Annotated in this window: 44 protein-coding genes and 2 tRNA genes (1 of these 46 only partly in view); 32 read left to right on the forward strand and 14 right to left on the reverse strand. The window is 63.2% G+C overall.

Translation table 11 applies throughout. The annotated features are described in order from the left end of the window. Window positions 1-10 precede the first annotated feature (10 nt). Window positions 11-4,117, reverse strand: coding sequence for a hypothetical protein (locus tag KA354_04530; GenBank protein MBP7933897.1), 4,107 nt, complete (start codon window positions 4,115-4,117; stop codon window positions 11-13). A 616-nt stretch (window positions 4,118-4,733) separates the two neighbouring features. Then, on the reverse strand, window positions 4,734-4,997 hold the full coding sequence (locus KA354_04535) for a hypothetical protein (GenBank protein MBP7933898.1): 264 nt from the start codon (window positions 4,995-4,997) through the stop codon (window positions 4,734-4,736). A gap of 36 nt (window positions 4,998-5,033) precedes the next feature. Between KA354_04535 and KA354_04540 the strand changes: the two genes are divergently transcribed. Beyond that, window positions 5,034-5,261: a hypothetical protein gene (locus KA354_04540; GenBank protein ID MBP7933899.1), complete on the forward strand. Its 228-nt coding sequence runs from the start codon at window positions 5,034-5,036 to the stop codon at window positions 5,259-5,261. A gap of 20 nt (window positions 5,262-5,281) precedes the next feature. Here KA354_04540 and KA354_04545 read toward each other — a convergent pair whose 3' ends face one another. From KA354_04545 to KA354_04560, 4 genes are all read right to left on the reverse strand, one after another. Then, entirely contained in the window at window positions 5,282-8,470 is a 3,189-nt protein-coding gene (locus KA354_04545) for a hypothetical protein (protein ID MBP7933900.1), read from the reverse strand. 295 nt (window positions 8,471-8,765) lie between these two features. Then, a complete protein-coding gene (locus KA354_04550) occupies window positions 8,766-9,671 on the reverse strand; it encodes a prepilin-type N-terminal cleavage/methylation domain-containing protein (GenBank protein ID MBP7933901.1) in 906 nt (301 codons plus the stop codon). A 195-nt stretch (window positions 9,672-9,866) separates the two neighbouring features. After that, window positions 9,867-11,060, reverse strand: a complete 1,194-nt coding sequence (locus KA354_04555; GenBank protein MBP7933902.1) for an amidohydrolase — start codon at window positions 11,058-11,060, stop codon at window positions 9,867-9,869. A 7-nt stretch (window positions 11,061-11,067) separates the two neighbouring features. Continuing rightward, a complete protein-coding gene (locus KA354_04560; protein MBP7933903.1) occupies window positions 11,068-11,856 on the reverse strand; it encodes a hypothetical protein in 789 nt (262 codons plus the stop codon). 140 nt (window positions 11,857-11,996) lie between these two features. Here KA354_04560 and KA354_04565 point away from each other — a divergent pair, with 140 nt between their 5' ends. Further along, window positions 11,997-12,755, forward strand: a complete 759-nt coding sequence (locus tag KA354_04565; protein MBP7933904.1) for a 16S rRNA (uracil(1498)-N(3))-methyltransferase — start codon at window positions 11,997-11,999, stop codon at window positions 12,753-12,755. Between the two features lie 131 nt (window positions 12,756-12,886). Further along, window positions 12,887-14,035: a TlpA family protein disulfide reductase gene (locus KA354_04570; GenBank protein MBP7933905.1), complete on the forward strand. Its 1,149-nt coding sequence runs from the start codon at window positions 12,887-12,889 to the stop codon at window positions 14,033-14,035. Between the two features lie 57 nt (window positions 14,036-14,092). Here KA354_04570 and KA354_04575 read toward each other — a convergent pair whose 3' ends face one another. The 4 genes from KA354_04575 to KA354_04590 form a co-directional block, all read right to left on the reverse strand. After that, a complete protein-coding gene (locus KA354_04575; protein MBP7933906.1) occupies window positions 14,093-15,808 on the reverse strand; it encodes a PAS domain-containing protein in 1,716 nt (571 codons plus the stop codon). Window positions 15,809-16,102: 294 nt separating this feature from the next. Continuing rightward, window positions 16,103-16,912: an SDR family oxidoreductase gene (locus tag KA354_04580; GenBank protein MBP7933907.1), complete on the reverse strand. Its 810-nt coding sequence runs from the start codon at window positions 16,910-16,912 to the stop codon at window positions 16,103-16,105. Window positions 16,913-16,951: 39 nt separating this feature from the next. Then, entirely contained in the window at window positions 16,952-17,953 is a 1,002-nt protein-coding gene (locus tag KA354_04585; GenBank protein ID MBP7933908.1) for a Gfo/Idh/MocA family oxidoreductase, read from the reverse strand. Window positions 17,954-17,956: 3 nt separating this feature from the next. Beyond that, entirely contained in the window at window positions 17,957-18,781 is an 825-nt protein-coding gene (locus KA354_04590) for an aldolase (GenBank protein MBP7933909.1), read from the reverse strand. Window positions 18,782-18,911: 130 nt separating this feature from the next. On the opposite strand from KA354_04590, the gene KA354_04595 reads away from it, so the two are divergent. The 20 genes from KA354_04595 (at window position 18,912) to rsgA (ending at window position 42,619) form a co-directional block, all read left to right on the forward strand. Further along, on the forward strand, window positions 18,912-19,571 hold the full coding sequence (locus KA354_04595) for a GntR family transcriptional regulator (protein ID MBP7933910.1): 660 nt from the start codon (window positions 18,912-18,914) through the stop codon (window positions 19,569-19,571). A gap of 58 nt (window positions 19,572-19,629) precedes the next feature. Continuing rightward, window positions 19,630-21,255, forward strand: a complete 1,626-nt coding sequence (locus KA354_04600; GenBank protein ID MBP7933911.1) for a sodium/solute symporter — start codon at window positions 19,630-19,632, stop codon at window positions 21,253-21,255. 305 nt (window positions 21,256-21,560) lie between these two features. Continuing rightward, window positions 21,561-22,724: a phosphoserine transaminase gene (locus KA354_04605; protein ID MBP7933912.1), complete on the forward strand. Its 1,164-nt coding sequence runs from the start codon at window positions 21,561-21,563 to the stop codon at window positions 22,722-22,724. A gap of 175 nt (window positions 22,725-22,899) precedes the next feature. Beyond that, window positions 22,900-23,253, forward strand: a complete 354-nt coding sequence (locus tag KA354_04610; GenBank protein ID MBP7933913.1) for an aspartate 1-decarboxylase — start codon at window positions 22,900-22,902, stop codon at window positions 23,251-23,253. 404 nt (window positions 23,254-23,657) lie between these two features. After that, window positions 23,658-23,729: transfer RNA gene (locus KA354_04615), tRNA-Thr, on the forward strand. Window positions 23,730-23,988: 259 nt separating this feature from the next. Further along, window positions 23,989-25,194: an elongation factor Tu gene (gene tuf / locus KA354_04620; GenBank protein MBP7933914.1), complete on the forward strand. Its 1,206-nt coding sequence runs from the start codon at window positions 23,989-23,991 to the stop codon at window positions 25,192-25,194. A gap of 123 nt (window positions 25,195-25,317) precedes the next feature. Then, window positions 25,318-25,485, forward strand: coding sequence for a 50S ribosomal protein L33 (rpmG, locus tag KA354_04625; protein ID MBP7933915.1), 168 nt, complete (start codon window positions 25,318-25,320; stop codon window positions 25,483-25,485). After that, window positions 25,484-25,556 (forward strand) — tRNA-Trp (locus tag KA354_04630). The genes rpmG and KA354_04630 overlap by 2 nt, the downstream gene beginning before the upstream one ends. 34 nt (window positions 25,557-25,590) lie before the next feature. After that, on the forward strand, window positions 25,591-26,067 hold the full coding sequence (gene secE, locus KA354_04635) for a preprotein translocase subunit SecE (GenBank protein MBP7933916.1): 477 nt from the start codon (window positions 25,591-25,593) through the stop codon (window positions 26,065-26,067). Window positions 26,068-26,107: 40 nt separating this feature from the next. Continuing rightward, window positions 26,108-26,779, forward strand: a complete 672-nt coding sequence (gene nusG, locus KA354_04640; GenBank protein MBP7933917.1) for a transcription termination/antitermination factor NusG — start codon at window positions 26,108-26,110, stop codon at window positions 26,777-26,779. Window positions 26,780-26,794: 15 nt separating this feature from the next. Beyond that, window positions 26,795-27,223 (forward strand): 50S ribosomal protein L11, encoded by a 429-nt coding sequence (gene rplK / locus KA354_04645; protein ID MBP7933918.1) that lies wholly within the window; start codon window positions 26,795-26,797, stop codon window positions 27,221-27,223. 81 nt (window positions 27,224-27,304) lie between these two features. After that, the gene (locus KA354_04650) at window positions 27,305-28,030 is read left to right on the forward strand and encodes a 50S ribosomal protein L1 (protein ID MBP7933919.1); all 726 of its coding nucleotides are present in this window, start codon (window positions 27,305-27,307) and stop codon (window positions 28,028-28,030) included. Window positions 28,031-28,057: 27 nt separating this feature from the next. Then, window positions 28,058-28,603: a 50S ribosomal protein L10 gene (locus KA354_04655; protein MBP7933920.1), complete on the forward strand. Its 546-nt coding sequence runs from the start codon at window positions 28,058-28,060 to the stop codon at window positions 28,601-28,603. Between the two features lie 197 nt (window positions 28,604-28,800). Continuing rightward, entirely contained in the window at window positions 28,801-29,214 is a 414-nt protein-coding gene (rplL, locus tag KA354_04660) for a 50S ribosomal protein L7/L12 (protein ID MBP7933921.1), read from the forward strand. Between the two features lie 276 nt (window positions 29,215-29,490). After that, the gene (gene rpoB / locus KA354_04665; protein MBP7933922.1) at window positions 29,491-33,276 is read left to right on the forward strand and encodes a DNA-directed RNA polymerase subunit beta; all 3,786 of its coding nucleotides are present in this window, start codon (window positions 29,491-29,493) and stop codon (window positions 33,274-33,276) included. 69 nt (window positions 33,277-33,345) lie between these two features. After that, window positions 33,346-37,752, forward strand: a complete 4,407-nt coding sequence (gene rpoC / locus KA354_04670) for a DNA-directed RNA polymerase subunit beta' (protein MBP7933923.1) — start codon at window positions 33,346-33,348, stop codon at window positions 37,750-37,752. 79 nt (window positions 37,753-37,831) lie between these two features. Next, window positions 37,832-38,221 (forward strand): 30S ribosomal protein S12, encoded by a 390-nt coding sequence (gene rpsL / locus KA354_04675; protein MBP7933924.1) that lies wholly within the window; start codon window positions 37,832-37,834, stop codon window positions 38,219-38,221. Window positions 38,222-39,288: 1,067 nt separating this feature from the next. Beyond that, window positions 39,289-40,761: a B12-binding domain-containing radical SAM protein gene (locus KA354_04680; GenBank protein ID MBP7933925.1), complete on the forward strand. Its 1,473-nt coding sequence runs from the start codon at window positions 39,289-39,291 to the stop codon at window positions 40,759-40,761. Between the two features lie 74 nt (window positions 40,762-40,835). After that, window positions 40,836-41,453, forward strand: coding sequence for a DUF1080 domain-containing protein (locus KA354_04685; GenBank protein MBP7933926.1), 618 nt, complete (start codon window positions 40,836-40,838; stop codon window positions 41,451-41,453). A 14-nt stretch (window positions 41,454-41,467) separates the two neighbouring features. Next, window positions 41,468-42,619: a ribosome small subunit-dependent GTPase A gene (rsgA, locus tag KA354_04690; protein ID MBP7933927.1), complete on the forward strand. Its 1,152-nt coding sequence runs from the start codon at window positions 41,468-41,470 to the stop codon at window positions 42,617-42,619. A 29-nt stretch (window positions 42,620-42,648) separates the two neighbouring features. Here the strand turns inward: rsgA and KA354_04695 are convergent, their stop codons facing one another. Together KA354_04695 and KA354_04700 are read right to left on the reverse strand one after the other, a co-directional pair. Beyond that, on the reverse strand, window positions 42,649-43,380 hold the full coding sequence (locus KA354_04695) for a cyclase family protein (protein ID MBP7933928.1): 732 nt from the start codon (window positions 43,378-43,380) through the stop codon (window positions 42,649-42,651). 59 nt (window positions 43,381-43,439) lie between these two features. Continuing rightward, on the reverse strand, window positions 43,440-44,105 hold the full coding sequence (locus KA354_04700) for a hypothetical protein (protein MBP7933929.1): 666 nt from the start codon (window positions 44,103-44,105) through the stop codon (window positions 43,440-43,442). Window positions 44,106-44,234: 129 nt separating this feature from the next. Here KA354_04700 and KA354_04705 point away from each other — a divergent pair, with 129 nt between their 5' ends. The 9 genes from KA354_04705 to KA354_04745 all read left to right on the forward strand — a co-directional run bounded on the left by KA354_04705 (window position 44,235) and on the right by KA354_04745 (window position 55,708). Continuing rightward, complete coding sequence (locus tag KA354_04705; protein ID MBP7933930.1) at window positions 44,235-45,392, forward strand: DUF1080 domain-containing protein; 1,158 nt, start codon at window positions 44,235-44,237, stop codon at window positions 45,390-45,392. A gap of 294 nt (window positions 45,393-45,686) precedes the next feature. After that, on the forward strand, window positions 45,687-46,829 hold the full coding sequence (gene recA, locus KA354_04710; GenBank protein ID MBP7933931.1) for a recombinase RecA: 1,143 nt from the start codon (window positions 45,687-45,689) through the stop codon (window positions 46,827-46,829). A 361-nt stretch (window positions 46,830-47,190) separates the two neighbouring features. Continuing rightward, a complete protein-coding gene (gpmA, locus tag KA354_04715) occupies window positions 47,191-47,940 on the forward strand; it encodes a 2,3-diphosphoglycerate-dependent phosphoglycerate mutase (GenBank protein MBP7933932.1) in 750 nt (249 codons plus the stop codon). 481 nt (window positions 47,941-48,421) lie between these two features. After that, window positions 48,422-48,946, forward strand: a complete 525-nt coding sequence (locus tag KA354_04720; GenBank protein ID MBP7933933.1) for a hypothetical protein — start codon at window positions 48,422-48,424, stop codon at window positions 48,944-48,946. Window positions 48,947-48,999: 53 nt separating this feature from the next. Beyond that, window positions 49,000-50,202: a helix-turn-helix domain-containing protein gene (locus KA354_04725; protein MBP7933934.1), complete on the forward strand. Its 1,203-nt coding sequence runs from the start codon at window positions 49,000-49,002 to the stop codon at window positions 50,200-50,202. A gap of 179 nt (window positions 50,203-50,381) precedes the next feature. Beyond that, window positions 50,382-51,263 (forward strand): OmpA family protein, encoded by an 882-nt coding sequence (locus tag KA354_04730; GenBank protein MBP7933935.1) that lies wholly within the window; start codon window positions 50,382-50,384, stop codon window positions 51,261-51,263. A 403-nt stretch (window positions 51,264-51,666) separates the two neighbouring features. Continuing rightward, window positions 51,667-52,968, forward strand: coding sequence for a Gfo/Idh/MocA family oxidoreductase (locus KA354_04735; GenBank protein MBP7933936.1), 1,302 nt, complete (start codon window positions 51,667-51,669; stop codon window positions 52,966-52,968). Window positions 52,969-53,117: 149 nt separating this feature from the next. After that, the gene (locus KA354_04740) at window positions 53,118-55,376 is read left to right on the forward strand and encodes a hypothetical protein (protein MBP7933937.1); all 2,259 of its coding nucleotides are present in this window, start codon (window positions 53,118-53,120) and stop codon (window positions 55,374-55,376) included. Beyond that, complete coding sequence (locus tag KA354_04745; GenBank protein MBP7933938.1) at window positions 55,376-55,708, forward strand: hypothetical protein; 333 nt, start codon at window positions 55,376-55,378, stop codon at window positions 55,706-55,708. The genes KA354_04740 and KA354_04745 overlap by 1 nt, the downstream gene beginning before the upstream one ends. On the opposite strand, the gene KA354_04750 is transcribed toward KA354_04745, so the two are convergent. Next, on the reverse strand, window positions 55,692-56,960 hold the full coding sequence (locus KA354_04750; protein MBP7933939.1) for a methyltransferase: 1,269 nt from the start codon (window positions 56,958-56,960) through the stop codon (window positions 55,692-55,694). The genes KA354_04745 and KA354_04750 overlap by 17 nt on opposite strands. Before the next feature lie 242 nt (window positions 56,961-57,202). Further along, window positions 57,203-57,671, reverse strand: the final stretch of a protein-coding gene (locus KA354_04755) for a Gfo/Idh/MocA family oxidoreductase (GenBank protein ID MBP7933940.1). The gene runs 866 nt beyond the window's last position; the window shows 469 of its 1,335 coding nt (coding positions 867-1,335); its start codon lies off the right edge, out of view — the gene reads right to left on this strand; its stop codon occupies window positions 57,203-57,205.

Consider the following 57,671-nt stretch of genomic DNA (forward strand, 5'->3'; position numbering starts at 1 on the left):
ATCGTCCTGATCAAGGAACGCAATCAGGTGTCAACGCCTGGGTCCAGATGATCGCGGGTCCCGTGTAGCAGTTCTGGAATGCCGCGAAGTCCAGGGCGTCGATGGCATCGTTGCTGTCCTGGTCCAGGCAGGAGCATGCCTGGGCAGCTCCGCCCACCTCGCCCGTGTAGCAGAGCTGCCATGCACCGAAGTCCCTCTGGTCCACGTCGCCGTCAGCGTCCGTATCCGCGAACGGGATCGGGCACGGGGTGACCGTCTGGAATACCTTGGCGGCATTCCCGACATTCACGATTTCAGGCGTGATGGTCCCATCGATCGAGACGATGAACTCTTTGAAGTGGAGGTCCTCGCCGCCGCCGCGCTCGTTCATGTCGATCTCGAACTTGTAGAGACCGTCCTGGTCCGCGACGACGTAGAAGTACCGCTCCGAAGCACCCTTCAGGGGCCCGGATTCGCCGACGACGTTTCCGTCGAGATGCGGCGTCGTACCGCCCATCCACATCTTGAACCCGTCGTCAGTACTCACGGACAAGACGTGCCCGCCCTTGGTCAGGGCCAGGTAGCCGGTCACGCGAACGGCGAAATCCTCCTCGTTGGTGCCGGTCACCAGGTTCGGGTCGGTGAAGCCGGACATGCCCGGGAAGGTGTTGTCGCCGAAGTCGACCGTCTCGGTGATGGCGGTCACCCCCATCGTGCCCTGCTCATTGAGGCTCGGAATGCCGAGCAGGACCGCATCCAGGAGCTCGGTGCCGGAGATGTTGTCCCGGAACACGTTGCGGTCCCAGTCCCAGTCACCGTAACCGCTGATATTGAAGGTGGCGTTCACGGTCTGGACCTTGAAGCCGGGGTCAGCAGCGTCCTTGATGCGTCCGGCGCTGGCCGATGCCGGCAGGCGGACCGGGTTGGCGTGGGCCGTCGAGGCCGGGGCCGCGGTCAGGGTGCGATAGACGCTGACCGTCGAGCCGCCGTTGATCAGCACACGCTTGGTGGCCGCCGGATTGGCCGGATCGGCAATGTACTGGAACACTTCCATCGCGAAGCCGCCGCCTCGCTCGAAGACATCCGCCCGGATGTCGTAGAGGCCCGGCTCGTCCACCCAGATTGAGTGATACCAGTAGTCGCGCGGTCCGGTCGGATCCCGGAACCAGGTCACGCGCTGACCGGCAATCCAGAGGTTGCCGCCGTCATCGCCATTGATGTTGAGAGCATAGGCGCCCGCCTCCGGGAACAGAATGTAGCCCGTGGCGGACACGACGAAGTCCTCGTTCTCGGCCGTGGGCAGGATTACGGTACCCGATGGATCGAAGGCGTTCACGTCACGATCCGGGTAGCCGTTCGACGCCGTGAAGATGCCGGACGCCCTGGTGATGCCATCCGTACCATGGTCGGAGTAATTGAGCGTGAGCGAGGTATCGGTCAACTCGGTGCCAAACGGGACGGGGATACTGGCCAGGCTGTTCTCGGCCAGCGCGGTCCCGCGATAATCACCATCGATCGCCACGAGAGCGGCGAACTCTGGCAGTTCCTTAACCAGCTTGGCGTTCCAGCCCAACTCGCCTTCCTGGCCGACATTGGCCACCTTGCGGTCGGCGGTAATCCGGATGCCACGCGGCTCCGGCATCGGTGCATCGGCCGGGATGGTCGCCTCGGTCCAGACGGTAATGGCGTTGGGATCGGTCGCGGTGTTCAGCACGACCATGCCGTCGCCATACGTGGCCTCGCCGAACTCGAGATACGCATCGCCGCCGAACTCGGCAAACTCGACGGTGATGGCATACACGCCGGCCTCGGCAAGGTTGATCGGCAGGGCTTCATAGTTGGTGCCTGCCCCGCTGTAAATGGTCTGATTGCCGAGCTTGAGGGTGAAGTTGTCGTCGGACCGCAGCCAGAGGTAGTAGCGGCCGGCTCGCGGGAAGTTGGCGTAGCCCCAGGCTTTCACGCCGTAGCCATCCGCGCTGAGATAGTAGTCGCTGGCCGGCGGACCGGGATTGGCCCCGGCGTCGAACCCCCACGGTATGGGTCCCAAAACAGGAGTGATACCCGGGAATTGCTCATTGTTGGGTATCATGCCGCCCTCGGTCTCGTATGGGGCATCCCACACCTCGTTGGAGTATGTCCAGTTGCCGGCTGAGCCCGAAACCGTGACGTGCAGGTGGATCGTCCAGTCCGTGTAGTTCAGTCCGCTGGCCGTGGTGACGGGATAGGCCACGTTGGGCATGGCTTCGAGCATCCGCTGAGCGCTGATAACCTCGTCACCCTCCTCGTCATAGGCCATGCCGCCCCAGCTCCAATCGGTGGGAGCCTTGACGACCTTCAGGTTGAACTTCTGCTCGCCGCCAACGACGGCGCCCTGGATCTTCTGGCTGGCGAGCACGTCGACGCCATGGGGCGGCACGCTGGCCAGGATGTCCATCGGGATCGCGCCCAGGCTGGAGCCGTAGATCACCGGATGATCAGGCATGCCTTCCGGCCGGGTGTTGCCCACCAGGACGTACTTGGGTCCGAGCAGCAGCTGGTCGGGGATTGCGACAACCCGGCTGAACTCGATACCTGAGCCGCCGCCGCCTTCCCAGTAGATGATCTGGATCGGATAGACGCCGGGCTCGGAAACGGTGACGCCGAAGGTGGTTCCGGCATCGCAGCCCCGCCCGGCGTCGAAGTAGCCGATGACCTGGTTGGTCGTGCCGGTTCCAATGACGCAGCAGAAGCCGTCATCGGAGCTGACGTTGAAGAAGTAATCCTTGGCTTCGGGGAAGCAGATCCAGCCTTTGAACACGGCTCCGTAGTAATCGGCACTGTTTACACCGGGCATCTGCCGTTTGCCGCCGTTGTGGCCGCCGCACCCATTGACATCCGCGTAGTTGACATCCTTCTGGGCGTGGAGGTTGGCGGCGACGAGACCGTGAGTCTCCGCGTACTGCAGCCAGTAGGCGGCCGGGCCGAGGTAGTTGTTCCAGTTGCGGACATAGCTGTAGACCTTGACATCCCAGCCATCCACCGCCGGATTAGGCAGGGTGGCGGGGCAGTCTGCGGCCTTGCCGGCAGGGTTGAGCGGCACCGGCGTCGGCAGACTGGCGATGGGAACGTCGATCGGGTCGCAGGCCGTGCCCGGGTCACTCAAGACCGTGGTGTTCACGACGATGTTGTCGACCTGATGAACGGCGTTGCAGCCACCGGTCGAGCCGGTGACGCCGAATACGGCGGTGGGGAACTCTGCCGGCCAGGCTCCGACGCAGCCTTCAAGAACCATGATGCCGTAGGGCTGGCCGACCGGATCATCCATGCCGTAGGAGTAGCCGGCGCCGCCGGTGGCCGGGTCCACCTTGAGGTACACGCGGACCTTGCCGGTGCCGCCCTCGGCCGGATCGTTGTAGAAGATGGTGAAATGCACCGGCTGGCCGCCATCGCCGGTCGTGACCATTCGGGGAATAGAGCCCGCACCCACGACGTCGACGTTGGTGATCAAACTAGGAAGCCGGTCCGTGCCGCGTCCGCCCGGATTCCACAGAGCATAGACGTCGAGACCCACGTGGTTATTCTGATCAGCTCCGGGCGGATCGAGGCCAGCCTCCTCCGTGTTGTACCAGACGTCAAACTCGATGGCCAAGCCGTCGAGCCCGCCCCAGGACACACCGCCGCCGCCGACGCCGATCTTGTTGACGGCATCCGCAACGGATGTGGTCACAGGCATCAGCGCGATCACGCCACCGTCCGCCGGGCTGCAGACATTGCCCGAGCGAAGGATGAGGTCGAACTCGATTCTGATGGCCTGGTTAGTCAACTGAATCGGATAGTCGCCGGAGTGGGCTCCGGCGCCGTTGTACCAGGCCGCGGCCGCGCGGCCGTCCTGGTTCTGACCGGGATGGATCAGGTTGAGCCGCCCGGGGCCCGTCCAAGAAGCACCGTAGTCCACGGTCATGCCCCAGCCGTCCGGATCCTGGGTGAACACGGCAGGCGGATATGCCGCGTTGTTGCTGATACACGTCCACCCCGTCGGAGTGCTCAAGTGTGCGTACGAATTGAAATTCTCGCTGAGACTGAAGGGGGTCTGGCCATTGGCTCCAACGGCGGCCACCAGACCCACTGCAGCACAACACACAAACAGATGGTAGCGCATGCGACATGTCCTCCCAAAAAAAGAAATGACCTCGTTTCCCTGCCAAACGGCGGTAGGAGCGCGAGCCGACACCACGACATGCAGGGTGTACGCCCCCGGCGCCGTCGTACTCTCGAGATAGGCCGATCGTTCAATAAGGTCAACGACGTGAGTGCTTCACATCCCCACAGTCGTCGCCCCCGCATGAGCATCGCTTGGGCGCGCTCATGGCACGCAGGACTCCAAATCACCGAAGCTCCAACGAGAACCTGATCTCCAGCCTCTTTCTGTTTCCCTAGACCGTCGATTTGCATGTGGGACCCAGGCACTGATATGAACGCTATCCTGATCCCATCCGTCCTCGGCACTCGCCGCGTTGACATGAGAGCGACTCTGTGCCGACATCCGTAATATAGCACGATCGCTGCCTGGGTCAAGGGCCAAAATCGCAGGGCTTTGTTTTGCGACACGCCCGAGGATCTTCAAGCGTAATCCGCTTGCCGGCTGGCTGTGGGCGGCATGGGGACCAGACAAGGCTGGGTTCGGACGGCCGCTTCGGCTTAAGGGGCGCTTTAGCTACGGTGATCGCCCAACTTCTGCGCTCTCGGGAAGCGCTTGGCCTTCAAGCACCTCGCGGTCAGTCTGGCATGGGCTCAGCCTGCTCGCGCGGCGAGGTGAGGTCCCGTCCTGAGGCCCATCGACTGGTGTCTTGTTTCTGGATTGCGACAGCCATGAGATCGGCGAATACGTCCAGGGTACAGGCAGACGCGGGTACGCCCATGGCCGCGAGCCTGGCGGCGATCGCATGCTCAGAACTCGAGACGCCCTCGTCACTCAGGGCCAGGAGGACATTGAGCTGCACGCCGGCGGCCACCAACGCGGTCGCGTTCAACGTCGGCATCTTTGGGTCACGGGTCGCCGAGCGGTGGAGAAGAACTTGGAGCTAGGATCGACCAGCGGCGGGACCGCCCCGTCGCGCTCAGTACCCAGGACGGCCATTGAGATCAACTGCTGCCGATCGAGGTTCGGATTGTCCTGGGTGGTCGCCATGATCCGCTATGCCGTCTTTGCCGGTGGGGTGCCATCCTCGTCGGCCAGTCTGCTGGTCCCCACAAAAGTGGAAGGACCGGTCCACCAGGAACCGGCCCTTCCGCTGGTCATTTGAACTCGTCGATTTGGCCGAGGCTACTCGTCACAGTTCGGGTCCGCCGCCATCGCCGGACCGCTCCAGCAGTTGGTGAACGCGATGAGGTCCGCGGCGTCGATCTTCTCGTCGCCGTTGCGGTCGAAGCACTCGCAGCCGGCGGGGATGCCGGTGGTGGTGCCGGTGTAGCACTTCTGGAACTCGCCGAAGTCCACCTGGTCGACGTCGTTGTCCACGTCACGATCGGCGAAGACCGCTCCGCAATCCTTGGCTCCCTTGAGCAGAACACGCATCGTGATGGGCTGGCCCAGCGCGATCAGCGGGTTCGGCAACTCCTGAGCGGTCGGCATCTTCCCTGAGGTCAGGCGGAGCCATCGCTTCTGCTGAGCATCGACGAACTGGAATGAGATCTTCAGCGACTTCGTTCCGGCTCCGTCGGCCTGCTCCTCGGACACTTCCGCCACGTTCGGCGGGGTGATCAGGTTGGCGGCGGTTGTGCCTGAGTAGGTCGGCTGGGCAAAGATGACCTTCGCGGCGGGTGCGTAGCTCTCAAAGTCGGTGAGCAACGTTGTGCCGCTGTAGATGTTGTCGATGTAGACCGTGTATCGACCGGTGTTTGGCGTGGTCGTGTCAATGGCAAAGGCCAGGTGCTCGAGCACACCCCAACTGCCGTCGAGAATGCCGTTGCCGGCGTTGAAGCTCAGAACCTTGTCCACGCCCGGCGTGAAGGTCACGGTCTGCCAGTCTGGATCGACCGGCACCTGCTTGCCTTGCGGGGCACCTCCGACAGTCGTGGTCGGACCGAGCCACTCGATGTTTCCGGTCATCCCGCCATCAGCGCCCACCGGTCCCGTGCCGCCGGTCTCGCGGATGCCGACGGACATGAGCAATCCGGTGTTCTTGCCCAGGCCGACCACTGGTCCGACCTTGCCCTTGCACCCTTCCATGTCCTGGGCGGGGTCGCAGATGCTGAGCGTCTGAGTCGCAACCAGCGTCTTGCCCTTGACCAGCGGTGCCACCGCGACGTTGGCGGTCGCGGCGGAAGGCACGACCTCGCCCAACTTGGTCCAATTGTCACCGCCGTCCCAAGTGTACACCGTCACCATCGTGGCCGGCGGGCTGGTGCTGACGCCGCTGACGGTTACGGTGGTCTCGCCGGCCTCGAGCGGCCCGGTATTGATGGTGACTGCCCCAACGCGCTGGCAGACGCAAGGCGGTTCGCCTTCACCCAGGGTGATGTCGTCCACCCACATCGCCGGGTAACCGGCGGCACTGGTGCCCGATGCCCCGGTTGTCACATAGTTGGCGACATTGGTCGAGAAGACGATCAACAGGCTGTCGCCGGCGTTGGCTGAGAAGGAGCCGGTGTAGGCCAGCTTCATGGCTCCATCGATGCCGACGCCATCCTGGTTCTCGGTCAGAGGAGTGTAATCACCGATGACGCCACCTGTATCAGTCGTGACGCCGGCCAGGGAAGCCGGATGCACGCGGTGCTGCCCGTTGACCAGAACGCCGACCTGGTAGGTCGACATCCAGGCCAGATTGGCCCCCGTTCCACTCTCGTCCGCCAGCATGCTGACCTTGATGTGATAGACGCCCGTGGCGGGGATGACCTGCTCGTAAATGGCGTACATGCCGTTCTGATAGCCGTTGTCCGAGATCTTCATGGCCTTGGAGCCGAACAGCCCCCCGGAGGCCGCGATCGTGGCCGCATAACCCCCGTCGCCGACGTCGTACCACGTGCGGTACGTGCCTGTCGGGAAGGGGTTATCTGCATCAATGACCCCGTCCTCGAAATCCTCGATGACCCAGGAGGCCATGACCCGCCGGCCGGTGGCAGGCATGCAGCCTTCGATGCGGATCACCTGCGTGGCCTTGATCGTTTGGGTGAGGACCAGCCCGGTCACGTTCACGAGCACGGTGCTGTTGCCGCCCGGGGCGTTGTTCGTCCCGATCAGGGTGTCGGTCGTTCCGTCGTTGGCGTAGACCTTCACCGCGGTCGCGTTCGCGGACACGCCGGCCACACGGACCTGGGTGCGTCCGGCATCCACCAGGCCCACAACGGTGACGGCCGGGATCTGCTCGCACGAACCGACCACCGGACCATCCGCGGGGGCGCAGCCATTCAACGTGCGGAACCTCTGGGTCGCGGTGATCTTGGTGTTAGCCACCAAGGCAGTGACGGCTACGATCACCGTGGCGTTGCCGCCTGGAGCATTGTTCGTCCCGATCGCCGTTCCGTTGGAGTACACCGTGACCGCAGTGGCGCTTGGGCTCACGCCGGAAACGGTTACTGTTGTGTCGCCGGCCAGAACCACGCTGCCGACGGCAACCGCAGGAACCTGGGCACAGTCGTTGACCACCGGACCGGTCGCGGGCAGGCAGCTCTCCGTATCCAAGGCCGGCTCGCCCACCACCTTGTTCTGTGTCGCGGTGATCGTCTGTCCGCTGATCAGAGCAGTGACCGGTACGGTAACCGTCGTGGCCCCACCCGGGCTGGTGTTCTGGCCAATCTTGGCTCCGTTGGCATAGACGCTGACCTTGGTCGCCTCGGGATCGACGCCGGTCACCGTAACGCTGGTGTCGCCGGCGATCAGTGCTCCCTGGAAAACGCCGACATCAGGGACGTCCGTGCAGCCATGTCCCTTGAAAATGAACTTGACGGCGTCGCACATGACACGGGCGCCCGTGCCGCCGGTCTGGGTCTTCTTGACCGTGAGCGTGTAGGGCTGGCCCGCGGTCATGGTGAACTGCGTGGTCGTGTCAATGGTGAGCTGATTCCATTGATCGTATAGACCGCCGTCCTGATTCTGGTTCAGCACCCATGTGTTGGTGGTCTTGCTGCCCGGATTCGAGGGGTCATCGAACTCGAGGATGTGGTCGACCAAGGTGTTGTTGTTGGTCGACCTGCCCCAGGTCACGTACACCTCGTAGGGGCCGGTGGCCTGGGGCGTGAAGGTGAACGTCCCGTAGTTGCTGGCCGTGCCGGTATCGTAGGTGAAGAATCGGCCCTGGATGCCGACCGTAAGGCCGGCCGCCTTGCTGTGAGCTGACGTGCCGTACCAGCCGGTTCCGGTCTCGGCGTAGCAGCAGTCCCGGTGTTGGCCGTGGATCGTGCCCGTCGCATCCGTTCCACCTTCGATGATGTATTCCGTATCCAGCAGTGCCATCGCGTTGACCGCCGTGGCGAGCACGATGAGGATGGCCCCCCAAGTGTACTTCGTGGTCATGGCTTTCCAACTCCTTCGTTGGTTAGAAGAAACAGTGTTCAAGGATCTCCCGGCGACGCAGAGTTCGCCGGACGGATTCACGCTATTCCGGTGGATGCACACTTCCTGGTATCGACCCTGCCCCCCGCACTCTTCACTTGTCTTCGCCCGTACGTCGCGTCTGTAGGGTGGAACCGCTGCGCGAAATGCGCGACCGATAACCGCCTCCTCCGATGCCCTTGGTATTGTCCGAGGCCAGATCGCCGTCGGGCCGCTCACCCCGGCCAAGACGGCGTGTTCTCATGAGGCGGCGCTGCTACTTCTCGCTGAGCAAGAGGTTCTCGTATTTCCTCCAGTACTCAGGGTTGACTCCCTCCGCGTGGTTGTCGAGGAACACGACCGCGGTCTTGCCCTGATACTCGGTGGAGGATCCCTTCTTGTATCCACTTCCGAGATGGAACGGCGATTTCGAGAGGCTCTTCCCGGTGTTCGCGGCGTAGTCGTCACTGATCCGCCAGCTGCCCTCCGGCAGTCCGGCCCGCAGTTCGCCTCCTGGATCATTGGCAAAAGGCTTGCAGAAGGCGTCCGCAAGAGCGTACTTGCGGTACGGCTTCCGGATGGTGGACACGCGTTTCGGGCGATACAGGGCGGCTTTCTGGGGAGTTGTTCCGTAGGTGCTCTCCCAGTTGGCCTGGTTCAGGATGCCGCCGTGCGTGAATCCGAAGAAATACGAGTTGAAGGGGTTGGCGAGCTCGTCGATATCCGGATTCGAGTTCCCAAACGTGTTGATGACGTAGTGCGTCGGCGTGATGTTGTTCTGCTTGAATACACCATCAGGCACGGGATAGGAGGGGCAGGTGGCCAACTGATCAGCGATCGAATTCGTGGAAGTGCCGCGCTGGGCGAAGTACTTGCGCAGCAGGTTCGGCAGGTAGTGATCCTGCACGAACTGATTGTTTGTCCATGCCGGGGTATGAGTCAGCAAAGCGGGGTGCTGGGGCCCGGGAAGCGTATCCTTGTACTCCATGGAGTACATGGAGATGGCCTTCCCGAACTCCTTCAGGTGCGTCTGACACACCACGAATTGCGACTGCCCGCGGGCTCGGGTCAACGAGGGCAACAGGATCGAGATGAGCAGGGCGATGATCGCCACCACAACCAGGACTTCAATGAGAGTGAATCCATGCCGCCGGTCCGCAGTTGACCTGCCCAATCGTGCCATGATCATCTTCTCCGCCGCTGACGACGATCGCCAGCTTCTTGTCCCAAACCTAAGCCTCACAGTCAATATGGAGAATACATTACCCGGGATCTGGTCGGCAACTCGGTCAGATCCCGAGCTTGGGTATTCCGGTATTATATATTATATCGGGTCGCACAAGTGCCCGCAAGACGAAAATCGGCGTTTCTGAGGTACTTATGTGGCGAGAAAGCGTCTGGCAAGCTCGCAGAACATCTGCATTCCGCGGGCGGTCGCCTCATCGTTGAAATCGAACTGTGGGTTGTGCAACGGCGGACAACTTTCTTGTCCGCAAGGTCTTACGCCGAGGCGGAACATGGCCGCCGGGGCATGTTCTCCATAATAGCAAAAATCCTCGACGCCCAGACTGGGCGGCTCGTCGCCGAAAAACCACTCGGCCCCCAGAACCTCCCGAGCAGTCCTCTCGATCAGATCGCACATCCGCTCGTGGTTGATCGTCGGGGGGCAGCCGGCCTCGAGTCGAACCTCGGCCGTGGCGCCCAGTGCGACGGCCATACTCTCCGCGATCTCGCGAACCCGCCTCTGGACGTGCTCGCCGACCTCCGGTCGCAAAAAGCGGATCGTGCCTTTCATTTGGGACTCTGAAGGGATGACATTGCTGGCGATGCCCCCTGAGAGGGCACCTATCGTCACCACGGCCGCGTCGATCGGAGCAACGTTGCGGGCGACAATTGTCTGTAGAGCCGTGACGATGTGGGCGGCCGCCAGAATGGGGTCGACTCCTCGCTGCGGATAGGCTCCGTGACTGCCCTGACCGTGCACCGTGATGTAGAACGAACAGCTGGCGGCCATGGCCGGGCCGCGACGAAGGGAGATCATGCCGACCGGTTGATTGGGCCAGGCATGCAGGGCGAAGATGCCATCGACCCTCGGGTTGGTCATGACTCCTTTGGCGCACAGGCCTTCGGCCCCGCCGACGTCCTCCTCACCCGGTTGAAAGATGAACTTGACTTTGCCGGGTAGCTGGTCCGCCACGCGTGACAGAACCATGGCCGTGCCGACCAGGATGGCAGTATGAGCGTCATGTCCGCAGGCGTGCATCACGCCCGGGACGGTCGAGCGGTAGGGCACTTTGGCGGGATCGGTTTCCTCGACAACGGGAAGGGCATCCATGTCCGCCCGTATTGCCACGCATCGTCCCGGCCGATCCGCGTTCAGGATTGCCACAACATCGGTGCCCAGGAGCGGGGGCAGCAACTTCACGTTGGGCAGGGCGGAGAGCCATTCTCGGACCTTCGTACCGGTGCGATGTTCGGCAAAGGCCAGCTCGGGGTGCGCGTGAAGGTCGTGGCGAAGAGCGACAATAGCAGGCACGATATCGGCGATGTGTCTGTTGAATAAGTCGTTCATGGGGCAACTATTCTAGCATCGATCGGATCCTGGGGGCCAGGATCCAGCAGGCCGAGGCGACCATCATCGTGGCGATGGCCGCGTACCCTATGAGGTTCTTGAGGCCGGGGCTGAGCCTGGCGAACGGCTTGTCGAGGACGACGAGCACCAGCACAGGGCCGGCCAGGGCGGTGCGGGCGACCGACGCCAGGGCCCGGAACCGTCCTGTGCCCTGGGGCGGGGAGCTGACGGTGCCCCCATTTGTCCGCTCACCTTCGGCGGCGGGAGCAGCTGTGCCCGACGACGAGGCTTCGGCATTGGTCGCCACCGGTCCGTCGGATGGAATCGCGGCCTCCTTGGCTGCCTCTTCGGGGCTGTGGGCCCATTGGTCTTCAAGTTGGGCGACCTCATCCGCCCAAGGATTGGCGGCAGGGGTTTCCCCCCCATGCCGGGACGCAGGACCTGCGTCGGGCTGCTCCGCCGGGGTAGGTCCTGGCGGCGACTCGGCTGGACCCGTCGAAGTCCGATCAGCGAGCGACGGCGGCTGGGTGCAGAGTACGGATACCTCGGCCGCCGGTTCCGCCGTAGCTGCGTCGGCGGGGACTTCGGCTGATGGCTCGGACGCTGCCGGAGTCGCAGCCTGGGGGATTGCGTCGCCTTCCTGCGCGGTGCGGGTATTGGCCGTGTTCGCCTCGCCGGCGTCCGCTGATGCCTCGACCGCCTCGGCGAGCATCGAAACCTCATCGAGCAAGGCATCAATGGTCTGATCGGGGGCCTCGATTGCGATCACACCGGTGCCCTCGGCCGTCTGTATCATCGTTCCACCAGCTTCTGCTGAGGTGGCTTCGGGCCTAGGTGCGTCGAGGAGGGTGGCGGATTCTGACATACAGCCTGCATCGACCAGCTGCGAGGCGGACTTCATTGCCCGGTTCGCCTCCAGATCCGATAATACTGAGCGTGGGTACGCCACGTTTCTTCATCGAGGCTCTGGTCGCCGGGCGGGTCGTTCTCTCCCCGGAGGAGTCCCAGCACGTTCTCCGTGTCCGTCGGTTATCGGCCGGCGATCAGGTCGTTCTCTTCGACGGTCAGGGGCAAGAGTCGCAGGGGCGGATCATGGCTGCATCGCGTCAGGAGGTCGTGATCGATGCGGGCGTTATCTCGTTTAGAGATCGTCTACGGCCGCAACTGGTAGTGGGCTTTGCCCCGCCCAAGGAACCGCGGCAAGACGTCCTGGTTGAGAAATGCACCGAACTCGGCGTGGCTGAACTGGTCCCCCTGCTCTGTGAGCGAGCGGTGGCAGGCGTCTCCGGGCATCGGCTGGAGAAGTGGCGGCGAAAGGCCGTCGAGGCGGCGAAGCAATCCGGCCAGTGCTGGTTGCCGCGGCTGCACGCGCCGCGAACACTGGCCCAAGTCCTGGCCGACCGGGCTTCGTACGGACTTGTCCTGGTCGGACTCAGCCCCGGCGACGGCGTGATTCCGGAACCGATTGTGGGCTTGCTCGATGCTCTGGCCGGGGCCGGCCGAGTGCTTGCCCTGGTGGGCCCGGAAGGCGGCTGGGAGCCCGGTGAAGTGAGCAGCCTGTTGGCCGCGGGCGTCACCCCTGTCTCCCTCGGTCCCAATACCCTGCGCATCGAAACCGCGGCGGTCGCCATGGCGGTCGTGGTTCACGCCCTCGCTCAACGTCGCGGGATGCACTACGGCGAGACGGGATCCTGAGAAGTGGCGGCGTCCGCGGGTTCGAGGGTCTGCTTCGATCGTGGTGGGTGGTCCCTGCGAGTGGACCGAGGTATACTGCAAGGCCATGGCGGGTGTGCCGCCTCAGCGAATGCCTGTTTCTGGAGTCCCCCATGTCCTCGAGCGCACTCGTCGGTCTCCTTCTCGGAACGATGACCTTCGGTGCAACCCCCGCCACGCGGCCGGCCTCGGAGGCCGACCTGAAGCGGAACGGCGCCTTCGCCTTTCCCCAGCAGCAGGCGACGGTCCTTTGTGACAACGCCGATCTTCGCCTTTCGGTTTGGAGTGATGCTAAATACCTCTATGTTCAGGCGATCCTCTGGAAGGACGGCGATGATGCCCTGGGTGAGACCCGCGACGGCCGCAAGATCGGCGACCGTGCCTCACTGTCGCTTGACCTCGACGGCAACGGCAAGGTCACCGGTAAGATCGATCGGGATTACGCCCTCAACCCCTGGCCCACGCGGCAGGGCTTGTACTACTCTATCCTGCTCGATGCCAGGTCATCGACGCATCTCATGAGCGACTCCAAGGGCCGGGGTTCGATCCGCTACCTCGAAGTTGCCAAGAATCGCCGCGTGCGGGTTGACAGCATCGTCCTCCCCTTGTCCGAGATGGACAAGAAAGTGGGTGACGAGGCTCGGTTCGCGTACTCGGCTTCCTCAACCAGCCCCGAGTTGACGCATTCCTCGCTCAAGAAAACCAAGCCCCTCTCGCCCTCCTTGCCAAAGGCGAATTACCACAGGGTGATCCTCGAGGACCGTCCCGCGACACTGGACCCCAAACAGGTGCCTGAGGGCCGCGAGGATCAGGTGCCAACGGCCACCGCGCCCTCCAAGCGGCCGCCCAAGCTCAACTCCATCCCGCCGGAGATCGCGGCCAAGGACTGGCTCAACACCGACAAACCCCCGACGTTGGCCGGCCTTCGTGGGAAGGTGGTGGTGATCGATTTCTGGGCCACCTGGTGCGGTCCGTGTATTGCCGGCATCCCCCACCTCAATGAACTGCACGAGAAACACGCTTCCAGCGGGCTGTGTATCCTGGGCATGACCGATCAAAGTCGCCGCGGCATCGAGAACTTCATGAAAAACAGGCCCGTGAAGTACGTCATCGGAACGGGCAGCGAGATGGCTTCCGAATACGGCGTCTCGGGCATTCCGCACGCGTTCATCGTAGGACGCCTCGGCAAGCTGGTGTGGGAAGGCAATCCGACGGATCCGGACTTTGAAAAGCAGATCTTGAAGGCGCTGGAGGCACGGTAGCCGGCGGTGGTTCCGGTCAACGCGATCAAATCGCGGGCACCCGCCGCGGTAAGGCGTTCATCGGACCGGCGGGACAGGGGTGTGGCCTGTCGTCTGGCCGGGGGAGTCGCGGGTCGGCAGGGTGTTGATCTCGAGATTCCGCCGCCCGATCGGAGGCGCTTTTGCGGATCGGATCACAGTTGCCCTGCGACGGATCCGGACGGGGGTGCGGGAGAGCGGCTTGGGCATCGAGCGGGCCAGGGATCCGGGAAGGGCAAACCAGAACGTGGCCCCAGCGCCAACGCGCGACTCCACCCCAATGCGCCCGCCGAGAACCGTCACGATGCGCTTGGCGATCGCCAGACCAACACCGCTGCCCGGCGTTTCCCGGTCCAGGCGGCTGAACAGCTCAAAGACCTGCTCGTGATAGCGTTTGGGGATTCCGGGGCCGTTATCCCGCACGAAGTATCGTAGTTCATGCCTTGTGCCCCGAAGCCCGATCTCGATGACGGATCCCTCCGGCCTTGCTCCATGGTTGATGGCGTTGGTGATAAGGTTGTCGAAAAGCTGCGTCAGCCGCGTGCGATCGGCGTGCAGGGCGCCGAGGGTCTTCGCGACAACCAGCTTGATGTTCTTCTCTGCCAAACGGGGCTGATGCAGGGCCACGATTTCGTGGACGAGCTCATGGACGTCCACGGTCGTCGGCGTGTCAACAACGCGACCGATGCGGCTGAGCTCGAGCAGTTCCTCGATCAGCGATTTCATCCGGTCGGCGGCGCCTTGGATGCGGTGGATGAAGTCACCGAGCCGCTCGACACGGCCAGCCCGGAGGTCCTGCTGGACGTAGCTCGCAAAGCCGCTGATCGTCACCAGCGGCGACTTCAGGTCATGCGAGACCGTGTGGATGAGTTGTTCCATCTCGGTGTGCTTGCGTTCAAGCTCGCGGTTGGTCTCCCCAAGCTTCCGCTCGGCGAGCCGTCGCGTGGTGATGTCGTTCAGAATGATCAGCGTGCCGGCGAACTTGTCGCTGATATCGAGCATACGGCACAGCTTGATCTCGAAGTGCCGCTGGCGGCCGCGTTGATGAAACGCCTTCTCGAAGGTGAGTTCTGTCGTCGCTTGGTCGTGGAAGGCGGCCAGTTCGGCGGCCAGCCAGGAGACCTCGTGCTTGCGGTGGCTTGGGTTGTAGTAGGAGGCGCCAGGTGTGAGGGCACCCTCAAATACTTGTGCGGCGGCGAGGTTGACATGTTGTACCCGACCATCGGCATCGAGGAGAAGGACCGGCAGCGACAGGCTTTCAAAGACGGTCAGGAATCTGTTCTTCTCGTTCGCGAGTCGCCGGTTCGTGTCCCGCAGTTCGGCTAGGCAGTGCTCGTCGCTGGTGCCGGCCCATTCCGTGCAGAATCCGATCTCGACCCGGTCGAAGAAGCGCTCGACGAACAGGGTGGTCAAATCCGCTGTGTCGCCGAAACTGCCGCAATCGCGAACCAGATCGATGTAGGCCTGGCGGTAGTACTTCATCAGTCCGAGGAACATGGACAGAGTGATGCCCCGGGCCCGGTGCCGCTGGGCCTCGATGCGGCCAAAGTGCGAGCAGGGATCTCGCAGGAAATCCTCGCTCGGGTCCAGTTCGGGAACATCCTGGTGAACGTCAATGGCCGTGACCAGGGCATCGGACAGCCCCGCGATGGACAATCGCCATGCCTCTTTCAGGGTGGAGGTGTACCTCGTGTAGTCGTGAAGCTTGGCGTAATGGAGAACGCGCTCGATCAGCCAGTCTTCGTTAGCGGCCAACAGCGCGCGGAGCCGCAGACGAGCGTCGGCGAGCGAAGCCGTTACCCCGGTTCCTGAACCGCAGCCTGTGCCTTCATCATGAGTCGTGCCGCACTCCTTTCGTCCGGAGAGGGCCTGTCTCCTGTTGTGTCATCGGGTGAACGAGTCCGGCGCATTAACCCGCCCGCATTGGGAGCACGAGATTCGTGGCCCCAACGCGGGTGGTGGCGGCGGCCTCTGGCCATCGGCCGGCCGAAGGGCAGAGCATCAGTCCGATAATCAAGGGGATCGCCCCCTGGCCGGAAAAGCGGCGTCCTACCAGGCCATCCAGCCGCCGTCGATGACCACATTGGCCCCGGTGACGTAGGAACTGGCATCGCTGGCCAGGAAGACAAGGGCGCCCTTGAGTTCCCATGGCCGGCCCATCCGTTTCATGGGACTCTTGGCCGAGAGCTTCTGGACCATCGCCGGACTGACCGTGGGAGCGGGGAAGGGCCCGGGCGTCAGGCAGTTGACCCGGACGCCGTCCTTGGCCCAGTAGACGGCCAAATGGCGAGTCATTGAGAGGATGCCACCCTTGAGGGCGTGATAGGCCACCGGGCTGGACATGGGTACGTCGGTGTAGGCGTCGGGATAGGAGCCAACCACACCGTACATCGAACCGATCATGATGATGCTGGCCCCGCCCCTGCGCTCGACGGCGTGGCTCCGGACATGCCGGGCCAGGAGGAAGCAGCCGGTCGCGTTGGCCAACTGACGGGTGAACTGCTCCGCGGTGATGTCTCGCCAGTCGGCGGTGACGCGCTCGTAACCGTTGTTGACCAGGATGTCGATTCGCCCGGCGGCCTGGAGCGTCTCCCGGACGCCTTGTTCGATCGATGCGGGTTCGAAGTAATCCAGGCTCACGCCGAGATGGCTGGCTCGCCCGATCACCGGCAGGGAGGCAGCTTGGCTTTGGGCCCTGGTCTTGTCGCGGCTGGTGACCACCACGGATGCGCCTGCTTCCGCCATCGCCCGACAGAAGGACTGCCCCAGGTATCCGCTCGCGCCGGTGATCAGGGCCACCTTGCCTGACAAGTCGAACAGTGTCTGAACGGTCGGCTCTGGTGCGGGAGTAGTGCTCATCTCGTTTGTCCTGAGTGGCTCCTGTGTGCTCGCATCCGGTCATCGTGCCAGAGGTACCCAGTTCGGGTGATCCGCCGCGCCAAGGACCGTCAAGTTGACGCGCAGGGTCTGCAGCCCCTCGTCCAGCGTGCAGGCAAAAGGCCCCTTGCCTTCGAGGGCATCGAGGAAGAGCCTGGCCTGGTTGACAAAGATGTCGTCGCGCTCCCTAGAGAACTCGAACTCGGTCTTCCAGCCCGCGTCGGGCTCGATCATGGATTGCCAGCGAGCGTTGTTCAGGTCCCAGCGGGCGGTGCCGCGCTCGCAGATCACCGTGAGCGTGTTCTCGTTTGGAGCCTGGTGCTGGTTCAGGCTGTAGCAGCCCATGACTCCGCCGTGGCGTGCGATGAGATGCACGGTATCTTCGACAGTGACGCCTTCAAGAACCTGGTGAGCCGCATCAGCCATGATCCGGTCGATCGGCCCGACCAGGAACTCCCCGGCGTTGACCGCGTGGGTGAGCACGTCCTGGATGGCGCCGCCGCCGGTGGTCCGGCTGGTGTAGTAAATCTGCCGGTAGGCCGGCCGATACTTCGGAAAATGCTGGCCCCAGGTGCCGACGATCTGCACCGGCCTCCCGAATCGGCCGGAATCGATTGCTTCCTTCATGGATCGCAGGGCCGGATGTGAACGATAGGTGTAGGCGACGGCAGCCTTGAGCTTCCGGTCTGCGATCACCTGACGCAATGGCTCGATGCCGTCAAGGCGGAGGCTCAACGGCTTCTCGATAAACAGGTTCTTGCCCGCCAGAGCGCACTTCATGGCCATTGGAATGTGCAGGTGCGATGGTGTGGCAATCAGCACGGTGTCGAAGCGGCCCTTGTTCAAGGCCTCGTCCAGGTCGGGGAAGGCCTCGGTGATCCCGTAGCGCCCCGCGACCGCGGTGCGCAGCGTCTCGTTCGATTCGCAGATCGACAGCTCGACCCGCCCCGTGGCCTTGAACGTCCGTGTGTGACGCTCGCCGATGGAGCCGACGCCCACAATCAACATGCGATGACCAGCCATGAATCACCTCCCCTGCAGATAACCCTGGGCGGTGCGGTCCAGCTGGTTGCTGAACTGGAAACCCAATGGACGGAACTGCTCCTGGATCCGCTTGAGACCCTCCTTGACCAGAACGAGATCCGCGTTGTGGCACAAGACCGTCGCCCCCAGGCTCAGCAGCCATTTGGCGTGGTCGGCGTGGAACGCGGGCGTGCCCCAGTGCTTTCCCGTCTTCTTGGCGGCTTTGGCCACCGCTTCGACTGCCCTCTGGATCCGCGGGCTCTCGAACTGGCCAGGGAAGCCGCTGAGCACCGAGTAGTCAGCCGGCCCGAAGAACAGGCCGTCGACACCTTCCACCCGAGCGATCGCCTCGGCCGCGTCCAGGGCCTGTTGCTCCTCGATCTGCATGAGCAGAAAGGTCTGTTCGTTGGCATGGCGAACGTAGTCAGCCATGGGCATGCTGCAGTAGGGCATGTCCGGATTACCGCCATCAAAGCCGCGCTTGCCCAGCGGCGCGAACTTGGCCCACTTGACCGCTTCGGCAGCTTCCTCGGGCCCGTCGCAACGCGGGTACATGATCCCTTGAGCACCGGCTTCCAGCAGCCGCCCGATACGCATGAACTCGCCCTTGGCGCATCGGGCCAGGATGTCGGCCGTCCCGACCCGGGCAGCCCGCATCATCACCGCGGCGGTCTCCACGCTGTAGAAATGGTGCTCCAGGTCCATCCAGATTCCGTCAAAGCCCATCAGGCTGGTCATCTCGAAGACCGACGGATCAGTGAAGTGCAGCATGGTCAGAAGCACGGGTTGATTGCGAGCGAGCTTGGCCTTGACGACACTCGGTCTCATGTCTGTCTTAAGCTCCGTTAGGCCCTGTGGTTCGGGCGTCTGTCGTGACTCAGCCGGGCTTTCTGTTGACAGAAAAAAGCCCTTCCTGTAAACTCTAATTGAGCGTGCTTTTAACAGAAAGTGTGTGGCCATGTCAATACCACAACCGGATCGGGCTTGTCTTCGCGAGCGGGCCTACCAACGGCTTCGGCGGTTGCTGGTGCTGGAGCAATTGCCGGCCGGCGAGCGATTGCGGGAGACGGAGTGGGCTGAACGGCTCGAGGTCAACCGGGCGGCGCTTCGCGAGGCGTTCGCGCGCCTGGAGGCCGAGGGGTTTCTGAAGAAGGGGGCCAAGACCGGCTACTTCGTTCCCGACCTCAGGGCGGAGGATATCCTCGAGATCATTGAGGTTCGTATCATGCTCGAGGGGGGGGCGATCGAGCGCGTCGTACGCCTCGGCAAGAACAACACCCAGGAATTGCGGTTGATGAGCGAGGCCTGCGACCAGTTGGAGCGGCTGGTTCGCGAGGAGTACCTGCTGGGAGTGGCCGAGGCGGACCGGCGGTTTCACGAGGCCTTGGTCAACGCCGCGGGCAACCGTCGCCTGGCAATGCTCTATGAGCGAGCGCCCCTGCCGATCATCCACCCCCTGATCATCACCGGAGAGCAGTGGAAGACCCGCGTTCGGCAGACGTTGGATGAGCATCGGGCGGTCCTGGAGGCCATCCTGGACGGCAATGTCGCTTTGGGCCAGCAGTTGCTGCGGACGCATCTTGACCAGCGAGCGTTCGTTCCCCTCTACGCCGGCTGACGGATGATCACTGCCGTTTGTTCCGCGAACGGGCGCTCCCTTTCCCTTGGAGGCTTCTGTGTCCTGCGCTTGCTCCGCAAATCTGGCCGTGTCGGCTCTTGGCGGGCTCGGCAGCCAAGTGGGCGGCATGCCGCTGATTGACTGGCTGGTCGTGGTCCTCTATGCGGCCGGAATGCTGGGCATCGGTGTCTACTACTCCTTCCGCACGACAAGCACTGAAGACTACATGCTCGGCGGGCGCAAGATGGGCTCCAAGTCCATCGGTCTGTCGCTGTTCTCCACGTTGTTCAGCACGATCACCTACATGGCCCTGCCCGGCGAGATGATCAACAAGGGGCCAGCCGTCATCTGCTGGATGGTCAGCCTGCCGATCGTCTATCTGATCGTCTGCCACATCTTCATTCCGCGTTTCATGGCCCTGCCGTACAACAGCGCCTATGAGGTTCTGGAAACGCGCCTGGGCTTGCGGGTCCGTCTTCTCGGATCGGTGATCTTCCTCCTGACTCGTCTTCTCTGGATGGCCCTGATCATCCACATCACCGCCCACAAGATCCTGATTCCCGTTCTGCGGTGGGATGAGAAGTGGACGCCGTACGTCGCCGTTGTCATCGGCATGGTCACGTTGGTGTACACCTTCCTCGGCGGGATCCGCGCCGTGGTGTTGACCGATGTGATTCAGACCATCATCCTCTTCGCGGGCGCGGTCGGGGCACTGCTGTTGATTACCTGGGACATGGGCGGCTTCGGCGCCTGGTGGCCCAGCACGTGGTCTGCGAACTGGGATCAGCAGCCTCTCATCAGTTTCGATCCGACGGTGCGTGCCTCGGTGGGGGGCTCCATCGTGTTCATGACCTTGTGGTGGATCTGCACCGCCGGGTCCGATCAGCTGGCCATTCAGCGGTACCTGGCCACGCGCGACGCCAGGGCCGCAAGGCAGGCCTTCTTGATTACCCTGGCGTCCAACGTGTTCGTGACCCTGCTGCTCGCGGCTCTGGGATTCGCCTTGCTGGGCTTCTTCAGCGCCCATCCCGAGCATCTGAAGGCCGATGGGCTCTATCTCAAGGAGAGCCTTGACCTCCGAATTCACGGGGACCGGCTCTTCCCGTACTACATCGTCCGCTTTCTGCCCCCCGGTATGACTGGCCTGGTGATGTCCGCGCTGCTCGCCGCGGCCATGTCCAGCCTGTCAGCGGGGGTCAATTCCTCCTGTTCGGTGCTGAGCACGGATTTCATCGATCGACTGGGCCATCGTGCGGCCAGTGAAAAGACGAACGTGCGGCGAGCCCAGGCCCTGGCCCTGCTGGTCGGTCTGGTCTGCGTAGGACTGAGCCTGCTGATGAGCCGCGTAACCGGGAACTTGATGGAGGTGACGACCCGCACCAATCACGTGTTCGTCGCTCCCCTGTTCGGCCTGTTCATGATGGCCTTGTTCGTGCCGTTCGCCACCCCGTTCGGCACGACCATGGGGACACTGGCGGGATGCCTTGCGGCGGTGTTGATCGCCTACAAGGACATGATTTTCGGCGGGCTGCCGTGGAGCTTCCAGTGGATCAGTCTGGTGGCCCTGGCGGTGAACCTGCTGGTCGGAATTCCCTTGAGTCTGTGGGTCTCTGTGCAGAAACGGCCCGGCCACGCTTCTGCCGCCGAGGGGGCAGGGGGCCGGAAGCCGCCGGATCGCGACTGAACGGCATGGCCGCAAGGGGGATCAGCAAGCGAGGGTCCACCCGCAGTGCCGGGACCCTCGGTCAATCCGTCGTCGCAGGTTCGCTGCCCGGACCGTCCGCGGGCTTGGGCCGGTTCAGGCGTCTGCGCCTGACCGCAACGCGACCACGCGAGACACCGACCTTGAACCGCAGGCTGGTTGCGCCTACATTGGGCTCCTGAAGCCGTGCGGCATGAAGTGTGCAACCTGGGTCCCCGAGGATCGATCGGCCGGAAGCCGCTCTCGCGTTGGTCTCTGGGATCGGCCCTGAGCAGAGGAGAAACTTCGTGAACAAACCTCAGAACAAGCCCCGCTCGCCGTATTTCAGTTCTGGCCCGACCGCCAAGCGACCGGGATGGAGTCTTAACGTCCTGGTCGACGCCTGGCTCGGTCGTTCCCATCGGGCCAAGAACGGAAAGGCCCGCCTGAAGCAGGCGATCACGCTCTCCGCCGAGGTTGCCCGTATTCCCAAGGATTACCTCGTCGGAATCGTCCCTGCCAGCGATACCGGGGCGGTCGAGTGCGCACTGTGGAGCCTGCTGGGTGCCCGGCCGGTGACCATGTTGAGTTGGGAGAGCTTCGGCCAGGGCTGGGTGACCGATGTGACCAAGCAACTCAAGCTCAGTGCCACGGTCATGAAGACCGACTACGGCCAGATCGTGGATCTGGCGAAGGTGAACTGGAACGATGACGTCGTCTTCACCTGGAACGGCACGACCAGTGGCGTGAAAGTGCCCGACAGCTTCGCTCCGCCGGCCGATCGCCAGGGACTGGCCATCTGCGACGCAACCAGCGCAGTCTATGCCATGCCCCTTCCTTGGGAACGCCTGGACGTCGTGACCTGGTCCTGGCAGAAGAGCCTGGGCAGTGAGGCCGCGCACGGCATGCTGGTGCTCTCCCCCCGGGCGGTCGCGAGGCTCGAAAGCTACACCCCGACCTGGCCGATCCCCAAGATCTTCCGGCTCACCAAGGGCGGCAAAGTCATGACCGAGATCTTCGAGGGATCGACGATCAACACGCCTTCAATGCTCGCCACCGAGGACTACATCGATGCCCTGAAGTGGGCGAAGGCACTCAGCTACAAGGGCAAGACCGCTTTGGACGCCTTGCTGGCTCGCAGCGCCGATAACCTGGCGGCCGTGGCTGGCTTCGTCGCCAAACACCCCTGGGTCGATTTCCTCCCGGTCAAACCAGAGATTCGAAGCTGCACCTCCATTTGCCTGAAGCTGACCGCCGACTGGTTCACGAAACTGCCGGCCGATCAGCAGGCCGCCTTCTGCAAGAAGATCGCTTCCAGCTTGGAGGCGGAAGGCGCGGCCTATGACGTTGGAGCCTACCGCGACGCCCCCCCAGGCTTCCGGTTCTGGGGCGGACCGACCGTCGATCCGGCGGACATGGCTTTCGGCCTGGAGTGGTTGGCCTGGGCCTACGAAGAGAACCGGCCAAAGTAGGGGTTCCTCTGGCCCGGATATAATGTGTAGGGTGGCGGCTTTCCGCCGAGAAAGTGCCTCTTTTCGGAGAAAGTGGACTGAGAAACGGCCGGTGGGAGCGGAACGTGAGTCATTGGGGGTATAACTTGCCTTTCCCACGTTACATCCTTTGCCCACGGCTTCTCGTCCCCAGACCATGCAGCGTTTGATGCTCAAGTCAAAGATCCACCGTGCCACGTTGACGGGCACGGAGATTGACTACGAAGGCAGTATCTCGATTGACCAGGACTTGATCGAGAAGGCTGATTTGTTGCCGGGCGAGCAAGTTCACGTCCTCAACGTCAGTACCGGCGATCGAATCATCACTTACGTGATCAAGGCCCCGGCCAGGTCGGGCACGGTCATGCTGAATGGCCCGGCCGCTCGCATGGGCGTTCCTGGAGACCAGCTGATCATCATCTCCTATTGCCAACTCGACGATGCCGCCGCCCGGCGACACAAGCCGATCGTGGTCCATGTCGATGGCGCGAATCGGCCGGTGGGCAAGTAGGGCGAAGCCGTGACGTCGGGGTCGAGCGTGCCGATGCCGGTGGACGCCGACTTTACTTTAACGTCATTTATTTCAATGCTTTACATGTGTTAATTGGTGCATATCCTTCAGGTCGGCATGGGGCCGACGGCCACCAGCCTGGCGGTCGCTCCGACACAGGCGGGAGCGGCGAATGTCGGCGGCTTGAGTGGATGGCTTTGGGCGAACGGAGGCCAAGCCGCTCGGACGGCCCGAATGGGCCTCAAAAAAAACGGCTTGGGGCCGAGACCAGGCCTTTGACAGCGGCAGTGAAACGGCTATACTGAGCGATCTTCGGCTACAGGCATGGGCGGTCCCGGTATGCCCGCGTGCCGTGAGAGCGGGCAGAGAGTGCCGGGATTGGCGGCTTGAGGCCGGGGTAGCCCGCTGCTGTAGCTCAGTGGTAGAGCGCGTCCTTGGTAAGGACGAGGTCATGGGTCCAATCCCCATCAGCAGCTTTGCCAGTGGCCGCCGGGTGGAATCCCTGGGGACGAGTTGCCCAGGGTGTGGGCCGAACGGCGAATAGGTGGCTTGAGGAGGTGCGGTTGCGTCGGACGCAGCCGCGACTGAGGCGCGAGTGGCGCCTCGTCTTGTCTGTTGGGACAGTGCTGGGATTTATCGTGCCGGGAGGAGAACTCGGCGTGGCCGACGCGTGCAGGGCGTCCGGCGGAACAAAAAACGGCTTGTAGAACCCATTAGAGTGGAGGATCTGGTTACATGGCCAAGGCTGTATTTGAACGCAAGAAACCGCACGTGAACGTGGGCACGATCGGTCACGTCGACCATGGCAAGACGACATTGACCGCGGCCATCACCATGGTGCAATCCAAGAAGGGCCTGGCCACCTTCAAGTCGTACGACGAAGTGGCCAAGGCTTCGGAGAAGGAAGGCCGCCGCGACCCGACGAAGATTCTGACCATCGCGACGTCGCACGTCGAGTATGAGTCGGACAATCGGCACTACGCGCACGTGGACTGCCCGGGACACGCCGACTACGTCAAGAACATGATTACCGGTGCCGCCCAGATGGACGGCGCTATCCTGGTCGTGTCCGCGGCTGACGGCCCGATGCCCCAGACTCGCGAGCACATTCTGCTCGCCCGCCAGGTGAACGTCCCGGCAATCGTCGTCTTCCTCAACAAGGTCGACCTGGTCGACGATCCCGAACTGCTCGAGCTGGTCGAGATGGAAATCCGCGAGCTGCTCAGCAAGTACGATTTCCCGGGCGACGAAATTCCGATCATCAAGGGCTCGGCGAGCCTCGCCCTGGCCAATCCGGACGACCCCGAGAAGAACAAGTGCATCGGTGAGCTGATGACCGCCATCGACAGCTACATTCCCGAGCCCGCGCGGGATATCGACAAGCCGTTCCAGATGTCGATCGAGGACGTGTTCAGCATCAAGGGCCGCGGTACGGTCGGCACCGGTCGTATCGAGCGCGGCATTGTCAAGGTCGGCGACGAAGTCGAAATCGTGGGCCTGGGCGAGACCCGCAAGACCACGGTCACCGGCGTCGAGATGTTCAACAAGACCCTCGACCAGGGCCAGGCTGGCGACAACGTCGGCGTCCTGCTGCGAGGCGTCGAGAAGACCGCCCTCGAGCGCGGGCACGTGCTGGCCAAGCCGGGCACGATCACCCCGCACACCAAGTTCCAGGCCCAGGTGTACGTGTTGAAGAAAGAGGAGGGCGGGCGCCACAGCCCGTTCTTCAGCGGCTACCGGCCGCAGTTCTACTTCCGCACCACGGATGTGACCGGCTCCCTCAACCTGCTGGGTGGGGCGGAGATGTGCATGCCCGGCGACAACATCGAGCTCGAAGTGGAGTTGGGCAAGCCAATCGCCATGGAGGAAGGGCTCCGTTTCGCCGTTCGCGAGGGCGGCCGCACCGTGGGCTCGGGCGTGGTGGTCAAGATCGTCCAGTAGCGTGCGTCGGGCAGGACCTTGCGGGCGGACGGACCAGCCGCCGCACCGTCTTGAGGACGCACGATGGGCCGGTCGCGATGCGATCGGCGCGTTCAGGTTTCCAGTGAGCAAGAGGTTCTGGCCATGGCCAAGGCAAGCAAGCGGGAGTGGGTCTGGCTCCAGTGCAGTGAGACCGGGGACCTGAACTACCGTATTTCCGTGAATGTGTCGGGTGGCACTCCGAAGCTGGAGTTGAAGAAGTACTGCCCGCGGCTTCGGAAGCGCACGGTACACAAGGTCAAACGGAAGTAGGAGCGTAGCTCAATTGGCAGAGCACCGGTTTCCAAAACCGGCGGTTGGGGGTTCAAATCCCTCCGCTCCTGTCATGAGTCCTCGTGCTTCGGGAGGTATGGTTTCGTGAGTGATGCTGTCTCGGGAAGCGGGAGCGGAGGAAAGCCGCAGGTCAAGACCACCCTGGGTGGCGGCGGTCTTCGCATCTACCGGCCTGGCCAGGGCTATTACACCCGGCTCGGCACCGCCCTCGGCGCCGGCGTCATCATCATCGCCGGGGGTCTGTTCATCGGTTCGCAGTTGGGGGGCATCATCAACCCCAAGGCCAGCTATGCCCTGCCGGTCCAGTATGGCGTGTCTGTCGGCTTCATCCTGGTGATGGCGGCCGTGCTGTACTGGATCGTCGGGCTTAACCGCAAGGCCAACGAGTTCTTCATCGCCACCGAGGGCGAGATGAAGAAGGTGAGCTGGTCCTCCAAGAAGGACGTGATTCGTTCGACCAAAGTGGTGATCGTCTGGGTGATCCTGATCGGCGCGTTGATCTTCCTCGCGGACATCATCTTCATGCAGACCTTCCGCTGGATCCACGTGCTGAAGGCGTAGACAACGGCTCTCCCGGGATGCGGCTATTCGGAATCGGATCATGAGCACACCTGAGTCGGACAACAGCATGGTGACAGCGGCGGGCGGTTCCGCCGGAGCGACGGGGGCATCACAGCCGCCGCCCGCCACGCCCAAGGCCGGCGGCGTCGAGCCGACCCGGCCGGGGATGAAATGGTACGTGCTCCGCGTGGCCAGCAACAAGGAAGACCAGGTGTGCGAGGCCCTCGAGCGCAAAGTGAGGATCGAGAAGCTGGAGAACCGGGTCGGGCGCGTGCTCGTTCCGACCGCCAAAGAGAAACGCATGAAGGCCGGCCAGGTCCGGGTTTATGAGAAGAAGCTCTACCCCGGCTACGTTTTCGTCGAGATGGCCACCGAACAGGACGGCTCCGTCTCCGAAAACGTGTGGTTCATGATCAAGGAAACCACCGGAGTCGGCGACTTCATCGGCTCGGATAACAAGCCGACCAGCATGCGCGAGCACGACGTGGAGCTGATGCTGCTGGCCTCGGCCAAGGAAGACGAGGAGGCTTCGCTCCAGGGTCTCGAGTTCGCCAAGGGCGATCGGGTCAAGATCAAGGAAGGCTCGTTCCAGAACTTCGAGGGACACGTCGACAGCATCGACGAGACCAAGGGGATTGTCACCGTGCTACTGACCATCTTCGGCCGGGCGACCCCCGTGGACGTCGAATACTGGCAACTGGAAAAGATGTAGAAAGGTACTTGAGCCGTGGCAAAAGAGATCGTAACCGTCATCAAACTGCAGGCCCCCGGCGGGCAGGCGACCCCGGCCCCGCCGATCGGTCCAGCCTTGGGCCAGCATGGCGTCAACATCGGGCAGTTCGTCCAGCAATTCAACGCCCAGACCAGTTCCTTGGGTGGCATGACCGTCCCGGTCGAGATCACCGTCTACAAGGACAAGACCTTCAGCTTCATCGTCAAAAGCCCCCCGGCGGCGGTTCTGCTTCGCGAGGCGGCCGGCATCGCCAAGGGCAGCGGTGTGCCGAACAAGGAGAAAGTCGGCAAGGTGACCTGGTCGCAGATCCGGACGATCAGCGAACGCAAGAAGAAGGACCTCAACGCATTTGACCCCGCCCATGCCGATCGCATCATCGCCGGTACCGCCCGGTCGATGGGCATCGAAGTGGTGGAGGGTTAGTGCCGTAGCGACGTGGGAGAGGCGGCTGCGATCTGACCACGGATCGGCCGCCCGTGCGAATGGTTTCAGTGGGAGGCAGACATGCCGCATTCGAGCGTGGTGTACAAAGAGCAGGTGGCCAAGCTCGGGGATCGCAACGTCAAGCGATCGATCCCCGATGCCGTTAAGCTCCTCAAAGAGATGGCCGCGGTCAAGGTCAAGAAGAACTACAAGGGAGCCCGCACCCGGAAGGGTTTCGACCAGACCATCGAGCTGGTCATGTGGCTGGGCATCGATCCCAAGCAGGCCGACCAGATGGTCCGCGGGTCGATCTCGCTGCCCAAGGGTATCGGCAAGACCAAAAAGGTCATTGCCTTCTGTCCCGATGAGCTGGCCAATGACGCCAAGGCTGCAGGAGCGATCGAGGCCGGGGCCGACGACCTGATCAAGAAGGTCAGCGATGGATGGGCCGACTTCGACGTGGCCGTCGCCCACCCCGCCGTGATGGGCAAGGTCGGCAAGTTGGGCCGCGTGCTCGGCCCGCAGGGCAAGATGCCCTCGCCGAAGTCCGGCACCGTGACGCCCGATATCGTCCAGGCAGTCAGGGAATATGGAGCTGGCAAACTCGAGTACCGCAACGACGCCGGCGGCAATGTCCACGCCATTGTGGGTAAGGCGAGCTTCAGCCCCGAGGATCTGGTGGCCAACATCGAGCGGTTCGTCGATCACATCCGCAAGACGAAACCCCCGGCGGCCAAGGGCCAGTTCATCAAGCGGGTGTGTGTCTCGGGAACCATGACCCCGTCGGTGGCGTTGGACATCAGTTGAGACCTCTGGACAAGGTGTGAATAAGCGATGAGTAAACCAATCAAAGACCTGATGACCCAGGAATACCGTCACCGGTATGGGAACCTGGACGGGGCGTGCATCGTGAGCGTGATCGGCCTCGATGCCATCGCGACCAACAAGCTCCGAGGCGAACTGCGCGCTAAGAACCTGCGCCTGCAGGTGGTCAAGAACAGTCTGGCCAAGCGAGCCTTCGGCGATACCGCCCTGGCGCCGATCAATGCCGCCCTCAAGGGCCCGTGTGCCCTGGTCACCGGCGGCGAATCCGTGATCGACGCGGCCAAAGCCCTGGTCGGCCTCAAGAAGAACTATCCCAAAATGGAACTGCTGGTCGGCGTTCTCGACGGCGACAGCGAACTCGTCGGCGTCGAACAACTCGCCATCATGAAGAGTCGAACGGAGACCCTGGCGGATCTGGCCGGCCTGATTCGGAGCCCTGGCGGCCGGCTGGCTGGTTGCCTGCTGGGAGGTGGTCGCATCGCCGGCTGCCTCAAGGCCCTGATCGAGAAGGCGGAGAAGGCTGCACCCGCCGAAGCCGCGCCTTCAGAGAACTGATCGGGCTTTCGGCAAAGCTGGTGGGTTCGGAGCCTGGTTGTGCCTCCGAGGGTTTGGGTCCTGGATGTGGACGACAAGGTAGCGGTCGACGACCGCCGCAGATTGGTCCGGTGCACCGGATTAAATAGGCGTCAGTGGGACGCCACCTATCAGGCGGGCTTGTTCGTATCGCCTGGAAATACGAGGAGTTAGGTACAATGTCGGATGCCCCCGCAAAAACGTTCAGCGCCGAGACGAAGGACCTGGCGGCGAAGCTGGTTGGTTTGACACTCAAGCAGGCCCAAGAACTGGTGGACTGCCTGAAGCAAGATCATGGCATCGAGCCCGCAGGCGGCGGGGCGGTGATGATGGCTCCCGCAGCGGCGGGCGGCGGAGCGGCCGCAGCCCCCGCCGAGGAGAAGACCTCCTTCGACGTGATCCTCAAGAGCGGCGGCGAGAAGAAGATCAACGTGATCAAGGTTGTTCGTGCGGCCACCAACCTCGGCTTGAAGGAAGCCAAGGATCTGGTCGAGGGCGCCCCGAAGACGGTCAAGGAAGGCTTGCCCAAGGACGAGGCCGAGAAGCTGAGGAAGGAGCTCGAAGAGGCTGGAGCCGCCGTTGAGATCAAGTGAGTACCCTAACGCGAATCCGGCCGCGAGGTGACCCCTCGCGGTCCGGACCGCGACATTCGTCTCCGTCGCCCGGAAGGGCGGCGGGCAGGAGTTCAAACTCCTGCGACTGGGCTTGGGAGACCGAGCCTGCTCGCACGAGCTTGAACCGTCCCTCCTCCCGCGGAGCGTGATCGGCTGGCGCGTCGGCCCAACGGAGGCCGGCGGCAGGACCACCAGTCGAACAGATGGCTCCGCGTCGGATTCCGTCCTGATGGTGACCCTCGCAGGAAAGGAACCATGGGTATGCTGAACTTGAAGCATGTTCGGAGTTTCGGTCGCTTGGGCGACTCCCTCCCCATCCCTCCCCTGACGGAAATCCAGACGCAGTCCTACGCGCGGTTTCTTCAGGCAGAGGTGGAGCCCGGCAAACGCAAAGCCGAAGGGCTCGAGGCGCTGTTGCGGGAAGTGTTTCCGATCGAGAGCTATGACGGAAACATGTCACTCCAGTACGTTTCTTATGAGTTGGGCAAACCACGATATACCCCCGACGAGTGCCGCCAACTCCGTTTGACCTACGGCATGCCGTTCCGGGTACGGGTCCGCCTCACCCGGAAGAACACCGACGTCATGACCGAAGACGCCATCTACCTGGGCGAAATCCCCATTATGATGGGCGGTGGTGAGTTCATCATCAACGGCGCGGAGCGGGTCATCGTCAACCAGCTTCACCGCTCACCGGGCGTGGACTTCGTCAAGGTCCAGGCCGAGGGCGACCGAGCCCTGCACGCCTGCCGCATCATCCCCGAACGCGGGAGCTGGATCGAGATCGTGGTCACCAAGCGCGACCTGCTGGCCGTTCGCATCGACCAGTCTGCGAAGATCCCCGCGACCACGCTGTTGCGGGCCATGGACGACAAGTACGGCTCCAACGAGGCCATCGTCAAGGCGTTCTATGGCGACAAGATCCGCAATGCTCGCCCCGCTTCGCTCAAGCCGGAGATGTACGTGGTGAGCGACATCGTGGACGACGAGTCCGGCGATGTGCTGGTCAAGGGCGGCTGCCAGATTGGCGACGCGATCGGGCGCATTCAGAAGATGGGTCTCAAAAGCGTGGCGGTCATCGAGAACGTCTCCGATCCGCTGGTCCTGAACACCATGGCCGAAGACGGCTGCAGCGACTACGAAGGCGCGTTGCTCCGGGTCTACGCGAAGCTCCGGCCGGGCAACCCCCCGCAGAAGGAGAAGGCCGAGAAGCTGCTCCACGAAAAATTCTTCGACGAGAACCGCTATCGCCTCGGGCGGGTCGGCCGATTCCGTCTCAACCGCAAGTTCAACCAGGACGTCGCCGAGACAGAGATGACTTTGCGGGTCGAGGATTTCGTCAACTCGCTGAAGTACCTGCTGCTGCTGCGGAGCGGCGAGGCATCCTACGAGGTCGATGACATCGACCACCTGGGCAACCGCCGCCTTCGGACCATCGACGAGCTGGCTGCCGACGAGATGCGCAAGGGATTCCTCAAGCTCCGCCGCACGGTCCAGGAGCGCATGAGCCTCAAGGACCCCGAGACCATCGAGAAAATCGCCGAGCTGGTGAACTCGAAGAGCATCTCGTCAAGCATCGAGTTCTTCTTCGGCCGGGGCGAACTGTCCCAGGTTGTGGACCAGACCAACCCGCTCAGCCAGCTCACCCACGAGCGGCGTCTGAGTGCGTTGGGCCCGGGTGGTCTGAACCGAAAGCGAGCGGGATTTGAAGTCCGCGACGTACATATCAGCCACTACGGCCGGATTTGCCCGATCGAGACGCCGGAAGGCACGAACATCGGTCTCATCGCTTCACTGAGCATCTACAGCACCATCGACGAGTACGGCTTCCTGGTCACCCCTTACCGCAAGGTCAGCCGGGGCAAGGTCAACGGCGAGACGGCCATGCTCCGGGCCGACGAAGAGATGATGACCGTGTTGGCCCCGCCGGAGGTGGCTGATCCCCAGACCGGAAAGCTCCACGATGGCGCGTCGCTCGCCCGGATCAAGGGCGACTTGGCCATGGCCGACGCCAAGCAGATCGAGTACGTGGATATCTCCCCGAAGCAGACCGTGGGCGTGTCCGCCTCGCTCATCCCGTTTCTCGAGCACGACGATGCCAACCGTGCCCTGATGGGTTCGAACATGCAACGCCAGGCGGTGCCCCTGCTGCGTGCCGAGCCGCCAATCGTGGCGACCGGCATGGAGAAGGAGGTTCCGCTGAACAGCGGCATGGTGATCCGGACCCGCAAGGGCGGCACCGTAACCGCAGTGGATGCCAAGCGGATCGAGATCGACGGGACCGAGGAGTATGTGCTCCGCAAGTTCCAGGGTCTCAACGAGCGCACTTGCCTGAACCAGAAGCCGCTGGCCAAGCTCGGCCAGAAGGTCGAGAAGGGCCAGATCATCGCTGACGGGCCGGCCTGCAAGAACGGCGAGCTGGCCCTGGGACGGAACGTACTCGTCGGCTTCATGACCTACGACGGGTACAACTTCGAAGACGCCATCCTGATTAGCGAACGGCTGCTCAAGGACGACGTGTTCACCAGCATCCACATCGACGAGTATGACATCGAGATCCGAGAGACCAAGCTGGGCCGCGAGGAGTTCACCCGGGATATCCCCAACGTCTCCGAGCGGGCCCTGGCCAACCTGGACGAGAACGGCATCGTCCGGATCGGCACCCGCGTCGGACCAGGCGACATCCTGGTCGGCAAGGTGAGCCCCAAGAGTAAGAGTGAACTGTCGCCCGAGGAGAAACTCCTGCACGCGATCTTCGGCCGGGCGGGCGAGGACGTGAAAAACGACTCCCTCGAACTGCCCGCCGGCGAGGAAGGGGTAGTCATCGACACCAAGTGGTTCAGCCGTCGGACCCACCTGACCGACGAGCAGAAGAAGCAGCTGCAGAAACAGATGCGCGACTATCGCAAGGTTCAGGACGACAAGGTGGTGGACATCTTCCGCAAGATGTGCGCCGAGGTCGAGCGATCCACCGGCCAGGTGATGGTCGACCCCGCCACCAAGCAGAAGGTCGGCCACTCGGAATCCAACGAGGTCATCATGGAGCAGGTGGACAGCTTCACCACCCAGATGGCCGGTGGCGACGTCAAGTGGCTCAAGTCGGCGTCTGCCAGGGCCGAGGCCCAGAAGATCATCGATCGCTACTGGCCGCGCGTCCTGGAGATCATCGAGGAGCGCGACCGCAAGCTCGCTCAGATGAAGCGCGGCGATGAGCTGCCGTCCGGCGTGCTCGAGATGGTCAAGGTCTACGTGGCCACCAAGCGGCACCTGGGCGTCGGGGACAAGATGGCCGGTCGCCACGGTAACAAGGGCGTGATCGCCCGCATCCTCCCCGAGGAGGACATGCCCTTCCTCGAGGACGGCATCCCGGTGGATATCCTCCTGAATCCGCTGGGCGTGCCTTCGCGTATGAACGTCGGCCAGATCCTCGAGACCCATCTGGGCTGGGCGGCCGCGATCCTCGGTTTCCAGGCCGTGACCCCGGTGTTCGACGGGGCCAAGGAGAAGGAAATCCTCGAGAGCGTCAAGGAAGCCAATCAGCGGGTCAGGGAACGCCGCGAGCAGAAAGAGGCCATCCAGAAGGCCGGCGACACCCGCGAAGTGATGGTCGAAATGCCTCGCGATCACAAGGTCCGGCTCTATGACGGCCGCACCGGCGAGCCGTTCGATCGCCCGGTCACGGTGGGCCTGATCTACATGATGAAACTGCACCACTTGGTGGATGACAAGATCCACGCCCGCTCCACGGGCCCGTACTCGCTGATCACCCAGCAGCCGCTGGGCGGCAAGGCTCGCACGGGCGGCCAGCGCTTCGGCGAGATGGAAGTCTGGGGTCTGGAAGCCTACGGCGCCGCCTACGTGCTCCAGGAACTGCTGACCGTCAAGAGCGACGACGTTGAAGGTCGTACCAAGATCTACGAGTCGATGGTCAAGGGTACCAATACGCTCGAAGCGGGTACACCCGTGTCGTTCGACGTGCTCTGCAACGAGATCAAAGGGCTGGGCATGAATATCCAGCTCGAGAAGAAACACCTGATCTGACGGTTCATTCAGCGAAGCGGCGTGTGAGCGGACAAAACGGTTCTTGTTGAGACAAAGGACCCTCAAGCCATGGCAGATAACGTTTACGATCGAATCAACGACTACGGCAGTGTCAAGATCTCGCTGGCGTCGCCCAATGACATCCGGAGCTGGTCGTTCGGCGAGGTCAAGAAGCCGGAGACCATCAACTACCGAACCTACCGGCCGGAGAAGGATGGGTTGTTCTGCGAGCGGATCTTCGGGCCGGAGCGCGACTGGGAATGCGCCTGCGGCAAGTACAAGGGCACCAAGCACAAAGGCATCATCTGCGATCGCTGCGGCGTCAAGGTCACCCACTCGCGCGTGCGGCGCAAGCGGATGGGGCACATCAACCTGGCCGCCCCCGTCGTCCACATTTGGTTCTTCAAGGCCATGCCCAGCCGTCTGGGCGCCTTGCTGGACATGAAGACCAGCGATCTGGAGAAGGTGATCTACTTCCAGGACTATATGGTCGTCGATCCGCTGGATTCGCCGCTCAAGCCTCGCCAACTGCTCAAGGAGGAGGAGTACCGGGCGGCCCGCGAGAAGTACGGCGATCACGGGTTCGTCGCCGAGACCGGCGCCGAGGCGGTCAAACACCTGCTCCAGCACCTCGATCTGGCCAAGACCGCCGAGGAACTGCGCGAGGAGCTGGCCCATACCAACAGCAAGCAGCGGATCAAGGATCTCAGCAAACGGCTGAAGATCGTTGAGAACCTCCGCAAGAGCGGCAACGATCCCGAGTGGATGGTCATGGAGGTCATCCCGGTCATTCCGCCGGACCTCCGCCCCCTCGTCCTCCTGGAGAGCGGAAACTTCGCCACCAGCGACCTCAACGACCTCTACCGCCGGATCATCAACCGCAACAACCGGCTTAAGAAACTGGTCGATCTCAACGCTCCGGAAGTCATCATCCGCAACGAGAAGCGAATGCTCCAGCAGGCGGTCGACGCCCTGTTCGACAACGGCCGGTGCCGACGGGCTGTCCTGGGCAGCAGCAACCGCCCGCTGAAGTCGCTGACCGACATGATCAAGGGCAAGCAGGGGCGGTTCCGCGAGAACCTGCTCGGCAAACGCGTGGACTACTCCGCTCGGTCGGTCATCGTGGTCGGGCCGGAGCTCAAGCTCCACCAGTGCGGTCTGCCCAAGAAGATCGCTCTCGAACTGTATCAGCCATTCATCATCCGCAAGCTCAAGGACCGCGGCTTGGCCGATACCATCAAGAGCGCCAAGAAGATGCTCGAGCGCCGCGACCAGGACATCTGGGATATCCTCGAGGAAGTCATCATCAACCACCCGGTACTGCTCAACCGTGCACCGACCCTCCACCGAATGGGTATCCAGGCGTTCGAGCCGACCCTGGTCGAAGGAAACGCCATCCGCATTCACCCTCTGGTCTGCAAGGGCTTCAACGCCGACTTCGACGGCGATCAGATGGCCGTCCACCTGCCCCTGTCGATCGAGGCCCAGGCGGAGGCCCACGTGCTGATGCTGTCCACCAACAACATCTTCAGCCCGGCCAACGGCAGCCCCATCATGTCCCCGTCCCAGGATATCGTGATGGGGATCTTCTACCTGACACTGGATTACAGCGCTGGCAAAGAAGACCCCCGGCGCAAGCCGCGGTTCTTCAGCACGGCCCATGAGGCCATGATGGCCTATGATCAGCGCAAGATCGGCATCCATGAGAAGATCTTGTGCCGTGTCGACCGCAAGCAGTCGATCACCGCGCAGACCGCCGGAGCCCAGCCCGTGCCGTCCAATGGCATCGTCGAAACCACCGTCGGCCGGCTGATCTTCAACGACATCCTGCCGGCGGCCATGCCAATGTACAACTACCCGCTCAGCCAGAAGGGCTGCGGCCGGGTCATCGCCGACTGCTACCACCAGCTCGGCCGGTCCGCGACCATCGATCTGCTTGACCAGATCAAGAACATCGGCTTCCGCTGGAGCACCCTGGCGGGCCTGTCCATCGGCATCCACGACCTCCGGGTGCCCGCGGCCAAGGGCAAAATCATCGCCGCCGCCCAGAAGATCGTCGACCGTACCGAGCGGGAGTTCAAGCAGGGCTCCATCACCCAGCTCGAGCGACACAACAAGCTGGTCGACGTATGGGTCCACGCCCGCGAGCAGGTCACCAAGGAAATGATGAAGGAGCTGAAGCACGACCGCCGCGACGAGCAGGGAAGCTACATCCTGGAGAACGTCGAGGGCGGCACCTGCTACCTGAACCCGATCTTCCTCATGACCGACTCGGGCGCTCGCGGCTCGGTGGACCAGATCCGCCAGCTGGCCGGCATGCGCGCCCTCATGGCCAAGCCGTCAGGCGAGATCATCGAGACGCCGATCAAGTCCAATTTCCGCGAGGGCCTGACGGTGCTCGAGTACTTCAGCTCGACGCACGGGGCCCGTAAGGGCTTGGCCGATACCGCGCTCAAGACCGCCGACTCCGGCTACCTGACCCGCAAGCTCGCCGACGTCGGTCAGAACGTCATCGTCAACCATCTGGACTGCAGCACGATCAACGGCGTCACCAAGGGTGCGATCTACAAGGGCGAGGAGATCGCCGTTCCGCTCCGCGAGAGCATCGTTGGCCGCTGCGCCCGCGACGCGATCCGCAATCCGATCACCGACCGACTGATCGTCGACGAGAACGAGATCATCACTCGCGAGATTGCCACCCAAATCGAGAAGCTCGGCCTCGACACCATCCGCGTGCGCAGCCCACTCACCTGCGAGAGCCCGCGAGGCGTCTGCGCTCGCTGCTACGGCGTGGACCTCTCCACGAATGTCCTGGTCGAAGAAGGCCTGGCAGTCGGCATCATCGCCGCTCAGTCGATCGGCGAGCCCGGTACTCAGCTCACCATGCGTACGTTCCACACCGGTGGCGTGGCCACCCGTGCGGTCGTCGAGAGCGAGATCCGCAACGCCCAGGCCGGCCGGATCAGCTTCGCCGAGCTGTTTGCGGTCGAAGTGCCTTCCAAGGAGCCGGGCGGTGCCTCGCGCATCGTTGCTCTCAAACGCAACGGCGAGATCATCGTGCTGGACGCCAAGAACCGGGAACTCGAGCGCTACAAAGTGCCTTATGGCGCCGAGATCCTCGTGCGTGACGGCCAGGAAGTCGCCGCCCGCACCCAGTTGGCGACCTGGGATCCGCACCTCACTCCCACCCTGGCCGAGAAGGCCGGTCTGGTCCGCTTCAGCGATATCACCGAGGGAGAGACCGTTCGCATGGAGCAGGAGCGGGAAGGGGCCAAGTACGTGGTCATCGAGCACAAGGGAGAGAAGCACCCGCAGATCGTGATCGAGGACCGCGAGGGCAACGTGCTCGACTACCACTACCTGCCCGCCAAAGCCCGTATCGAGGTCAAGGAGGGCGATTCCATTGTCCCGGGTATGCTGCTCGCCCGGCAGCCGCGGGCGATGGGCGGCACCCAGGACATCACCGGTGGTCTGCCCCGGGTCACCGAGATCTTCGAAGCCCGCAAGCCCAAAGAGCCCGCGGTGATGGCCGAGATCTCCGGTGTGGTCGAGATCCATGCCGACAAGCGCCGCGGTAAGATGACCATCGTCATTAAGAGCGACGGCGGGATGACCAAGGAACACCATGTCCCCCAAGACAAGATGCTCCTGGTGCACGGCTCGGACCGCGTCGAGGCCGGCGACCCGCTGGTCGACGGCCCGCTCGTCCCCCACGACATCCTGCGGATCAAGGGCGAGGAGGCCCTCTATGTCTACCTGCTCAACGAGGTGCAGGCCGTCTACCGCAGCCAGAACGTGACCATCAACGATAAGCACATCGAGATCATCCTCCGCCAGATGCTCCGGAAGGTGAAGATCGAGTCGCCGGGCGACACGAACTTCCTGCCCAGCGAAGTCGTCGACAAGTTCCGGTTCCGAGCCGAGAACGACCGGATCGAGAACAGTATCAAGATCAAGGACCCGGGCGACAGCGGCCTGGCCGCCGGTACGGTCGTCACCCGCGAAGACTTCGATGCGGCCGTCGCCAAGTGCGAGGAGGCCGCCGGAACGCCGCCAACCAAGGACCGAAAACCTCGCCGGGCGACGGCGACCACCCTCCTCCTGGGGATCACCAAGGCGTCACTGGGTAGCGAGTCGTTCATCTCCGCGGCCTCCTTCCAGGAAACCACCAAGGTGCTGACCGAGGCCGCAATCAGCGGAGCGACCGATACCCTGCTGGGTCTGAAGGAAAACGTCATCCTGGGCCACCTGATCCCGGCAGGAACGGCTTTCAAGAAACACTTGAACTTGCGCGTGAAGCACCTGGCCGAGCCCATTCCCGAGAAGGAACTGGCCCCGGCCGAGGCCCACGCCATGATGGCCGAGGCCACCGCCGCCGCCGCCGACTTGGCGTCCGGTACCTTGGCCGCAACCCCAGTCAACGTGCCGGTGACGGCCGCCGAGGGACAAGCACCCCAGAGCGGTTCGCAGGAGTAGTATTCGACCCGAGTTTCGGGTATCCTAGCCAGGCTGTGCCGGACGGATGTACCGGCAGCGCATGAAAACGAGGAAACGAATGCCGACCATCAATCAGCTTGTTCGAGTGGGTCGCGAGAAGCAGGCCCGCAAGTCCAAGGTTCGTGATCTGGAGCAGAGCCCCCAGAAGCGGGGCGTGTGTCTGCTCGTCAAGACCCAGACGCCTAAGAAACCAAACTCGGCCCTCCGCAAAGTGGCCCGTGTTCGTTTGACCAACGGCAAGGAAGTCACTGCGTATATCCCGGGCATCGACCACAACCTCCAGGAGCACTCCATTGTACTTGTGCGGGGAGGTCGTGTCCGCGATCTTCCCGGCGTCCGCTACCACATCATCCGCGGTACGTTGGATTGCGCCGGCGTGGGCGGAGACAAGGAGAACCGGCCCCGGAATCGCAGCCGCAGCAAGTACGGCGTGAAGCGCCGCAAATGATCTTCCTGCGAGCCGCCGGGCATCTGCGGCTTCACTGATCGTCCACACCGGCCCTTGGCCGGCAACGAGCAGAGCAAAAGGCCGTGGCCTCGCAGAAGGCTACGGCCCTTTGTGTTTCTTGACCGGCAGACCCAAGGCGGTCCCCGCATGGCTGCCGTGGTCAGGGGGTGATCTCCCGATGACGATGCCCGGATTTTTTCTGGATCGGCTTGGCACTCTCGGCCGATTGAAGCGTATAATAGAAGTGACTACGGTGCTCGTTGGCCTGCTCCAGAGTCCGGGCGGCGATCCAAAGGCATCGCACCGGCGGAGAATGGTCCAACGCCGCATCAACCTTGATCAAGGGGCATCGGTGTCCTCGCCGGCATGCCTGGCGAGGCTGGACCAAGCCCGGCGACACGCGTCGAGTCTGGATGGCGACAGCCGGATGGCGGGTGACCCGGGATGCCTAGTCCAGAGAGGAGGTGACCCAGTGTCTTGTCGCATAGGTGAGCTGCCATAACGCAGCAGGGTACTGCTGCTTCTGGCAGCTACGCGAAAACTGTTTGTCGATAACAAAGACCCCGCGGCTGGTTCCCGGCCGCGGGGTCGTTTTGCGCACCAAGCATGTTTGGCAACTCGGAGGCGCGATTCGGGCTGAGTTGGTCGTCAAGTCCAGCGTCGCGTAGTTCATCACCCGACGGCCGAAACTCAAGGTCAATGAGGCCAAAAGTACGGCCCTGGGACCACAGATTCCTGGCGTTCAGCTTCACCAGAGAGCGGGAGCCCGAGCGGCGGATCGCGCCGATGGCTCGCCAGCAGTTCAAGGAGCGGATTCGAGACCCGTATGCATGGTGGTGTGACAGGGACAGCCCGCAAGGGCCTACCTGTGTCGATCGATTGACCCCCCCACGGCCACCCACTATGCTCTTCCCGGACAAACGGGGCTGGACGGGATGTCTCGGGCTGTCGCGCGGTCAGCCCTTCCTGGGTGCCGGAGACCAGCCCTGCTTCAGGCATGGACCCGGAGGTCGACATCAAGTTCCTTCGCGGCCAATGCCGCATCCCGTGTCTGGAGCTCGAACTTCATGCGTATTGCACTCATCAATCCCGTTGCCCGGCGTTGCCAGGGTTACCACACCATGGGAAGCAAGATCCCACAACTGGGTCTTCAGGTCCTGGCCCGGCTCGTCCCTGAGCCTCATACCGTCGATCTGATCGACGAAATCTTCGGCTTCGAAGCCACGGATCGCCGGATTCGCCGAGGTCAGTACGATCTGGTCGGGGTCACCAGCTACTCCAGCGGGGCCACGCGTGCCTACGAGATCGCCGCCCAGTGCCGCAACGAGGGAATCAAGACCATCATGGGCGGGCCCCATGCCTCGGCCGTCCCGGACGAGGCTGCCCGTTCTTTCGACTCCGTCGCGATCGGCGAATGTGACGACATCTGGCCCGCAATCATCGCCGATGCCGAGAAGGGAGCACTCAAAACCCGCTACATCGGCCACATCGTCGAGGTCAACCGGCCGGGCATCGGCCACGCGAGCCAACACCTCCAGCCGATCAACGGTCGCTACGACGTGGCCAGTATCCAGACATCCCGGGGCTGTCCCGTCGGCTGCGAGTACTGCAGCGTGACCAAGTTCAACGGGCCCGCGATCCGTCGCCGCCCGATCGAGGAGATTCTCGAGGAATGGAACGAGACCCCCCGCCGGTTCATCTTCGTCACCGACGACAACTTCTTCGGGGTCGGCCCCAAACACGCGGAGTGGGCCAAACAGCTGCTCGAGCAGATCATCCGCCGGGGCAAGAAGCGACTCTGGTTCAGCCAAACCACGATCAACATGGGCGAGGATGCCGAGGGCCTGCGTCTGGCTTACCGGGCCGGCTGCCGCGGAATGCTCATCGGATTCGAGACCTTCAACCCCGAATCACTCAAGGAGTTCCACAAGGGCATCAACCGCAATAACCTCCTGCGCTACAAGGAGTTGGTCGAGGGTTTCCATCGCGCTGGAATCTCGGTTTTTGGGGCTTTCATCATCGGCGCTGACCAGGACACCGAGGACACCGTGGCCGAGACCGCCGTCCAGTCCGTCAAGCTGGGCATTGATACCATCCAGATCACCAACCTGACACCGCTGCCTGGCACCAAGCTCTACGAGCGATGGATGTCGGAAGGCCGCATCTTCGCCACCCACTACCCCGAAGACTGGGAGCGCTACACCTTCGTCGAAACCGTCTATCATCCCAGGCGCATGACCGCCTCGCGCCTCGATGAGATGATCTACGAGTTGCGCCACGCCGCAGCCAATACCTCCTGGGTGTGGCTTCGCACTCTTAGGACTTGGTGGATGACGCGGAGCCTGACCAGTGCGCTGTTCATTCACGGCATGAACCGGGGCTGGAAGCGGATGGCCAGGATGCAGCTGCCCCGCGACGAGCAGCGATTCGGCTTCACCCCGCGGTCTAACGACCGCACCCGCAAACTCCGTGACGCCTTCCATCTGACTCTGTCCAAGTACCCAACCGCACTGCCGGCCCCGGAAGCGGCCACCGCCTGAGCCCTGGAATCGCCCGGCCTTCACGGGTATAGATAGCCGACGAGTACGCGTATCGGAGGTGACCTGTGGCCCGCATGGTGTACCCTCTCATCCTCCTTGCCGGGCTGGCCGCGGCCGGCTGCCAGACCGGCGCCCCCTTGTTCAACGGCCGCAACCTGGCCGGCTGGACCGAGATCGGCAGCACCGGCGCCTGGACCGCCGAACAGGGGAAGATCCTCAAGTGCAACGGAAAGACGAACAAGTACGCCTGGCTGAGCACCGATCGCAGGTACAGCGACTTCGTGCTCGATCTCGACTGGCGGGTTTCCGATAAGGCCAATTCCGGCATCTTTCTGCGCGTGCCTGATCGTGAAGGCCGTAGTTCAATGAAGGGCTTCGAGATTCAGATCCGCGACGACGCGGTGGATGAGGACCTGACCGACGCCAGCGGGTCCGTGTTCCGGCGGGTGCCCGCCCCGGCCAAGTACGCCAGACCAACCGGTCAATGGAACCACTTCCGGATCACGGTGCATGACCGGCATGTACGCGTCGAGCTGAACGGCCACGTGACCGTGGACACCGGTTTTGACAACGTCCAACCCAGGGCGAAGGACCCACCCATGTCGGCCGTGCCCAACCAGGGTTACATCGGGTTGCAGAACCACGGTACACCGGTCGAGTACCGCAACCTCCGGTTGCGCGAACTGGAATAGAGCCGCCAGCAGCCATGGGCAGAAAGCCGCCATCTCGTGGAGGAGGAGACAAGCGCCGGGTCGATTTCCGTCCCAACCGCCAGCGACCCGGGCGGCGCAAGCAATGGCATCCCCCGGCCGAACACGACACCCGTCACGATCAGGTCACACCGTTCAGCGAGAGCGTCCAGGCCCGGGGTGACCTGTCCCGAAAACGCACCATCATCGAGCAAGGCGGCGATGTCCCGGATGACTCGCTCGCCGAGGGCATCGCCGTCGCGGTCCGCGGGCAGTTCGTCGACGTGGACGATGGACAATGCGTCTGGCCATGCACGGTGCGACGCATCCTCCGCACCATGTCCATCCGCAACCGCCATCCAGTCGTGGCCGGCGACCGCGTCTGGTTCGCTGTCGTGGCCGACAGCCAGGGTCAACTCAAGGAGGGCGTCATCGTTCGGGTGGCCCCGCGCCGGACGTCGCTGACGCGCAGCGACGGCCGGAAAACACATGTCATCGCCGCGAATGTCGATCAGGCGCTCATCGTGAGCTCAATTCGCGAGCCGGTGCTGAAACCGCACCTGATCGACCGGTATCTGGTTGCCTGCCACGCGGGGAATCTCACGGCCATCATCTGTGTGAACAAGTGTGACCTGGACGCGGAGGGCGAAGCGAACGAGATTGTTGACCGCTATCGCCGTCTGGGATATGCCGCGGTCGCCACCAGCGCGGCCACAGGCCATGGGCTGCAGGAAATGCGTGCCCTTCTGGCGGGCAAGGCAACCCTCTTGGCTGGCCAGAGTGGCGTGGGCAAGAGTTCGTTGGTGAACGCGATTCAGCCAAGCCTCAATCTGCCCACGGCCGCCGTCTCCGCCACAACGGAGAAAGGTCGTCACACCACGACAACCGCTGTCTGGCTGAAACTCGATATCGGCGGGGCGGTCATCGATACGCCGGGTATCCGGGCCCTCGACGTGGCCATGATCCCGTTGAACGAGTTGGAGACCCACTTCGTCGAGTTTGTCGATCGCCTGCAGCACTGCCGTTTCCCCAACTGCGTGCATATCCACGAGGAGGGTTGCGCCATCCAAGAGGCCGTCGATGCGGGCGCGGTCGACCCGTCGCGCTATGACAGCTACGTTGAGCTGTTCTATGAGCTGAGCGAGACCCGCAAATCGCGCTACGAATGAGCAGACTACGTCCTCTCGGCGCGGTCTGCTCACTTGGGTCGCATGATCGCCCGGATAGGGCTTCCGTCGGCTCCGGCAATCTTCATCGGCAGGGCGATCAGTTCATATCTCCCGGCAGGAGCGGTGTCGAGGTCCAGCCCTTCGAGGAGGATGATACCGGCGCCGAGCAGAATACGGTGGACCGGGGCGTCCCCCGCGTCGAAGCGGTCAACCGACAGGTAGTCGACGCCCACCAGCGGGGTTCCGATCTCGACCAGTAGGCTGGCGGCGCCAGCGGTAAGGGCGAAGAACTGCCGGTCGAACGTGCTCTTGGACCAGAGCCGGCCGCTCGTCGTCCTCAACAACACACGGTCGCCCGGGGGGATCGACGCCCGGTGGATGTCCTCGGCGGTAACGTCGCGTTCCTGAGCTACATCCACCACGGTGGCGGGTCCGCACAGTCGTTCGAGCGGCAGGGTGGCGACGTCCATGCCGCCATCGATGTAATGCAGCGGTGCATCGACGTGGGTGCCGGCGTGGACGTTGGTGTGGATCTCGCTCAGATTGGCGGTGCTCGGGCCGGTGAGGGTCACAACTCGCCGGAGTTCAAACGCTAGATCGCCGGGCCAATGGACCATGCCCGGCCTCAGCGTGCGGGTAATGTCGATCCAGTTGCCCATGCAGTCACCGGGTTCATCCAGCGATACACGCGTGAATCGTCGCCGGCCCAAGCGGTGCCGAAAACCGTGCCCGGGAACCGGCACTTTTCGGTCCGTGGACACGTTCTCCGTCCGGGACGCTTCCCGGCCCTCGGTTCTCCTCCGCTGCGCTTCGCAGCGGGTCAATGCTCCGTGACGATTTGGACATCAGCTGGGCGCTCACGCGCCTCGAACCTGCGAAGGTACCAGTCGTCGCGGCGGGCGGTCAGGTGTCCGGTGATTCGGCTGCCGTCTTCGCAGGCCAGTTCAAGGCGCAGTTCGCGCACCGCCTCCGCCGCAGTCGACTCACCTCTCACTCCGATGGTTCCGCTGGTGACCAGGGCCAGGCCGGCATAGTCGCCGCGGGTCTGAATGAAGAAACCCCGTGCTGCATTCCTGCCACCCGCAACCGAGGGCTGGCTGCCGGGCGGGACATCCGCGGGCTTGGTATCGCCGCCGTTTTGCACGCCGGTGTCGGCTGGAGCCGTCACGGGGCAGAACGCCGGTTCGACTACACCAGCCGGAATCCGCAAGTAGAGGAGGAAGGTGGGGCGGCCGGTGCTGGCGCCGGGCAAAGGGAATTCAATCAGAACCCGATCCACTTGGCCCCCGGGCGACCAGTACGCTCGGTCGCTGTGCAGTTGGACGCTCTGCTGGCGGCCGGCGAGCTGAGGCTGTACCAGCTGCAGTTCCGCGGCCGGCCCGCAACCCGTCAGGGATGTGAGCCCGCCAGCGACCATGAGTGATAAAACGCGCAAACCAGCGGTCAGCCTGGCAAAAACCTCACGCATGACCGGGATTGTAAACACGCCGCCCTTCTTCGCCAATGCCGGGATTCGCCCTTGCTTGCCAGGCGGTCCTCGAGCCTGCACAATAGTCTTCCCGTTGAGGGTTCGGTTGCCGCAACCCCGGTGACTCTTTCTGGTTGGAGACAGACGATGAAGTGCATTCTGACGTTGCTTGGTGTGGTGTCCGGTTCACTGGTCCTGAACGTAGCCTCGGTTCTGGCCGCTCCGGCTGTGGGCCGATGGAACATCGTGATCGGTGACGGCCAACCGAGCGGATACTGCTGGATCGAGATTCTGGCCGACGGCGACAAGTTCAAGGCGAGCTTCCAGCCTGAGGCAGGTGGCTGCCACGAGATCGAGCCGCCCAAGGTCGAGGGCGACAAGGTCACGTTCAAGGCCGGCTGGACCTACACCGGCACGGTCAAAGGCAACACGATGACCGGCGAGCGAGTCAACGGCAATAACAGACAGAAGTTCTCCGCCAAACGATGGGTGCCCATGCTCAACGTCAAGGGCGATTGGAGCCTGAAAGTCGAAGGCTCAACCGAGATGAGGACCCTGACCCTCGGGGCGGAGAACGGCAAGATCAGCGGCAGCCTGACCGGCGACAAGAAAGACAAGATCTGGGATGTAAAGATGATCCGGGGTACGCTGACCTTCAAGGTCGCGGAGTCACTCTATCGGATGGTGGTCAAAGGCGACATCATGGAGGGCGAAGTGACCACGGACGGAAAAACCACTCGGCTGGTCGCCACCCGCACGCGCAAGTACGGCGATCCCATCGAGTTGTTCAACGGCAAAAACACCGACGGCTGGAAGCCGCTGGGCGATCCCAAGGACTTCAAGTGGGAAGTCAAGAAGGAAGGGAACGATTCGATCCTGTGGACCTCGGGAGGTGCCAACATCGTCAGCGAGCAGAAGTTCGGCGACTTCAAGCTCCACGTCGAGTTCCGCGTTCCGCAGCACGGCAACAGCGGCGTCTACCTCCGCGGCCGGTACGAGATCCAGGTGGCCGACAGTCAAGGCGGCCCACCCAGCGGCGGTGGCAGCGGAGCGATCTATGAACGCATCCTCCCCTCCAAGAACGTCTGCAAGGCGGCAGGTGAATGGCAGACCTACGACGTCACGCTCAGCGGCCAGTACGTGACTCTGGTCTTCAATGGGGAGAAAGTGATCGACAACGTCGAAATACCGGGAATGACCGGCGGGGCCATCGACAACAACGATCTCGAGCCCGGCCCAATCTACCTTCAGGGCGACCACGGCAAGATCGAGTACCGCAAGATCACGATCACCCCGGCCAAGTAGGTTCGAGCACGGTCCGGATCAGGATTCCACGGGGCAGGAAGACCCCCATTCCTGCCCCGTCTATCTGTGCGGATCGTAATGTGGCCGCCGCGCCCACAACCGCGATGACGCGGAACAGATCGTCCGTAAGACATTTCTAATAAAAGAGTTATAGTTTTATTCACCAAAAACGCGAAAAACGGCTACCCTAACAGTTGCCAAACATCCGATCTGCAGTATACTTGGGCCCGCGACCAGAAGATGTTGGAGGATGGTGGGCTCTCTGAGCGAGGAGTGATGGGCATGAATGAGGAGATGAACACAAAACGAAGCCAGGCCCTCGATCGCGCCCTGCAGCAGATCGAGAAGAGCTTCGGCAAGGGCGCAATCATGAAGCTCGACGCCGAGGTTCCCGTGGTGACCGACGCGTTGAGTACCGGCGCTCTGTCGCTGGATCTGGCTTTGGGAGGCCTGGGAATCCCACGGGGACGAATCGTGGAGATGTTCGGCCCGGAGTCAAGCGGCAAGACGACCTTGGCCCTGCACGTCGCCGCCTCGGCTCAGCGGGAGGGCGGTGTGGCCGCGGTCGTCGACGCCGAACATGCCTTGGATCCAACCTGGGCCAAGAAATGTGGCGTCAAGCTCGAGGAGTTGTTGTTGAGTCAGCCGGACAGCGGCGAACAGGCCCTCGACATCGTCGAGATGCTGGTACGCTCCAACGCCGTGGATTGCATTGTGATCGATTCGGTGGCCGCCCTGGTCCCCAAGGCCGAATTAGAGGGCGAGGCCGGGCAGTCGTTTGTCGGCCTTCAGGCCCGGCTGATGAGCCAGGCCCTCCGCAAGCTGACCGGCCTGGTCGCCAAGAGCCGCTGCGTGGTCATCTTCATCAATCAGCTTCGCGAGAAGATCGGCGTCACCTTCGGCAATCCGGAGACCACGCCCGGCGGGCGAGCTCTCAAGTTCTACTCGTCCATCCGACTGGACATTCGTCGCGTGACCACGATCAAGGAAGGCGAAGAATCCGTTGGCAATCACGTCCGGGCCAAGGTGGTGAAGAACAAAGTGGCCGCCCCGTTCAAGGCCGCCGAGTTCGACATCATGTTCAGCGGCGGCATCAGCCGAGAAGGCGACTTGATCGACCTGGCGATCGCCGAAGGCTTGGTCGACAAGACCGGCGCGTGGTTCAACTACGGTTCGATCCGCCTTGGCCAGGGTCGCGAGAACAGCAAGCAGTTCCTGCACGACAATCCGAAGCTGTTCGAGGAACTTCGCCAGGCGATCCTGACCAGGCGATTGCCCGAGCTGGCTCGGAAACCCGCGTCCAAGCCGGAGGCGAGAAGCGACTTGAAAGCCTCCGCCAAGTCGGAGGGCAAGAGCGAAAGCAGGCCGGAGCCCAAGTCCGCCGCCGATGCCAAAGGCAAACCAGTTCCTGCCAAGAAGCCCGCCGGGAAAAAGTAGGGCGGAGGATGAGCGGGCGGGACAATCCCACGAAGACTCAATCGGGTCCGGCACGCCCGCACTCACACAGCCTCCTGAACCCGCAACTCGTGCGGCCGTCGCTGGAGAAACCGGCGGCCACGCCTTGCGATCACGGCCCCGTCTGAGCGTCATGAACGGCCGCTCTGGACTCCCGGGAGGAGGCCTGTCCTCGGAACACCATCGCCAAACGGCCGTCGTCAGATCGTTGAAGCCAGCCGAAAGCGGGCCAACAAGAGCTACCCACGGCACCTCCAGACCCTATGGCACTCCTGGTACGCCGCCGTTAGAATGCCCGCGTTCACAGGCCAAGTTGTCAATCTAGGTAAGGAGAGTACGTTCGATGTACAAAGTCGTACTGCTGCGACACGGTGAGAGTGACTGGAACAAGCAGAACCGCTTCACCGGTTGGACGGACGTGGACCTGTCCGAAGTCGGCATCAGGGAGGCCACCGAAGCCGGCGCGGTGCTCAAAAAGGAAGGCTACACGTTCGACGTGGCCTACACCTCGGTCCTCAAGCGGGCCATTCGCACGCTTTGGATGACCCTCGACCAGATGGATCTGATGTGGATTCCGGCCTACCGCTCTTGGCGGCTCAACGAGCGGCACTACGGCGCCCTTCAGGGCCTGAACAAGGCCGAGACGGCCGCTAAGTTCGGCGAAGACCAGGTCAAGATCTGGCGCCGCTCGTATGATACGCCGCCACCGCCGCTAGAGAAGACCGATCCCCGGTACCCCGGCGCCGACCGCCGGTACGCGGACCTGACCGAGGGCGCCCTGCCGCTCACCGAGTGTCTCAAGGATACCGTCGCCCGGTTCCTGCCCTATTGGCATGACGTCATCGCTCCGACAGTCAGACTCGGCAAGAGGGTACTTATCGCCGCCCACGGCAACAGCCTCCGGGCCCTGGTCAAGTACCTGGATAACATCAGCGATCAGGCCATCGTCGAGCTGAACATTCCGACCGGCATGCCCCTGGTCTACGAGCTGGACAAGGAACTCAAGCCGATCAAGAGCTACTATCTCGGCGACCCCGACAAGGTGAAGGCCGCAATGGCCGCCGTAGCCGCCCAGGGCAAGGTCAAGAAGTAGCCGCGCAGTCTGCCTCGGCCTCGGGATCTCTCGAGGGCCCGGCTCTGGACGTGCTGCCGTATGAACGCGCCGATGGCTCGGCGTTGGGCGCGTCTCTTCGGAGCTCGTTTCGGCTGCCCGCTGGGGGGCTTCGTTGTCGCGGGGTCCGGTTGGGGTGGCGGAGCATCACGGATACAAATGGGGCGCCAGATGAGCTGTCCCCAGCGAGTGTACGACCCGCTGGTTTCGGGAAGGCCCTCCATTTGTCCGCAAGTCCCGGACGATCCGGGGCCGTTGCTCCTGCCTTCTTCGACCTGGATACTCGCCCGGCTCGTCTGCGGTCCTGCTAGCAGCTTGCATGCCCGAGGAATTGGATTATAATACCTATGGGCGTGAAGAGCGTAACTTCTTGTCGGACAACAGCCTGCAAACGATCCGACACGTCCGGGTGTGCCCTTGAGTTGGCGCCGGACGTTCCTGAGAAGCTTGGGGAATCGGACCTATGGCCACTCATGTTCACCAGACCGGCTCGGCACCGGCGGGCGAAGCGGAGGATTCCTCTTCGCGACAGATCTTCGTGGTCGCCGCGCCCGGGCGTCAGACCCTGGGCTGGGTGATCGCCGTGCTCCTGGCCGTGATTGCCGCCGCCCTGATTATGCGTCTCGATGACGCCTCTCTACTGCGCTCAAGCTTGGCCCAGTCTACGCCGACAGGCGGTGGGCTGGCGGCTGGCGCTCGGTCGGTCTACGCGTTCACCGGACAACTGGACGGCAAGACCTACGGCCTCTTCATGATGGACGTGGACAGTGGTACGATATGGTGCTACGAGATCGCGAAGGGGCAGGCGGGCATGGGCTCCCATTTGAAGCTCGTGGCGGCTCGAAGCTGGATCTTCGATCGCTACCTGGAGGAGTTCAATGTCGCTGCCCCGACGCCAGCGGAGGTCCGGCAACTGGTCGAGCAGCAGCAGACCAACCGCCCTGGAGCGGCCGGTCCTGGTAATCAGAAGCCGCCCGCGAAACCCTGATCAGATGGCGGCATGGGAATCGAGGATTCCTCAGCGTAAAGGACGGATTATCTATGGCCAATAAGATGTACTACAACCTCGAGGAGGCAACCGCGAAGCTGGGCTGCACCGAGGATCAGTTGCGCGGGATGGTCCGAGCGGGCAGGCTGCGCGAGTTCCGCGATGCCGGCAAGGTGCACTACCGCGTCGACGATGTTGACAGACTGGCCTCTGTCAGCGGCGACAACGTCCAGCTTGAAGGCAGCGGCGAACTGACCTTATCCGTGGAGGACAGCCACGATCTGCCCGCCGCCAAGGGCGATTCCGGTGCGGGCAGGAAAGGCAAGTCCTCAGACAGCAACGCCCCGGTCGACCTGGGCGGCTCAGACAGTGGATTGTTGAGCCTCTCCGGCAGCGGCAGCGGCGAACTGCAGCTGGAGGACAGCGATACGGCCGCTCCGCCCGCCAAGCCCGGAAAGGCCGCCGCCAAGGCCAAGGAGAGCAGCGGTACCGGTGACGCTCTCAGCCTCGAAGAGGTCGACAAGGAAGCCGTCGACGGGATGAAGAAAGACGACACGGTGATCACCAACATCGGGATCAGCGTGTTCGATGACGAGGATCTGGAGATCGCCGTCGACCCGATGGCCAAGACCGTCGTGGCCGCCGGAGGCGACGAGCATATCGCACTGGACGGCAGCGGAGCGGGCTCCGGCCTGCTCGATTTGACCCGCGAGAGCGACGACACCTCGCTGGGCGCCGAATTGCTCGAAGGAATCGACATGGGTGACACGGCCGAGACGGTCGTGCCGGCCGAGACCGTGGTCGAAGGTGGCGGCGCCGAGGCCGGCGCCGAGTCCGCCGGACTGCCGGATATCAGCGCGGAAGCGGGACCCACCACCGGCACCGGTGTCGTCCAGGTGGGCACCGTCGAGGCCGCCTCGCCCGCCTTCACCGGCCTCCTGGCGGCTGCGGCCATCGTCCTGGTTCTGGTCGCGGCCATGGCCATCGCCACCAGCATGAACGCCTGGCCGGGCTACCTCGACACGCTCGCGGGCCAGTTCTGGTTTTTCCTGATCGGCACGCTGGCTACCGGTGGCGTCTTCGCCGGCGTCGGATACCTGGTCGGTCGGCAAGCGACCGCCGGCCCCAAGCCGGCCAAGCCCAAGAAGGAAAAGAAAGCCAAGAAGGGCAAGAAAGGCAAGGGCAAGGAGGAGGAGGCCGAACCTTCGTCCGAGGGCGAGCAAGTCGATATGGACGAGATCAAGCCGCTCGAGTGACTGTCCCCTTGTGTCCCAGCCCGCCTGAGATCATACTGATCTGCCCGGAAGGCGTGGTCCGGGCGGAGTGGTGAACGTGAAGAGGACCAGCCCCGGGCCACGGATGGTAACCGGGGGCCGGACGGCAGCGGGTGGACGAACGGTCCACCCATACTTCCATCGGTTAGAGGAGAACCGCAATGAGATCCTACTGGGTATGGGGCGTGAGTGCGATCCTGTTGGCCATGGGCAACGTGGGCTGCTACTACGATCAGTGGCAGGCCTCCGAGCGCGACAACCGCGTGTTACGCGAGGACCTCGGCCGCGCCAAGCAGGATCTCGCCGACGCCGAGCAGATGCTCAAGCAGAAGGACACTACCATCGCGTCGCTCAACAATCAGCTCTCGGCCAAGGACCAGATCATCGCCAACCTCAGCGCCGAGCGCGATATGCTGAAGAACGCCTTTGGCAAGGCCCAGGGACTGCTCGATAAGAACCTGGCTAGCGTCCCCGGTGTCATCATCAACGCACAGGTCCTGCCCAAGCCTCTACATGAAGCGATCAAGAGACTGGCCCAGGAGCACCCCGACATCCTCGAGTATGACGAAGCCAAGGGCGCGGTGCGGTTCAAGGCCGATCTCATCTTCCCCCTCGGCAGCGATGAACTGGGCAGCGGTGTGCCCGTCGATGTACTGAAGAAGTTCGCAGACATCGTTCGAGAGAAGGCCGCCGGCTTTGACGTGATCGTTGTCGGTCACACCTGCACCACACCCATCGGCAAGCCCGAAACCCGGGCCAAGCATCCGACCAACTGGCATCTGTCAGCCCACCGTGCGATCGCGGTCATGAGTCTGCTGGCCGGTCAGGGCATCGAAATGACCCGCATGGGCGTGATGGGCTATGGCGAGTACCGCCCGATCGCGGACAACGGCACCGCCGATGGCAAAGCCAAGAATCGCCGGGTCGAGATCTTCCTGGTGTCGAAAGAGAAGGTCCAGTCGATGAGCAGGAACGTGTCTGCGGTCAAGGATCTTGGCTTGGCCTTCCTGCGGGCCGACGCGGGCGGTAGGCACGGCTCCTGATCGCTCGATCGGACCACAGTCCCGGACCCCCACGGGTGCCGATTCGCCGGTCCCGCGGAAGCAGCCATACGGATCTCTCGAAGAGGCGTTTCGCTCAACGTGAAGCGTCTCTTCTTTTGCGCACCAGAGCATGCCCAACGCGTTGTTCTCGGCTCGCCGACGTTGTGGCCAGCCCAGTCCACGGTTCCAGCCCGATTCGTGGCCAGGAGCACAGTCGCAGTCGATCCCGCGACCCACATGCAAACTCACCCCGTCGCACACCCCGCGGCCGCTCACGGAACGCCAATCGCCGACAGCTTGCGGCCCCGTGTTCTCCGGCTCGACTTGCACATGGAGGCAAGTTATGCTCGTCCGGCATGACAGGTCCACCCCGGTGGTCTGAGTACTAAGGAAAGGAGAGCCCATGAATGCTGGGAAAAACGTCAGCCGTCGAACATTCCTGAAGGGTGCCGCGGCGGCCGTGGCGGCGCCCTATTTCGTGCCCGCCTCGGCCTTGGGACGCGGCGGGTGGAAGCCGCCAAGCGAGCGGATCACCGTGGGTTTCATCGGCATCGGCAATATGGGCGGCGGCCATCTGGGCGGTTTCCTCGAGGACAAGCAGATTCAGGTGGTCGCGGTATGCGACGTGGATGCGGTCAAACGCAAGAGGGCCTTCGACCAGGTCGAGCGGAAATACGCCGCCGACCGTCAGGCCGGTTTCTACAAAGGCTGCACCGAATATCACGAGTTCGAGAAACTCCTCGAGCGACCGGACATCGACGCGGTCCTGGCCGCCGCTCCCGACCACTGGCACGCCATCATCGCGATCTGCACCATGCGGGCTGGCAAGGACATCTACAGCGAGAAGCCGCTTTCGTTGACGATCAGGGAGGCGCACGAGATGGTGGCTGCCGCCCGGCGCTACAACCGCGTCTTCCAGACCGGCAGCCAGCAGCGCAGCGAGTGGAACTTCCGCCGGGCCTGCGAGCTGGTCCAAAGCGGGCGGATCGGTAAGCTCAAGACCGTCCACGTGAACGTGGGCCCGCCTTCCGAGGAAAAGTACCTGCCCGAGGAGCCGGTTCGCGAGGGCCTTGACTGGGACCGGTGGCTGGGGCCCGCTCCTTGGCAGCCGTACAACGCGGAACGATGCAGCGGCGACTACAGCGGCGGCTGGCGGCGGATCCGTGACTACTCCGGCGGCATGATGACCGACTGGGGCGCCCACCACTTCGACATCGGCCAGTGGGGCATGGGCATGGATGAGAATGGACCGGTCGAGATCATCCCACCCGACGGTAAGGACTACAAGACCCTCACCTACAAGTACGCCAGCGGCGTGGCCATGTATCACGCCGGCCAAGCCGAGGGGCATGGCAACGTCAACGGCGTTCTGTTCACCGGCACCGACGGCCGCATCGAGGTCAACCGCGGCTACTTCAAGTCCTGGCCAGAGGACATCGCGAACTCGCCCCTGGCCGCCAACGACGTCCACCTCTACGACAGCCCCGGTCACCGCCAGGACTGGTTGAACTGCATCCGCAGCCGCCAGCGCCCGATCTGCGACGTCGCCATCGGAGCCAGCACCATCACCGTCTGCCACCTGGGCAACATCGCTTACTGGCTGGGCCGCCCGCTCAAGTGGGACCCCGTCAGGAAGGAGATTCTCAACGACGCCGAAGCCAGCCGCTGGTTGGATCGCCCCAAGCGAGCCCGGTGGCGGTTCTAGCTTCTTGGACGCGTGTGGGACCGGCATCCTGTCGGTCGCCAACAGGCTGGATGCCTCTTCCACATCTTCAGCCGAAATGGGCGCAGAGCAATGGTATGCTGGTGGACTGCAAGTGAATGACAATCGGTTTCCCGAAGGAGACAGGAATCATGGATAAGCGTTTGAGCACAACCACGCGGGTTCTCGTTCTGGCGGCGGTCATGACCGTTACGACGACGTCGTTGGCCCAGGAGAAGACCGCGACTTCGGAGGCGGAATACGCGAAGAAGATCGACTCGCTGCTTCCCGGAATGGGCGCAGAGAGACTCGTCGATCGGCGCGAACCGCAGATGGCATTCGAGAAGATCTGTTTCGAGGCCAGCGCCCCGGGCAAACCCGCGGAACGTGAAGCCCTGTGCAAGGCCCTGATCGCCAAGGTTGGCCCGGAAGTGGCCAAGCCCGCTCGGATCTGGCTGCTGCGCAAGGTCGAGACCATCGGCCGTGACGAGGTGGTGGCCGGCCTGGCCAAGCTCTTTGGCGACCCGGACGCGGACATTCGCGAGACCGCCCGACGGGCCCTGGAGAACAACCCTTCGCCCGGCGCGGCCGGCGCTCTCCGCGCCGAACTGGATAAAGCCAAGGACGCGAATTGGCAGGTGGCCTTGATCAATGCTCTCGCTTTCCGCCGTGACACCGGCAGCGTCGGCATGCTGACCAGGCTGACCGAGAGCCAGGAGGATGCGGTCGCCCTCGCGGCCGTCTCTGCTCTCGGCCGGATCGCGGATGAGCCTGCTCTGAATGCCTTGGCCGCCCTCCGCAGGAGCGGCCGCCCGGCGCTGAAGTCGGAAGTCATCGATGCTTCGCTTCGCGGCGCCGAAGCCCTGGCCGCCGGAGGCCAGGCCGATCTGGCTGCCAAAACCTATGAGGAACTGGACACTGTCGGCCAGGCCGAGAACATCCGCGTCGCTGCCCTGACCGGTTACGCCCGGGCCCAGGGTGTTAAGGCTCTGCCCAAGCTGATGGCCGCACTGAAAGGCCCCGACCAGCGAATGCAGCTCGTGGCCGCCCGATGCTTGCAGGGTCTGCCCGGCAAGGAGGCGAGCGGGCAGATGGCCGCCGCCATCGAAGGAGCGCCGCCGGCTACCCAGGCCGTCCTGCTAGGCATTCTCGGTGAACGCAAGGATGCTGCCATTCTGCCGACCGTTTTGAAGAAGACGGATGACGCCAACGCCGACGTGCGAGTTGCTGCTTTGGGCGCGCTGAAGCACGTTGGCGGCCCCGGTCAGGTCACCATGCTCGCGGAACGAGCGATCAAGACCAAGGACGCCGAAGCCGCAGCCGCTCGCGATGCCCTGGCCATGATGCAGGGCGCCGACGTAGACAAGGTCGTGGTGGCCGGGACCAAGGCCGGCGACTTGGCGGTGCGGGCGGAACTGGTCAGAACGCTGGGTACTCGCCGCATGAGAGACCACATGGTCTCGGTATTCGCCGCGGCCTACGACAAGGAAGAGGCGATCCAGATCGCAGCCCTCGACGCCCTCGCCATTCTGGGCCGAGAGAGGGACTACCTCATGCTGGTTGATCTGGTGGCCAATCTGAAGACCGATGCGGCACGCAAGGCGGGCGAGAAGGCTGTGGTTGAAGTTGCCAGGAAAGTCGCCGACAAAAGCAGGCAGGCGGCACCGATCCTGGCCGTTCTGCCTAGGGCGCCAATCGCCGGCAAGGCGGTGATGATCCGGGTTCTCAACCGGCTGGAACTGGCGGATGTCAAGGTCCTCGAGGTTCTTCTCCCCTGCCTGGACGACGAAGCCGTGCGGGCGGATGCCGCCCAGGCCGTGGTCGCTATCGCGGCCCGCCTTGGCGGACAGGAAAAAGCCGTGGCCGCGCTTGAGCGCATTCGCGAAGTCGGACCAACCGACAACCTCCGAAAACAGGCAACCGAGAGCCTCGACCGGCTCCGGCGATTCTGCGTGGCCTGGCTGTTCAGCGGCCCGTACCGCGAGAAGGACGCGGACGCCACCAAGCACTTCGACACGGTCTTTGAGCCGGAGAAGGCGGACAGCAAGGCGAAGTGGAAAGCCCTGCCGGCACCCGCTCGCGACGCTCAAGGCAGGTGCGACCTCGGCGGCGAGCAAAACTGCGTCGGCTATGTCAAGACGACGATCGTCTCTGACAAGGACCAGGATGCTCAACTGGTTATGGGCAGCGACGACGGCCTCAAGGTCTTTCTCAATGGCAAGGTCGTGCATGCCGTCAACGTGATCCGCGCCTTCCCTGCGGAGTTGGATAAGGCATCGATCAAGCTGAGAAAGGGCGACAACAGCCTGTTGCTCAAGATCACCCAGGGCGGTGGCGAGTGGCAATTCAGCTGCGCGGTGACTGCCCCGAACGGCGAGGCGATCACGGGAGTCAAGTACGAGGCCCGTTGATGCCGTTCCGCCAGCGATTGGCCCTGGGCGGCGTATCACTCTTCTTGGCCGGTGCAATCTGGATGCCCCTGCTGCATCTGGCGGGGTTGAGAGCATCAACGAGCGTGCTCTGCGGGACCTTCGCCGCCGAACAAAGCGAACAGGTGCTCAACAGTTTCTTCGCGGTGATCTACATCCTCCTCTATATGGCGACCGTAATCGTCGCACCGATCCTGCTGGTCGCGGCGGGGCTCTTTCAGGCACTGATCAGGTTCACGAGCCTTCGCCAGGGACCGGGCTCGGAGACTGCTGCACAAACGACGGACGCTTCAGAGATCAACGCTTCCCATTGAATTCACGGACCGCGTCGAGCATGGCCACAATGTTGGCGACCGGCGTGCTCGCCTGAATGTTGTGTACCGCGTTGAAGATGAACCCACCGCCCGGGGCGAAGATCGAGCATTGCCGCAGGACATGCTCGCGGACCTGCTGAGGCGTACCGAACGGCAGCACCTTCTGCGTGTCCACGCCACCACCCCAGAACGTCAGCTGCTTGCCGTAGTTGGCCTTCAGCTTCACCGGGTCCATGCCCGTCGCCGAGCACTGAACCGGATTGATGATGTCAAAGCCGGACGCGATGAAGCGGGGCATGAAGCCGGCTACCGCTCCGCATGAATGCTTGAACGTCTTCCAGGTTGTGTGGGTGTGGATCCAGGCGTTCACCTTGCGGTAGTACGGCTCGTATAGCCTCTCGAATGTGGCTGGCGAGCAGAAGGTAGAGGTCTGGGTGCCGAAGTCCGTCCCGCATACAAACACCGCGTCCACCGCGTCACCGACCACGGCATGGATCTGGGCCAGATTGCCGAGGGCGACGTTCATCTGACGCGTGAAGACCTCGTGAATGTAATCCTGGCGAGTCACGGTGGACATGTACCACTCCGAGACGTCGCGGATACCTTTGGGCCGTTTAAGAGCAGGGCCGGGCACCATGGCGATATCGCCGAATGACGTGCCGCCAAACGAAGCCACGACGGCGCGGCCGGTGGCCGACGCCCGCTCGACCTCCAGCTTGAAGTGAGCCAGGTTGGCGTCCGAGATCGGGCCGAACTCCTCGGTGTTGTTCGCCGGATCGAGCTTGTCGTCGTCGATCGGTTCCTGCCGGATAATCGAGTCGAAGTAGAAGCCGTTCTTGGGCATGCGCCCGCTGGGGGGGGCACTGGTATCACCCTGGGGATAGATGAGGATGTCACCGCTCGGCTCGACCGTGGTGTTGAACTGTCCGGGGACAAGCACGTCGAGCCCCTGCGGGTTTCGCCATTCCTTCCAGTCGGCGACGGGGAATCCGAACATGGTCCGAGGCGACCGCACCGCCGCAGTATCGATGCCCATGGCTTCGACAAGATCCTCCTCGAGCCATCCGAGCATCTGGTACGGCTCGTAAACTTTGACTGGCTCGGGCTCGAGGCCGTAGTGCTTTCGAAGGGCATCCACACAACTCACATGAACACCACTGACCGGCGTGCCGCCAAAATCGATCGGGACCGCGTCCGGTGTGCGATGATTCAGACTGGCCACGACACGTTCTCTGCGAGTTGTTGTGCTCATGGGGGGAAGTCTAATCGAGGCACAGGCAAACATAAAGAGGCCCCGCCCCGGCATTCGAGCGAGAGAACCGGGCCGGTGAAGCGTCTTGGACTGCCCTGCGAGAACGCCGGTTCAGACGATTGGCATGGCCGCCTTCATTGGGCCGGCCGCTCTCCCGGGCGAGGCCAACCGTGGCCCACGCCCCCATCGCCAGGGCGGCAGCCATCATGCGCGGGCTCATGGGTGATCCTCCGCTGTGCGGACTAGAGGTGATACGGATACCGCTGCGGCCTGCCCAGCATGCGGTTGGCCTGCTCGTCGCCGACCACCTGCTGCCTTGTGCCATCCCAGACCAACCTGCGGCCCAGCAAGTACGACAGGTTGCCAAGGTTGCACAGCGTCGCCACCCGGTGGCCGATCTCGATGTCGACCGCCGGGCGGGTCCCGTTCCCGATCGCCTTGAACCAGTCTGCTTTGTGGTTCATGTTGAAATCGTCGTATTCGTCGGTACGCGGAATGACCACGCCGCCAGGCGGAACCTTGAAGTTGACCGCTTCCGGCTCCGCTCCTTTGTACGCTCCTTCCCATTCCAGGATCAGCTTGCCCTTGTCGCCCCAGAAAACGTTGCCAAACTCCGACTTTCCGACCTTCTCGCCCGGTTGCCCCCAGATCAGTTCCCAGTCCGGGTCCTTGAACGTGTAAACGACTTCCATGGTGACCGGGCAGTCCCAG

The sequence above is a fragment of the Phycisphaerae bacterium genome, assembly GCA_018003015.1.
In the GTDB taxonomy this organism is placed as follows: Bacteria; Planctomycetota; Phycisphaerae; order UBA1845; family PWPN01; genus JAGNEZ01.

Coding starts and splice junctions, on each gene's coding strand:
- KA354_04745 (MBP7933938.1), top strand. CDS start 55,376: ATGCCGTTCCGCCAGCGATTGGCCCTGGGCGGCGTATCACTCTTCTTG.
- KA354_04570 (MBP7933905.1), top strand. CDS start 12,887: ATGTCCTCGAGCGCACTCGTCGGTCTCCTTCTCGGAACGATGACCTTC.
- KA354_04585 (MBP7933908.1), bottom strand. CDS start 17,953: ATGGCTGGTCATCGCATGTTGATTGTGGGCGTCGGCTCCATCGGCGAG.
- KA354_04650 (MBP7933919.1), top strand. CDS start 27,305: ATGCCGCATTCGAGCGTGGTGTACAAAGAGCAGGTGGCCAAGCTCGGG.
- nusG (MBP7933917.1), top strand. CDS start 26,108: ATGAGCACACCTGAGTCGGACAACAGCATGGTGACAGCGGCGGGCGGT.
- KA354_04750 (MBP7933939.1), bottom strand. CDS start 56,960: ATGAGCACAACAACTCGCAGAGAACGTGTCGTGGCCAGTCTGAATCAT.
- rpsL (MBP7933924.1), top strand. CDS start 37,832: ATGCCGACCATCAATCAGCTTGTTCGAGTGGGTCGCGAGAAGCAGGCC.
- rpmG (MBP7933915.1), top strand. CDS start 25,318: ATGGCCAAGGCAAGCAAGCGGGAGTGGGTCTGGCTCCAGTGCAGTGAG.
- KA354_04685 (MBP7933926.1), top strand. CDS start 40,836: ATGGTGTACCCTCTCATCCTCCTTGCCGGGCTGGCCGCGGCCGGCTGC.
- KA354_04545 (MBP7933900.1), bottom strand. CDS start 8,470: ATGACCACGAAGTACACTTGGGGGGCCATCCTCATCGTGCTCGCCACG.
- rplL (MBP7933921.1), top strand. CDS start 28,801: ATGTCGGATGCCCCCGCAAAAACGTTCAGCGCCGAGACGAAGGACCTG.
- rpoC (MBP7933923.1), top strand. CDS start 33,346: ATGGCAGATAACGTTTACGATCGAATCAACGACTACGGCAGTGTCAAG.
- KA354_04610 (MBP7933913.1), top strand. CDS start 22,900: ATGCAGCGTTTGATGCTCAAGTCAAAGATCCACCGTGCCACGTTGACG.
- KA354_04680 (MBP7933925.1), top strand. CDS start 39,289: ATGCGTATTGCACTCATCAATCCCGTTGCCCGGCGTTGCCAGGGTTAC.
- recA (MBP7933931.1), top strand. CDS start 45,687: ATGAACACAAAACGAAGCCAGGCCCTCGATCGCGCCCTGCAGCAGATC.
- rpoB (MBP7933922.1), top strand. CDS start 29,491: ATGGGTATGCTGAACTTGAAGCATGTTCGGAGTTTCGGTCGCTTGGGC.
- KA354_04705 (MBP7933930.1), top strand. CDS start 44,235: ATGAAGTGCATTCTGACGTTGCTTGGTGTGGTGTCCGGTTCACTGGTC.
- rsgA (MBP7933927.1), top strand. CDS start 41,468: ATGGGCAGAAAGCCGCCATCTCGTGGAGGAGGAGACAAGCGCCGGGTC.
- KA354_04720 (MBP7933933.1), top strand. CDS start 48,422: ATGGCCACTCATGTTCACCAGACCGGCTCGGCACCGGCGGGCGAAGCG.
- KA354_04555 (MBP7933902.1), bottom strand. CDS start 11,060: ATGAACGACTTATTCAACAGACACATCGCCGATATCGTGCCTGCTATT.
- KA354_04550 (MBP7933901.1), bottom strand. CDS start 9,671: ATGGCACGATTGGGCAGGTCAACTGCGGACCGGCGGCATGGATTCACT.
- KA354_04740 (MBP7933937.1), top strand. CDS start 53,118: ATGGATAAGCGTTTGAGCACAACCACGCGGGTTCTCGTTCTGGCGGCG.
- gpmA (MBP7933932.1), top strand. CDS start 47,191: ATGTACAAAGTCGTACTGCTGCGACACGGTGAGAGTGACTGGAACAAG.
- KA354_04535 (MBP7933898.1), bottom strand. CDS start 4,997: ATGCCGACGTTGAACGCGACCGCGTTGGTGGCCGCCGGCGTGCAGCTC.
- KA354_04590 (MBP7933909.1), bottom strand. CDS start 18,781: ATGAGACCGAGTGTCGTCAAGGCCAAGCTCGCTCGCAATCAACCCGTG.
- KA354_04560 (MBP7933903.1), bottom strand. CDS start 11,856: ATGATACAGACGGCCGAGGGCACCGGTGTGATCGCAATCGAGGCCCCC.
- KA354_04580 (MBP7933907.1), bottom strand. CDS start 16,912: ATGAGCACTACTCCCGCACCAGAGCCGACCGTTCAGACACTGTTCGAC.
- KA354_04530 (MBP7933897.1), bottom strand. CDS start 4,117: ATGCGCTACCATCTGTTTGTGTGTTGTGCTGCAGTGGGTCTGGTGGCC.
- KA354_04730 (MBP7933935.1), top strand. CDS start 50,382: ATGAGATCCTACTGGGTATGGGGCGTGAGTGCGATCCTGTTGGCCATG.
- KA354_04595 (MBP7933910.1), top strand. CDS start 18,912: ATGTCAATACCACAACCGGATCGGGCTTGTCTTCGCGAGCGGGCCTAC.
- KA354_04735 (MBP7933936.1), top strand. CDS start 51,667: ATGAATGCTGGGAAAAACGTCAGCCGTCGAACATTCCTGAAGGGTGCC.
- tuf (MBP7933914.1), top strand. CDS start 23,989: ATGGCCAAGGCTGTATTTGAACGCAAGAAACCGCACGTGAACGTGGGC.
- KA354_04725 (MBP7933934.1), top strand. CDS start 49,000: ATGGCCAATAAGATGTACTACAACCTCGAGGAGGCAACCGCGAAGCTG.
- KA354_04655 (MBP7933920.1), top strand. CDS start 28,058: ATGAGTAAACCAATCAAAGACCTGATGACCCAGGAATACCGTCACCGG.